Here is a 57,671-nt window from a genome sequence, read left to right as displayed (position 1 = left end):
TTTCTATTGGTTGTCTGTTCTTGCTGCTGGTTGCCTTGACGTTGTTTTTTATTCGTCATCAATCAAAAGTACCTTATTACAGGATGACCCAAGCGCAGTGCGTTACTTTGTTAGATAAAGCAACTAAAGGTGTTTTACCAGAACATGAATGGAATGCTTTCTTGGGCATGAGCGTTCGGGACGATGGTGCCGTAGATGCGTTAAGAGAGCAGTGCTTATTGATTGATGAGTCTGGAGTAAAAGGAATGCACTCTGTTAATGGGCGATCTTGTGTGCTTTTTAATAAAAAGGGTGTATCTCAGCTGGAAAAGTTGCTCGATGAGTGGCAGCATAAATCAAACTATTTAATCTGACCGAATTTGAAGCGGAACAGTAAGGGAATTAAGAATTATGAATGAGTTAGAGTCGTTATTTGAGCAGGGTTCAGAGTTAATGCCTTGGCTGACCGATAGCCTTATTAATTTGGCTGTTGGTCTTGTTATTTTCTTTATTGGTAAGTTCATCGCTTCCAAGATCGCTCATTGGTGTGAGAACAGATTGCTGAAAGCGTCTGTTGATCAGGCTGTGGCAGGTTTTGCTTCCAGTATTTTGTATGCCTTGATGTTTGCTGGCGTAACGCTTATGGCGTTAGGGCAGGTTGGTGTTGAGACGACCTCCTTCATAGCGATTCTTGGTGCTGCAGGTTTGGCTGTTGGCCTTGCATTGCAGGGATCCTTGTCTAACTTTGCGTCAGGTGTGCTGATTATCTTGTTGCGACCATTCCGCTCTGGTGACTTTATTGACGCTGGCGGTCAAATGGGTACGGTAAACCGTATTGAACTGTTTCATACTTATCTAAAAACGCCTGATAATCGTGTCATTATCGTGCCGAACTCTTCAGTAATGAATGGCTCTATCGTGAATTTCTCTCGCGAATCTACTCGTCGTTTAGACCTTGTTATTGGTATTAGTTACGATGCGGATATTCGTTTGGCAAAACAAATCATGGAAGAAATTGTGAATGCTGATGAACGCATTCTAAAAGATCCTAAATGTTTAATTGCCGTTTCTGAATTGGCTGATAGTTCGGTGAATTTCTTCTTGCGCCCTTGGGTGGCGTCGGGTGATTACTGGACTGTACGTGCTGACCTTTTAGAAAAAATTAAATACACCTTTGACGAGCGTGGCGTTGGTATTCCATACCCTCAAATGGATGTTCACGTTCATAAGCAAGAGTCGTAATTTGTAAAAATTATCGTCTGAGTGCTAAATAAGCGTAATGCCGTCAGTAATAGCTGGCGGCATTTTTGTTTTTATTGCTTGGTTTTATTGTTCAAAGAAGGCTGCGGTTCATGAGTCGTTATCGTCCACCATCTCCACCAAAATCTGCATACATAACCCACGAAGGGGCTCAAACCTTGTTGGCTGAGCTTAAATACTTGTGGAAAGAAAAGCGTCCAGCCGTCACGGAAACCGTTCGAGAGGCGGCAGCGCAAGGTGACCGTTCTGAAAATGCGGAATATATCTATGGTAAAAAACAGCTTCGAGAAATAGATCGACGTGTGCGCTATCTCGAAAAACGTTTGGATGTTTGTACTGTGGTAGATCGCCTTCCAGCAGACCAAACACGCGTTTTTTTTGGTGCTTGGGTCACTCTAGAAGATGAAGAAGGCGAGTTGCGCACACATCGAATTGTTGGGCCTGATGAGCTTGATCACAACTCCGCTTATATAAGTGTTGATTCGCCTGTTGCCAAAGCTCTCTTGAAAAAACAAGAAGACGATGATGTGACAATTCGTCTAGCAACAGGAGAGAAAACCTACACGATCGTGAATATCGAGTACCATCCAATTCCATCCTTATAGCTCACAATATCTATATTAGGGTGAGTTAAGAGCAACAGTGAGGGGATAAAATTTGCTGTTGCTCTTTGGTTGCGTTAACGAATCGAAAGCTTATCAATGCAGCTTAGTAAGTGTTGATTAAATGTCTCATTTGTCACTATTCCCTTCTCTGCGTCAAAGTTGTCATAGAAGTTTGGTAGTGAAATGGCACCGATTAGATTCGCTGAAAAATAGGGTGCTGAAGCTTGTGCGGCAGCTAAAACACTTTGTGCGCCGCTTGGGCCTGGCGAGGTCGACAGCATAATAACGGGCTTACTTTGAAAGACTTTCATGTTGATTCGAGATGTCCAATCAAACAGATTTTTATAAGCCGAGGTATAAGAGCCGTTATATTCGGCAAAAGACATGACGATACTATCTGCAGCACCAATGGCATTGTAAAAATCGTGGGCGAGTTTTGGGATGCCGGATTCTTTTTCTCTGTCTTCACTGTAAATTGGCATTTCAAAGTCATTGATATCGATTAGCGAAACATCCGCATTGTTTATTTGCTGTGCAGCGTAAAAAGCTAATTGTTTGTTAATGGAGTTTTTGCTGTTACTTGCACCAAAAGTAAGTACTTTCATTTTAGTTTCCTTTGTTGACGTGAGTAGTTGGAATAGATTGTTTTTTCAAAGTGGCGGCCCCTGCAATGGCTAGAACTAACGTAAAAGCCCCTGCTAATAAGTAAAAATCGCTGAATCCTAATTTGGCGATAAGCGCTGAGGTGGCAAAAGGTGAAACGAATTGCCCAATGAAGATGCTGCTGGTCAGTACACCAGAAGCGAGTCCGCGTTTGTGGCTTGGCACAAGCGCCATGCCTTTTATCATGAAATTTGGCATTACCAATCCCATGCAAGCGCCCATGAGGCCGCAACCGAGAATCACAGAGCTGAACGATGTGGCTTGTGATAGCACGAGCATGGCGATGCTCATGGCAATAAAGCCGATAAGTGCGACGCCATAGCTTTGTATTTTGGCAACCAGCTTGCCAAAGAATACGCTGGTTATCGCGGCGATTAATGTCCCCATTCCGATTGCTAAGCCTGATTTACTTGGATCAGAGATGCCAATATCGGCCATAAAAAATGGAATTTGTGTTGGTAGGATATAAAAGACGATTAAGTGGCAGAAAAGGAGAATAGAGCAGCCAATAAGCGGTAGCTTCCAGTTCGCATTGCCATCGCCCTGCTGGTGATCGCTTGGTTGATTGGTTGGCTTGCTGTCACGAATAGACAGCAATATGAGAGGAAGCAACAGAATAGCAATGGCGTAGATATAAAAAGGCAGTCGAGCACTGATGCCTGCTAAATAGCCCGCCGTGACGATGAAAAGAATGCCGCCAATATTAGAGAAAGTTTGTTGCAGTCCCATAAATTGGCTTCTTTTCTGACCAGAATAATAATCGGTTATTAGCGCTGTTACGGCGGTCATTAGTCCAGCGACACATATGCCCAGAATGGCTCGGCTGATAATAATGCCTTCTAAGTCTTGCAGCTGTGCGCCAGCCGCACCGGCGATGGCAAAGACGGTAGTCGCAATGATTATTTGATTTCGGCGACCGAACTTATCCGCAGTCCAGCCTAAGATCGGTGCAAAAATCACCACAAACAAAGCAGGTATGGGTAATAGCATTTTTACCCAAAAATCGGCTGAGGGTGTTCCTGAGAATTCATTCGCTAAACCAGGTAACGCCGGAGCAATAGTGGCATTGGACATGACGGTCAGTGTGGAGATCAGCAGCAGGCAAACTGCCCTGAGTTCTAATCGGTTATTTTTCATTTAGGTTCTCTTCCTCGTTAGGCTATGTTTCACAGAGCTTGAGTCCGCTTGGATTTGTGCCTATTCTGCTACCTAAACTTAAGTTGAGGTCAAGTATAAAATGCGAAAAATAATAATGCCTGAGTGGATTCCGGTGGGCGTGTTAAGTGAGAGGACGGGCGTGTCTGTGTCGGCGTTGCATTTCTATGAAAGAAAAGGGCTGATTAAAAGCCAAAGAAACGCTTCTAACCACAGACAATACCCAAAGCACGTCATTCGGATTGTGTCACTGATTCAAGTGGCTCAGCGAACAGGGTTTTCTCTGGACGATATTCTATTGGAGCTGGAAGGCTTACCGAATCGTACGCGCGTCACCCTAGAAGATTGGGAGGCGTTGGGTTCCCGATGGCAAAGAGAGTTAGATAAAAAGATCATCCAATTGACGGAGCTGAAAGAAATGATGGCCGATTGTATTGGTTGTGGTTGTCTGTCGCTGGAAAGATGTCGGCTGCTTAATCCTTATGATGAGTTAGGTGAAAAGGGCACTGGACCAAGGCTCATGACGGAATAGACAGAGTTTCTTGGCTTGTTTCAGTGAGCTTGTGTGCAAGTTAGCCTAAGAGGTATTTTGTTTTCAGTTGGTGTCTTTTATAGATACCATGGACTTTAAGTGATGCGAAATTAAAGTCTTAGTTGTATTTAAGGGTTCTATGAAAATTCATTATGGTATGGCGCAATGGCAGCATCCGGCTTGGGTAAATTGGTTATACCCAACGTCTTTGCCGACTGGTGAGCGCTTAGGTCGGTACTCACAGGTGTTTTCTACTGTTGAAGTTGGCAGTACTTTTTATACTAAGGTCGATGATGCTCAGTTGTTGCGTTGGTACGAGTCTGTGGCTGATGGTTTCAAATTCAGTTTCAAAGCGCCTCAAACAGTGACACATCGATTGTTAGAGCGTCCTTGGCATGAAGTGCAGCAAGATTGGTTGGCTTTCATGCTGTCGTTACAGCCGTTACAGAATAAGCTTGGGCCCACTATGTTGCAGTTTCCTGCCGTATGTGACGAACGCGCTTTAGATGTCATTTTAGCTTTGTGTGATATGTGGACTTTGTCGAGCCCTTTATCTGTCGAGGTGCGTAATCTTGCTTATTTCGATAAAAACCAAACAGAACAGCGTTTTTTAGCCGGTTTGTCTGATCGTAATGTGAATCGTGTGATCATGGATTCTCGGCCCGTGTTTTCGACGGATGCCTATTGTGAAAGTTTGATCGATGCACAAAAGAAGAAGCCAAGGGTGCCTTGTCATCCGGTAGTGACTGCTCGTCACCCTGTCGTGCGTTTTATTGGGCATCCTGATTTGCCACGTAATGAATTATGGTTAGATCAGTGGGCTAAAAAATTGTCTCAATGGTTGTCGGCAGGGCTTACCTCGAGTGTGTTTGTTCATTCCTCCGATAATATTGCCGCACCCACCCTGGCGGCGCAATTAGATGAAAAAGTTCGTCTTTTAAATCCGCATTATCAAAGTGCTTTGGCTTTACCGCAAAGTCAGGAGCAGGTTACCCTTTGGTGAGATGATTTTGGATTAAACTAACTAGGTTTAGTGGGAGGGGGTTGTGTATTCGTTAATATTTTATGTACCTGAGTCGCATTTGGAGTCGGTAAAGCAGGCGTTGTTTTCTGCTGGTGCTGGCGCGATGGGGGATTATGACTCCTGTTGTTGGCAGGTAAAAGGGCAAGGGCAGTTCCGTCCCAGAAAAGGGGCGACACCGTTTTTAGGTGAGCTTGATGAGTTGGAGATAGTGGATGAATATCGGGTTGAGATGATTTTGGAGGATGAGCTAAAGGCGGGGGTGCTGTCCGCCTTGTTATTGGCTCACCCCTATGAAGAGGTGGCCTACCACTTTATTCCGGTACAGTATTGAAGTGAATAGTGTCTTCATGGAAACCGTATTGGCCTTTTTTATGATCTGTGATGAAAAGTTCAATGGTTTTTCTGACGCTGCTAAAGGCCAGTTCATCCCAAGGAATTTCATCAAGAGCAAATAAGGCAACTTCTGAGCTTTCTTCCGTAGCGTGGAAGTCATCTCTTTCTAGTTCTGCGATGTAGAAAAGGTGTACTTGATTGATGTGAGGGATGCTGATCATGCTAAATGCTTGCTTGCATATGGCGACAGATCCGCTTTCCTCTAATGTTTCCCTTAATGCGCCTTCGCTGGTTGTTTCTTGGTTTTCCATGAAGCCAGCTGGTAATGTCCAGAAGCCTAGACGTGGCTCTATGTTTCTTCGGCATAATAAGATTTTGCCGTCATAAAGCGGAATGGTACCGGTTATTAGCCTAGGGTTGTCGTAATCGATAAACTCGCAACTTGGGCAAACCGCACGTAGTCGATTGTCTCCAGCAGGGACTGTCATATTAACGGCGTGACCGCATTGCGGGCAGTATCTCATTATGCTTCCTTAACGCTTTAGCTGAAGTTTTGCATATTTAACGACTTTGTCTTCGATTTCTTGGATTTCAATCATGTAGTGACCAACCCATAAACTGATAGGGTGCTCAGGAATGAATTCCAGTGTTTCGATGATAAGACCATTTAATGTTTTTGGTCCGTCTGTCGGTAAATGCCAATCTAGTGTTTTGTTTATTTCTCGAATGTGTGTCGAGCCTTCGATTCTAAAAGAGCCATCATCAAGCGTTTGGATTTCTTCTTCTTCGTCTTGGGTTGGTGGGGTAAATTCACCCACGATTTCTTCAAGTACGTCTTCTAAGGCTGCGATACCCTGAACATCACCATACTCATCCACCACGATGCCCATCTGTTGATGGTCTTTTTGGAAGTTCAGCAATACTGTGTTTAGCGAGGTGCTTTCAGGGATGAAATACGGTTCAACCGTCGCTTTTAAAAGTGCTGCTTTTGATGGTGTTGGGTCACGTAGAAAGATAGCCGCATGACGAGCATGGAGAATACCGATAACCTTATTTATCTCGCCATTATAAACAGGCATACGTGTGTGTCTGCTCTGGCAAATTTGTTCGATAATCTCTTCGATTGAGTCCTCAATATCGATGCCAATCACTTCGTTTCGAGGCACCATAATATCTTCAACAGAAACTCTCTCTAGATCGAGGATGGAGATCAGCATTTCTTGGTGGGCAGCAGGGATTAAGCCACTGGCCTCGTTTACTACGGTTCTTAGTTCTTCAGAATCTAGCGTGTCGTGATTCTTTTGAGACGCATGCACACCGATTAGGCGTAAAAGTCCATTGGACAAGCCGTTAACTAACCAGACAAGTGGGTAAAGTGTTTTTAGTAGAATAGCGAGAACCCAAGATGCTGGAAAAGCGATTTTTTCTGGATGGATCGCAGCCAATGTTTTTGGCGTGACCTCAGCAAAAATGAGTACGACTAAGGTAAGAGCCGCGGTGGCGATAGCGACACCCGCATCTCCCCATAGTCTTACAGCAATAATGGTTGCTATAGCAGACGCAAGAATATTGACAAAGTTGTTTCCAATTAAGATAACGCCGATAAGTCTATCTGGACGTTCTAAAAGAGTGTTTACTTTGATCGCTGATCGGTTCTTGTTCTTCACAAGGTGTTTGAGTCGATATTTGTTTATCGACAACATGCCTGTTTCGGAACTCGAAAAAAAAGCTGAAAGTAAAATAAGACAAAAAAGTATTCCACCAAGAACACCTAAGGGTACTTCGTTCAAAAAGGGATCGCCTCGATTATGTAGATAACTGGATTATTGGTTCTTAAGATCTGACTGTCAAACATACTTTAACATCATGCACTGTTAATATTGTAAAATTTGCAGCGCAATTTTACTGCCAAAGTAGCCTAGCATGAGTAAGAAAAAACCGCTTAGAGTCAATTTGACGGCTAACTGACCGCGCCAACCGGCTATGTATCTGCCAAGCAATAGCCCTGCAAAGACAAACCATGACGCAATTGTGAAAAATGTTTTATGGACTAAATGTTGAGCAAACATATCCTCAATGAAGTAAAAGCCAGTAGCGATTGTGATGGTCAGCAAAATAAATGCAGCCCAAATAAATTCAAACATCAAGCGCTCTAACACCTGCAGTGGCGGTACTCTTAATAGCTGTTTTAGTTTGTGGTGCTTTAGTTGGTATTCTTGCATGGCAAGTAAAATGCCGACACCACAAGCCGTTGCGAATAAGCTGTAAGCGACCGAAGCGATCAAAATGTGGGCGCTAGTGCCCCAAGAGTTACTGTGTAACTGCTTCAACTCCCATGGCTCAATAGCATTCAGGGCAATCATAATGGCGCCAAGAGGGAACGCAGCACCAAGCAGTAGTGACAAATCTTTATTGCGGTTGCTCAGCCATAATAAGCTGTTGCCAATCAAAGCAATGAGCAAGCCAATCGTTAAAAAGTTAAAACCATCTCGATTTAATAGTATTTGCGTAAGTGCGAAGGTATGTGTGACGATCGCAAATGCCCCTACATACTGTGTATAAAGGCTTTTGGGGCGAAAAAAGTACGCTGTGCCGGCAATCAAACAAACGATACAAGCAAGCCAAAGCGATAATTGAGTCATGAAACTAACGGTTCCGCTGGGTAAAGGTATAGGGTGTAAATCATTTATCCGTTATAATAGAGACAATTTCACCTTGGATAAACTGAAACTGTAGGTTTTTTCCATTTAGAGTCAAAATTTGAGGGCAATATGTTCGACAATTTATCGAATCGCTTAACTTCCTCGCTTGATCGTATTCGAGGCCGAGCTAAATTAACAGAAGACAACATACAAGAAGTGTTGCGCGAAGTGCGTATGGCTCTGCTTGAAGCCGATGTTGCCTTGCCTGTTGTTAAAGACTTTATCGCAGCGGTTAAAGAGCGCGCGATAGGAACCGAAGTTTCTAAAAGTTTGAGTCCAGGTCAAGTATTCCTGAAGATCGTTAAGCAGGAACTTGAGAACGTCATGGGGCAGGCCAACGATGGCTTAAACCTTCGTGTTGCTCGCCCTGCGGTTATTTTGTTAGCAGGTTTGCAAGGTGCAGGTAAAACAACATCTGCAGCTAAGCTTGCTAAATACTTGAAAGAGCGTGAGAAAAAATCTGTCTCTGTGGTGAGTGCGGACATTTATCGTCCAGCCGCTATTAAACAGCTTGAGACCCTAGCTGGAGAAGTCGGTGTTGACTTTATTTCCAGTGATTTGTCGCAAAAGCCAATCGATATTGTTAACAATGCTATCGACTATGCCAAGAAAGCACATAAAGATGTCTTGATTGTCGATACCGCAGGCCGTTTGTCTGTCGACGAAGACATGATGGCCGAGATTAAAGCCTTGCATGCGGCGGTTAATCCGATTGAAACCTTGTTTGTTGTTGATGCAATGACAGGTCAAGATGCTGCGAACACAGCTAAAGCATTTGGTGATGTGTTGCCTCTTACAGGTGTGATCCTGACTAAGACTGACGGTGATGCTCGTGGCGGTGCTGCATTATCTGTTCGCCACATTACTGGTAAGCCGATTAAGTTTTTGGGTGTGGGGGAGAAAACCGATGCTCTAGAACCGTTCCACCCAGACCGTTTGGCTTCACGTATCCTTGGTATGGGCGACATGCTTTCCTTAATAGAGGAAGCAGAGCAAAAGATCGATAAAGATAAGGCTGAAAAACTTGCAGGCAAACTGAAGAAAGGCAAGGGCTTTGATTTAGAAGACTTTAAAGAACAGCTTCAGCAGATGAAAAACATGGGCGGAATGACCTCTATGTTGGATAAGCTTCCTGGTATGGGGCAGCTGGGCAATATTCAAGATAAAGTGAACGATAAAATGTTCGTTCAAATGGAAGCATTGATTAATTCCATGACACCTGCTGAGCGCCGTAATCCTGATGTGATTAATGGTTCTCGTAAAAAACGTATTTCAACAGGTGCAGGTTTGCAAATTCAGGATTTGAACCGTTTGCTTAAGCAGCATAAGCAGATGCAGAAAATGATGAAGAAGATGTCCGCTAAAGGTGGTATGCAAAAAATGATGCGCGGCCTTGGTGGAATGATGCCTGGAGGCTTTCCTGGCGGTGGTGGCTTCCCTAAATAAAGGGGCTATCTTCTTGTTTTTATTGGATGGACTAAAAAAACTTCCAATTAAAGTGAAAGGGCGAGTAAATCGCCCTTTCGTTTTTCTAGTTTATCGACTAGAATATGCCGCCTTCTTGTAGTATGAGTCAAAAATTCGACTCGGCAAGAGGTGTTTCGTTAAGCAATAAGGAACCAATCATATGGTAACTATTCGTCTTTCTCGTGGTGGCTCTAAAAAGCGCCCATTCTATCACTTGAACGTGGCTGATAGCCGCAATGCTCGTGATGGTCGTTATATCGAGCGTTTGGGTTTCTTTAACCCTGTTGCTCGTGGTCAAGAAGAACGTCTACGCATCGATCTAGATCGCGTAAACCACTGGGTTAGCCAAGGCGCTCAACTTTCTGACCGTGCTGCGCAGCTTGTAAAAGATGCTAGCAAAAACGCTTAATATTGAGGTAATGCTATGTCTAAACTAAAACAAGCGGCCGCTCCTGAGCAAGCCCTTGTGGTTGGACGCATTACATCAGTATATGGTGTTAAAGGGTGGGTGAAGTTGTATTCGCACACCGAGCCAATGCAAGGAATCTTTGATTACAAACATTGGTGGTTGAAAACTCCTAGTGGGTGGAAAACCGTAGAATTAAGCCAAGGGCGTTTGCAAGGACGTGGTTTGGTGGCGTCGGTTAAAGGCTATAGCGACAGAGATCAAGTAAAAGAAATCTGCGGTATGGACATTTATATTGATGCAGCAGAGCTACCAGAACTGGATGAAGGTGATTATTACTGGAGTCAACTGGAAGGTCTGAGGGTTATTACCAAAGAGGGTGTCCTCTTAGGGAAGGTTTCTCAACTTATGGAAACTGGTGCGAATGATGTAATTGTTGTCCGCGCGTGTGAAGGTAGCTTTGATCGTGAAGAGCGATTGATTCCGTATGCTCCAGGAACCTATGTTTTAAACATCGATTTAGAACAGCAGGAAATGGTTGTTGACTGGGATCCAGAATTTTAAACAGATAAGCTGAGGTCACAACGTGAAGGTTAGCGTTATATCGCTCTTTCCGGAAATGTTTCAGGCCATTACCCAATATGGAGTAACAGGCAGAGCCATTAAGTCTGGGTTGGTTGAGGTGGATTTTATTAATCCCCGTGATTTTACTCATGACAAGCATAAGACTGTAGATGATCGACCTTACGGTGGTGGTCCAGGGATGTTGATGAAAGTTCAACCTCTCAAAGATGCCATTGAAAGTGCCAAGTTATCGGTACCCAATGCAAAAGTTATTTATCTATCCCCTCAAGGGCGTACGCTAACGCAAGAAGGCGTGCAGCAACTTGCTAAACAAGCAGAATTTATTCTGGTAGCAGGTCGCTATGAAGGCGTTGATGAACGTTTGATTCAGTCTGAGATTGATGAAGAATGGTCAATAGGCGACTTTGTCCTAAGTGGTGGCGAGTTACCGGCTATGGTGCTCATGGATGCTGTATTTCGTATGGTTCCAGGAGTATTAGGAAAGCAAGCGTCTGCGGATGAAGATTCATTTTCTGATGGTTTGCTGGATTGTCCGCATTATACTCGCCCAGAAGTGCTAAATGGTGAACCTGTGCCATCAGTGCTGCTTAGTGGCAACCACGAGGAGATTAGACGCTGGCGATTAAAGCAAAAGCTCGCAAGAACTTTTCAACGCCGGCCAGACCTTCTGCAGAACCTTGAGTTGGACAAGGAACAGCAGTTGTTGTTAGAAGAGTTTATTCGCGAAACTGAAGATTCAACCTCGGCAGAGTAGGAATTGCGAGCTTATCAGAAAGAAGAACCTTCGAGCTGATAAGAAACCATATCATTAGGAGTCACATCCATGAGCAATAAAACTAAACTGATTCAGCAGTTAGAAGCTGAACAAATGACAAAAGAAGTCCCAGCCTTCGGTCCTGGTGATACTATTGTTGTTCAGGTTAAAGTTAAAGAAGGTTCACGCGAGCGTCTACAGGCCTATGAAGGTGTTGTAATCTCTAAGCGTAACCGTGGTCTTAACTCAGCATTTACCGTTCGTAAAATCTCTAGCGGTATCGGTGTTGAGCGTGCTTTCCAAACGTACAGCCCTTTGGTTGAAAGCATCGAAGTTAAACGCCGCGGTGACGTGCGTCAAGCTAAGATCTACTACCTACGCGAGCGTTCTGGTAAATCTGCACGTATTAAAGAAAAATTGGCTAAACGTTAATTTTATCTTATTAAAAAAAGGCGACGCGAGTCGCCTTTTTTTATGGAACTAACCCCCTCTCGTATGGCCTAATGGAGACTGTTTTATCATGTCTTTGGGGTTTTTCATGAAGCGTTCTTTTTTGTCTTTCTGTCGTTCTGCTGTCGCAGGCGCATTTCTTTTCTCGTTTTCCGCTACTGTTTTTGCAGATCAAGCTGCTGTTTTATCCGCTATACAAACTGCATTACCTCAATACGAAGTCGAAAGCGTTGACTTACACGATGAAGCCGGCCTGTACGTTGTCGCCCTAAAAAATGGACCAACGCTGCATGTTACTCAAGATGGTAAGTATTTTGTCGCTGGTGATCTTTATCGAGTTGACGGTACAAAACTGGAAAATGAAACAGAAAAAGCAAAACTTGCTAAGATTGAATCATTACCTGAGTCACAAATGATTGTTTTTAAAGCAAAAGATGAGAAAGCGCATATCACAGTCTTTACTGATGTAGATTGTGGTTATTGTCGAATGCTTCATAAAGAAGTTCCCAAACTTAATGAGGCTGGAGTGACGGTTAGATATTTGGCATATCCAAGAGCCGGTATTGGGTCTGAGACTTATACAAAAATGGTTAGTGTCTGGTGTTCAGCAGATCCTAAAGCGTGGTTGGCACAAGCAAAATTAGGTGCAGAGATCCCTGAAAACAAATGTGTTAACCCCGTTGCAGATCAATACAAATTAGGTAATGAGGTGGGTGTTAGAGGCACACCAAGCATTGTGTTGGAAAGTGGTGAGTTCTTGCCAGGCTATCTACCTGCTGCTGAGTTAGTAAAACGCCTTGGGTTATAGTCATATTGCGAAATATTCCACCAAACATGAGCCTTCTTCAGCCTTTTCTACGTTGGGTTTGAATAGCTCTGGCGTTATAATAAGTTAGATTGTCACTTAGTTAAGTGTCTTATAAAAATTAGATTATCTCTGTGGGGTATTGTTTTGAAACCGGTAAAAGTCGGAATTTGTGGGCTGGGGACAGTGGGGTCCGGTAGTTTTAACATTCTTCTTAATAATGCAGAAGAGATTACACGTCGAGTTGGTCGCAGTATTGTTATTGAGCAGGTTGGTGCGCGTCGTGATAACGATGCTTGTGATACCTCTAATATCAATGTTACCCGTGATATTTTTGATGTAGTCAACAATCCAGAGATTGATATTGTTCTTGAGTTAATTGGTGGCACCACGGTTGCCAAAGAGCTTGTTCTTACGGCTATTGAAAATGGTAAGCATGTCGTTACTGCAAACAAAGCTCTGATTGCTGAGCATGGCAACGAAATTTTTGCTAAAGCTCAAGAAAAAGGCGTAATTGTTGCCTTTGAAGCGGCTGTGGCTGGCGGTATACCTATTATTAAGCAAATTCGTGAAGGCTTGTCTGCCAATAAAATTGAATGGTTAGCGGGCATCATTAATGGCACTGGCAACTTTATTTTGACCGAAATGAGCCAGAAAGGTCGCGATTTTGAAGATGTCTTGGCTGAAGCTCAGGCACTAGGCTATGCAGAAGCTGATCCTACTTTTGATATTGAAGGGATTGATGCGGCGCATAAATTAACGATTCTGGCGTCTATCGCGTTTGGTATCCCTTTACAATTTGAAAAAACCTACACAGAAGGGATTAGCCGAATTACTGCTGAAGATGTGGCATTTGCCGATGATCTTGGTTATGCGATCAAGCATTTAGGTATTGCTCGCCGCTCTAAAGCAGGAATTGAGCTGCGTGTTCACCCGACGCTAATTTCTCACAAACAACTGTTGGCCAATGTTAATGGCGTGATGAACGCTATTATGGTGCAAGGCGATGTCGTGGGCCCAACCCTGACATACGGTGCCGGTGCTGGCGCATCGCCAACGGGTTCTTCTGTTATTGCTGACGTGATCGATGTTGCTCGTACTCTAACGGCAGATCCAACGAATCGAGTGCCTCATTTGGCTTTCCAAGCGGACTCTTTGTCGAATGTTCAAGTCTTGCCCGTTGAAGAAATTGAATGTGGCTTTTTCTTGAATATGACCATTAAAGATCGTGCTGGTGTGCTGGCGAATATTACTCAAATCCTATCCGTCAATGACATTAGTATAGAGTCTCTTATTCAGCGTGAGCGTGAAGGCAGTGAGTTAGTGCCTTTGGTGGTGATGACTCATGATGTGAAAGAACGCAATATGAATGCTGCGATTGCGGCAATTGAAGCCTTGCCGGATGTTGCTGGAACAGTACAACGTATCCGTGTTGAAAACTTGGCCTAAGAGAGAATAACTATGAAATACATTTCGACTCGTGGTAAAGCGCCAGCGCTTTCTTTTGGTGATGTGCTATTGGCCGGTTTGGCAAATGATGGTGGTTTGTATGTACCAGAAACCTTGCCTCATTACAGCAAAGAAGAAATCGCTTCGTGGGCGAATTTAAGTTATCAAGAGCTGGCTTTTAAAGTCATGTGGCCTTTTGTGGAAGGCGATATTCCAGCTGACGCATTTAAAACTATGATTAATGATGCTTATGCCAGCTTCAATCATACTTCTATTGCGCCTATGGTACAGGTCGGTAACAACGAATGGATTCTTGAGTTGTTCCGTGGTCCAACCTTGGCATTTAAAGATTTTGCCTTGCAGTTGCTTGGCCGTTTGATGGACTATGTTTTGTCAGAGCGCAAAGAAAAGCTGGTTATCCTCGGTGCGACATCGGGTGACACTGGCTCTGCCGCGATTGAAGGTTGCCGTCATTCTGAACATCTGAATATCTTTATTTTGCACCCATATCAGCGTGTATCTGAAGTACAACGTCGTCAAATGACCACTGTTATTGACGATAATGTATTTAATATTGCTGTGAAAGGTAATTTCGATGACTGCCAGGGCATGGTGAAATCCAGCTTTGCAGATCAGTCTTTCTTGAAGGGCGCTAAGTTAGGTGCAGTGAATTCAATTAACTGGGCTCGTATCATGGCTCAGATCGTTTACTATTTTTCTTCTGCCTTGTCTGTTGGCGCACCACATCGTAAGGTGTCTTTCTCTGTACCAACGGGCAACTTTGGCGATATTTTTGCTGGTTACTTAGCGAAGAAAATGGGTCTGCCGGTCGATCAGTTGGTAGTGGCTACCAACCAAAACGATATTTTGCATCGCGTCATCGCAGAGAATGACATGAGCCGTCAATCTTTGAATGTCACCTTGTCGCCAAGTATGGATATCATGGTTTCCAGTAACTTCGAGCGTTTGTTGTTTGATGCTCATGGTCGTGATGGCGCAGCAATTGATGATTTGATGGCACGTTTTAACAAGGGCGATGTGTCGTTAAATGATCAAGCTTGGTCTTTTGTAAAAGAGAACTTTGATAGCTATAAAGTCGATGACAAGAAAACCTGCGAAGTAATTGCTGATGTGTTTGCTAAAACACAATACCTTCTTGATCCGCATACAGCGATTGGACTTGAAGCGGCTCGTCATTGCTGGAAAGATCAATCTGTTCCAATGATCACTTTGGCAACGGCACATCCAGTGAAATTCCCAGAAGCGGTTGAAAAAGCTGGTTGTGAAACGCCAGTACTGCCCGAGCACATGAAAGATCTTTTCGAGCGTGAAGAGTCTTATACTGTGTTGGACAACAGCTTGAGCGATGTCCAGGCTTTTGTAGCAGATAAAATCTAGCTCAAAGCCATTTAATAAGACTGATAATAACGGCCAATCAACGATTGGCCGTTTCTTTTTCCTCCATACTTTTGTGTCTTTCATATGAACATTATTTTACTCGATCCTAATAACACGCTTGCTGACGGTCTGTACGGGCTGACTCAACGCCAACAAAAGCATATTTCAAAAGTGATTAAGGCTAATCGAGGTGATGTTCTGCGGGTGGGCATGTTAAATGGAAAAATTGGTGAAGGTATTTATGAGCCGCCAAGCGAAGACAGAGCTGGCTATATTCATTCGCTCAATCTGGTTTCATTACCGCCTAAGCCTTTGCCAATGGTGTTGGTAATGGCTTTGCCAAGGCCGAATATGCTTAAGCGCACCTTGCAAAATATAACCGCGATGGGAGTAAAAAATTTATATCTTATTCATTCTGCTAAGGTGGAAAAAAGTTATTGGCAAAGCCCTGTGTTGCAGACGGAATCCATTCAGCAGTGTTTGTTAGAAGGCTTAGAGCAAGCTAAAGACACAGTCATGCCTAATTGGAGTTTGATACCTAGATTTCGTCCTTTTGTTGAGGATCAATTGCCCGCTATTTTAGAGGATAAAGTTGGGCTACTTGCACACCCTTATTTGGCTAAACCTTGTCCAATAAATATTCAGCAGCCTTGCGTTCTTGCTCTTGGTCCAGAAGGAGGATGGAACGAATTTGAGGTGAGTAAGTGGCATGAAGCTGGAATGGAATCGGTGCATCTAGGTGATCGTATATTAAAGGTTGAGACCGTTGTACCTGTTTTATTATCCCGCTTGTATCCGGCCTAATACCTTTGGTGTGGCTTATATTATTAAATGTTGTTATTTGTAACTGGGCGAGATTATTTAAGGAGGCGTTTCTTTCTTTGGTGTAGCATTGTTCTTATTAGCCGTGTGTTATCTTAAAACGCAGGGTTGGAGGGCAAGAATGACTGACTCAAATAAACAAGCCAATAATAAGATAAATAACAAAGAAAAAAGCTCCCTGCTCACTTTTTTATATGTTGGTAGCACGGCCAACGGTTTTTCAGAAGATACTCGACGTGTCTTCATTATCAATCTTTTCGCTTCTGTTGGCGTTCTATTCACATTCCCTTTAGGAATTGTTTCTATATGGCAAGGCAAAACCCTTCTTGGGAGCAGTTTGCTAGCTATCGCTGTTTTATATTCACTAAACCATATCTATTTACGGCATACCCATAATCATAAGTTATCAGGGGATTTTGTCATTTATCCTTTGTATATTTTGATGATCTACCTTGTTTATACAGGCGGTGTAAATGGGACGGGACATGTTTGGGTTTATTGTGTTCCTGCCGTTGCATTGTTTCTACATGGTATGAAAAGAGGGCTAATTGAGTTAGCTTTTTTTACCCTAGCATTAATTTTTGTTATGTATTTTATGGATAGCCGATTTTCAGAGTTTGGCTATCATGAAACGTTAAAATCGAGAATTCTTTTTTCGTTTATCGTAGTCGTTTTTCTATCGGGCATTTATGAATATTCAATGTCGCGCTTTAATCAAGAGTTGAAAGAGACGACGACAAAGCTGAAGTTATACGCCTATACCGATCCATTAACGGGACTGTTTAACAGAAGAGGGATGTTGCAACGCTTAGAGTTAAGTACTGAGAAAAGTATTTATTTGTTATTAGCAGATGTCGACTTCTTTAAACGAATTAATGATGAATATGGTCATGATGTCGGTGATTATGCGTTAACTCAATTAGCGAAAATATTTCAAGAGTCGCTACCGAAGGAAGATGATTTGGTTGCAAGGTGGGGGGGCGAAGAATTTTTGATTGCGGTTTGTGGACAGACTGAATTTGAGGTGTTTGAATTTGCTGAAACCCTGCGACAACGAGTGGCCTCTTATGAATTTTCTCATCTAGATTTGCGTTTTCATATGACTTTAAGCTTTGGGATTGCAGTAATGAATAACACGACTTCATTACGAGAAGCCATAACGTTAGCTGATAATCGCTTGTATCAAGCAAAGCGCTTGGGCAGAAACCAGACTTGTCGAGCCTAGTTTTAACTTTATCCTTACATTAAAAAACCACCCTAGGGTGGTTTTTTAGTATTTCAGGTATGTCTTTATCGATTTAGTGCTGTTTTGGTTTTGAACCAAATACACCGAAATAAGCGATGTATAGGTAACAAAAAATGGGCATGATAAATGAGATCTGCAGTCCAATAGAGTCAGCTATTAAGCCTTGAAGCATAGGGAGGATTGCGCCACCTACAATAGCTAGGCATAACAAACCGGAACCACGGCTTGTCTGCGGTCCAAGATCTTTCAGTGCAAGGCTGAAAATAGTTGGGAACATAATAGAGTTGAATAGGCCAACTAATAAGATGGACCACATAGCCACATGGCCATCGTTTAAAATGGCGCTGGTGATTAATGCTATGACCGCAAGCGCATTGATCGTTAATAGCGTTCCAGCTGATATGCGCTGCATTAAAGCTGCACCAATAAAGCGTCCTACCATTGCACCACCCCAGTAATAGGCAACGTAATGAGCGGCTTCTCCTTCAGCAAGGCCGGCAATGTTTTCTAGCCCAAAAAAGTTAACTAATAAACTGCCAATAGCCACTTCAGCGCCAACGTACATAAAGATGGCCACAGTACCTAGCACAAGATGACGATGCTTAAGAATGCTTTCGCTTGGCGTATCTGTCTCTGTGCTTTCTATGCTAGAGGGCGTTGGAAGGCTAATTCGAGTAAAAATAGCGGCTAGAGCAATCAGTAATATAGCCAAACCAATATAAGGAACAATAACGCTTTCAGCTTCTTGCGCTTTGGTCGCATATTGGCCTGCAACAGTGAACAACAGAACGCCACCAACAAGAGGGGCCACTGTTGTTCCCAAAGCGTTAAATGCTTGAGATAGAGTTAAACGGCTGGATGCTGTCTCAGTTGGACCCATAACGGTGACAAGTGGATTTGCTGCAACCTGTAGAATCGTGATGCCGGAAGCAAGGACAAACAGAGCGCTAAGAAATACGCTGTACTGCTGTGCTTTAGCTGCGGCAACAAATAGCAGGCAACCTGCTGCAGCAATCATGAGGCCAATACCAATGCCGCGTTGAAACCCTACCTTTTTTACCAAGTTACCCGCAGGAACAGAGACAATAAAATAAGCGCCAAAGAAACACATCTGAATCATCATTGCTTGTGTGTAATTAAGGTCGAACACACCTTTTAAATGCGGGATTAAAATGTCATTTAGGGAGGTGATAAAACCCCACATGAAGAACAATGAAGTAAGAGCTATCAAGGCAAAACGCTGATTTGATTGTGGCTTGTTTGCCACAGAGGTTCGATTATTCATATTTTTTCCGATGAGTTAAAACGAGAGTTGCTCAGTTTTTATCTTTAGGATATCTATCCAAATCAAAAAAGTGCGGCATCATACCATCGAAAATTTTTTTGTGGGGATGAAGTGAGGCTAAGTGAATAATTGTTCTATAAAGTTCCTTTATTGGCCTTCTATTGTAAGAAAGTCTCGCCTATTTACTGCAAATGTAACAAAGTATAACGCTATGATGTGTTTGATTTCTATACACTTTTAGACAGCTTTTAGCTAGGTGATGCAATAGCCTATTCGTGGGTGGTGATAAGAGGGGGCTATAAGTTAGTGGTATGCGCTGTTCTTTATCGTGTTGCTATTGTTGGTTGACCGACATAATGCGCTCCCCAGTCTTTGGGTTATCAATACTGGGGAGCGACACTGAAGTTATTGGTCGTTCATATTATCTATCGTGGGACGGACAAGACTCCTTCTTTCAGTTGACCAGCTGTTGTCAGTCACTTTAAAGCGGTTGATCTGTACCATAATACCTTCGGATAATTGAATGACATTTTTCCCAACGAGCGTTGAGTATTCTGTCTGCTTATTAATTTCAACAAAACTGGCTTTCATTTCATCATAATGAGAGTTGACCTCCAAAAAGTTGTTTTGTTGACTGGTGATGGCTGTCGCAATTTGTTCGACTTTGTCTGAAATAGTTTCCATAGCCATTTTAACTTGAGACAAGGATTGTGTCGCATCCTGCACGCTTTCCAGCGAGTGATCTGCGTTGGATTTGCTGTTCTCCATGCGTTTCACAACTTCTTGTGTGCCTGTTTGAATCGCTCCCACCATGCTTGCGACTTCATCGGTAGATTGGCGAGTTTTAGAGGCTAAGGAGCGAACTTCGTCAGCGACAACAGCAAATCCTCGACCTGCTTCACCAGCGCGTGCAGCTTCTATTGCTGCATTTAGCGCTAATAAGTTAGTTTGCTCAGCAATGCTGTTAATAACATCAATGATACCTGCTATCCGGTCTGTATCGCCTTTTAGTTTAGAAAGTGCATCAACGGCTTGTGTTATATCACCTGAAAGCTCTGTCATGCTGCCAGCGACTTTATTAACAACTTTGGTGCTCGAAAGAACGGTCGTGTTGCCTTGTAAAGACGCCTGATTGATCGCTTCAAGCTCTAGCTCTACCTTTTGTGTGGACTCATTGGTTTCCTGTAGGCAATCGTTTACTTTCTCGGCCTGATGTCTCTGCTGGGTGGCTGCTGATGAAAGTCGGCCGTTCACTTCAGCCATGTCTTCCGAAATAGGTTTTAGGCGTGTGACAGAAGATAAAACGGCTGAAAATGTTTTATCTATATGGCTGATAAATAAGTTAATGCCTTTAGCCAGTTCTGCCAGTTCATCATTGCTTTTGGCTGGTAATCTTTGTGTTAAGTCGCCTTCGCCTTCAGCAATGTCATGCATCAATTTGACCATGTTGTTGATAGGGCGAACAATCACTTTAGAAAGTAGTAGACCTAGAATGCCACCCACAATTAACGCAATAACAGAGACAATTGTAAGCGTTGTATAAACTGTTTTTTTAAGGTCTTCTATGGGGCTGAAGGCTTCGGATTGACTCTGTTCACTTACAATTGCCCAGTTCATGCCTTGGATTTTTAGTGGTTTAAAGGCGCTTAAAGAGGGTTCATTAAAGTAGTTCGTGTCAATAATTAAGCCTTCTTTTCCTGAGATTGCTTCATTAACGGCAGTGTCATTTATTTCTAACAGTCCAATGGTTGTATCGCGGCTCGTGATCTTATTGATTGTGTCATTGGATAGGTTTATTGCTTTTGCCTTTTCTATAAATCCTGCTTTGTTCTCTAACAGTAAGCGGTCGTTGCTGCGCATTAGCTTATTGGAGCCAACCAAATAGGTCTGTCCTGTACTTCCGAGTCCATTTTGTTGCCATTTTTGACTGTATGTCATCACAGCATCAATACGATCAATCGGCATTTGGAAAATTAATACGGCAATGATTTTTCCATCACTAAATATAGGTGACGATATAAAAGAGGCTTGTGCATTATAGGAAGGGGCGTAAGGTGCAAAATCTGTCAAATACGTTGCTTTCTTATTGCCATCTACGGCTTTGTTGAAAGCCTCAGCTAAACCTGAGTTTTTGTAAGGGCCAGTGGTTAAAGAAGTGCCAAAGTCCAATTCTTTAAAGACGCTGTAGATAACATGAGCTGTCTTGGCGTCAGCGATGAAAATGTCATAAAACCCAAACTGTTGTTGAAATTGGTGAAGCATTGGGTGAAATTCTTGGTGTATTTGATCATATGTGGTGCCATCACCTGCAGCATCCAAGCTATCTTTTTTACCCAGAGGCGCAGGGTTCTTTGCAATGTAGGTGGATTGAATGGCTTTTGCTGTTGGGCTTAATGCTGCCAATATTGAAGAAGGATTACTGGATTTCCCTAAGTTTAAGTTTTGATAGTTTTTATCGAACTCATTTTGGTAATAGTCTGCTAATTTTTTATTGGTTTCAGGGGCTGTATCGGTTGGGTAGTCATTAAAGGCATTAGAAAAAGACTTGGCAGCAGCAACGATACTGTTATTTTGGGAGAGACTGATTATTTGTTTATTTATAAACGAAAAATAGGTTTCTATCGATTGTGCAGTTAAATCTCGAGAGGTAATTAGCTGTTTTTGAGTACTTTCTTGAAGGGCTTTTGTTCCCTCATTTAGGGCGCTTTGGCTTACAATTAATCCAACTATCACTGTTGGTACTACAGCAAGTAAGGTTCCCATCATAATTAAGCGGGTTTTTATTGATAAAGCCATCTTTCATCCTAAAAGTTGTTAGTTGATACAAAGTCTATAATTATTTATAGGCTGACATTTATGGTTAAGCAAACGGATTTAGGCGTCTATGTGCATTAAATTATTGTTCTGTAAAATTGAATAGCTTGTTTGTGTTACTCTTCTTTATTTTTTTGTAACCAGTTTAGTTATTGAGTATTCATAGATATGCGAATAGAGCGTCGATCCATTCCAGCTATTACCGAAGACTTACCAGCAGAAATGCCTTCGAGTTTGCGTCGTATTTTTATGGCGCGAGGGGTGAGTTCTGGTCTAGAGCTTGATTACCGCCTACCCAATTTATTAAGACCTGATTCTTTATTTGATCTAACGACGGCGGCTAAGATTTTGGCGGATGCCATTGTGGCTGGGCAAAAGATTCTAATCGTTGGGGATTTTGATGCCGATGGTGCGACCAGTACGAGTCTTGGTATCTTGGCATTAGAAGCGATGGGTGCGATTGCGCCTGAGTATTTGGTGCCAAATCGCTTTGAGTTTGGTTATGGCCTGACGCCTGAAATTGTTGAGGTGGCAAAGCAAAGTTCCCCCAATGTTTTGGTGACGGTCGATAACGGTATTGCCAGTATTGATGGTGTTCAAGCAGCCAAAGCGTATGGTATGAAAGTCGTGGTGACAGACCACCATTTGCCCGGCGATACACTTCCTAATGCCGATGCTATTGTGAACCCAAACCATCCAAACTGTGGTTTTCCAAGCAAAAACTTAGCTGGCGTTGGGGTGATTTTCTACGTGATGTCGGCATTAAGAGCGGAGTTGAATCGTCGTAACTGGTTTGCTGATCAGCATATTCCAGAGCCGAAAATGGCAGACTATTTAGATTTGGTTGCGCTTGGTACGGTAGCCGATGTGGTGCCTTTGGATGCGAACAATCGCATTCTTGTTCAGCAAGGTATTAAGCGTATTCAAGCTGGTTTGGCGCGCCCTGGGATCCTTGTTTTATTAGAAGTAGGGCGCAGGGATTATACTCAGTTAAAGGCTTCTGACTTGGGGTTTGTCGTTGGGCCAAGGTTGAATGCTGCTGGACGGCTTGATGACATGTCGGTTGGTATTGAATGTTTGCTGGCGACTCATTCGCATCAAGCACGTCAGTATGCCCAGCAATTAGACCAGTTTAATCGCGAGCGCAAAGCCATCGAGTCTGATATGAAAGAGCAGGCAGAATTGGTGCTTGAATCTTTGTTGGACGAAGAGCAAGAGATGCCCAATGGTATGTGTTTTTATGATGCGGATTGGCACCAAGGTGTGATTGGTATCTTGGCTTCGCGTATGAAAGACAAGTGTCATCGTCCGGTTATTGCTTTTGCCCGAGTAGGCGAAGATGAGTTAAAAGGCTCTGCTCGTTCTATTCCCGGTGTACACATTCGTGATGCTCTGGATTTGTTGGCCAAACGCTATCCGCAGTTACTTAGTAAGTTTGGTGGTCATGCTATGGCCGCTGGCATGTCGATTAAAGAGTCTCATTATGAGGCTTTTCAGCTGGCATTCGATACGATTATTACGGAATGGGTAACGCCAGAGCAATTGGAGGCAACCTTGTTGACTGATGGTGCCTTATCTGCAGAAGATTTTAGTTTGAGTTTCGCAGAGCTGGTTCGTTTATCTGGTCCATGGGGGCAGATGTTTCCGGAGCCTTGTTTTGATGGTGTTTTCGATATTTTGCAGCAGCGTATTGTGGGGGAAAAACACTTGAAATTAATGGTGCGAGAACCGAGCAGTGGACTATTGTTGGATGCGATTAGTTTCTTTGTCGATTTAAGTCAATGGCCGAATGAACAAGCCACACAAGCCCGATTAGTTTATAAATTGGATGTTAATGAATTTCGTGGTCAGCGTAACCTGCAGCTGCTGGTGGATTATTTAGAGCCAGCATAGTGGCAAACAAATAGTAAAAAATAGAAGATTCGCTTTTTTGCCGAACAAATTGGTTTTGGCACTGCGTATCAAGGCAAAAGTTGAGGTATAATGCCGCTCCCTCATACATCACTCTAATTTTACTGGAGCTCATTCATGACTGCACTGGTTCTTGACGGCAAACTTTGCGCCAAAGAAACTGAAAATCGCCTACAAGCTCAAGTTTCTGAGCTTAAAGAGCGTACCGGCTGCACCCCAATTTTAGCAACAATCTTAGTGGGTGCTGACCCAGCATCAGCCACTTATGTAAAAATGAAAGGCAATGCTTGTCGTCGCGTCGGCATGGATTCTATGGCAATTGAACTGCCTGAAACGACTACAACAGAGCAGCTTTTAGAAAAAATTAATGAGCTAAATAGCAACCCAGATGTGCATGGTATATTGCTACAACATCCAGTTCCTGCACAAATTGATGAGCGTCTGTGTTTCGACGCGATTGCTGCCCATAAAGATGTGGATGGCGTGACTTGCCTTGGTTTTGGTCGTATGGCCATGAAAGAGCCCGCTTACGGCGCTGCGACCCCAGCGGGAATTATGCGCTTACTTGCAGAATACGATATTAATTTGGAAGGTAAGCACGTTGTTGTGGTAGGTCGTAGTCCAATTCTTGGAAAACCAATGGCGATGATGATGTTGAACGCCAATGCTACGGTAACAATGTGTCACTCTCGCACTCAGAATTTATCTGAATTTGTGAAGCAGGCCGATGTGGTTGTTGGTGCTGTGGGTAAACCAGAGTTGATTAAAGCCGAGTGGATTAAAGACGGTGCTGTCGTGGTTGATGCTGGTTATCACCCAGGTGGTATTGGTGATATCGAACTGGGTCCATTGAAAGATCGCGTTGCGGCCTATACGCCAGTTCCGGGTGGTGTTGGTCCAATGACCATCAATACTTTGATTCTGCAAACACTAGAATCTGGCCTGAAACAACTAGGCTAAGCAGGCTTGAAAGGTCTGAATAATAGCCCCATATTGTTGAGATAAGATCACAACATGGGACAGAAAGCCGCGCCATTAGGTGCGGCTTCTTTTTTATAAACTGAACAGTAAAAGGTTGGCATGATATGTCCACAGAAATGTTAAAAGACGCATTGGACTTCGATTTGATCGCCGATGTTTTTGTTACTGAATCTATTACTGCGTCACCCTCCGAGTTGCATGGTCAGCTTTGCGGTTATTTGGCTTCTGGCGTGACGTTGCCATTGGAAGATTGGCTTAAGATGGTGGTAGAGTTTTGTGACATTGAAGGCTGGAAAGAAGAGGCAAGTCGAGCTGTTATTGTTGAACTTTATACGGCTACGCTGACTTTGTTCCAAAACGGCGAGTTTGCACTTGTGCCAAGCATTTCAGATGAAGATGCGGAATTATGTGAACGAGGCGTTACCTTATCTCAATGGGCGCACGGATTTTTAGCGGGTTACGGATTATCTGGTCAAAAAAATGAACTGTCTGATGAAACCAAACAAATCCTACGTGACTTTGCCAATATCTCTGGTATGCAAGCGGAAATGCGTGCATTAGAAGACAACAATGACAATGAAGCGGATTTAACAGAATTAGTGGAATATGTCAGATTATCAGCGATGATGATGTACACAGAGCATCATGATATCAACCCAGATGTTGATCATACTAAACAGAGTTCTTTGCATTAAGGGTGTCGCGCTACAATGCGTCTACGCCCTATGTTATCGACAGTATTTAATGGAATGCCAATTATTAAGTGAGACCTTCTATGAAAATTGATACTCAAACTTATCAAGCACGCCGCGAACGCTTGATGCAATCTTTACCTGAAAACAGTGTGGTGGTTGTTCGAACGGGTGAACAGGCGACACGTAATAATGATTGTGAGTATGAGTTTCGCCCTCATAGTAGTTTTTTCTACTTAACAGGATTTCCTGAGCCAAGTGCCTACGCTATTATTCATGGTGATGGTGAGATGACGTTAGTCACTTTGCCAAAAGACCCTGAGCGCGAGCAATGGGATGGCTTTCGCTTTGGCAGTGAAGGCGCAATAGCGAACTTTGGTGCGAATGAAGCCGCCCCATTAGAGGAATTAGACGCTGTTGCTTTTTCTGCTCTGGACGGCGCCGAGCATGTTGTGTATCTGTTTAATGATGATGTTTTGCGCGAGAAAATTGCGGGTTGGCGTGATGCGATTGCTGCACGAGTTAGGATAGGTGCGATGGCTCCAACCAGTTTTATCGATCTCGCGCCCCAAGTTGCTGAAATGCGTTTACGTAAGGACGCAGAAGAGATTGCCATCATGGAAGCCGCCGCACAAATTAGCGTCGAAGCTCATAAGCAGGCTATGCGTGCTGTTCGTCCTGGGATGAATGAATACCAGTTAGAAGCCGAATTGAATTATGTGTTTATGAAATCCGGTGCACGCCAGCCTGCGTATAACAACATTGTGGCGTCAGGCAGCAATGCTTGTGTTTTGCACTACATTAAAAATGATGAAGAGATTCAAGCGGGCGACCTGATTTTAATTGATGCGGGGGCCGAATTGGGTTGTTATGCGGCGGACATTACTCGTACTTTTCCTGCAACAGGTAAATTTAGTGAGCCACAAGCCGCTTTATACCAAGTTGTATTAGACGCTTACCATGCAGGTATGAAAGAGCTTAATGTGGGGACGCCTTATGAAGCTTGCCATAATGCAGCGGTGCGGACACTCACTCAAGGTTTAGTGGCTCATGGTTTGTTAACGGGCGATGTGGATTTCCTGATCGAGAGCAAAGCATACAGAGACTTTTATATGCACAATACTGGGCATTGGCTAGGTCTGGATGTGCATGACTGTGGTGCTTACAAAATCGCCGGTGAATCTCGCTTATTGGAAGAAGGCATGGTGCTCACTATTGAGCCTGGCCTTTATGTTTCAGCCGATAATGAATCCGTAGATGCAAAATGGCGAGGCATAGGTATTCGTATTGAAGACGATGTGCTTATTCGTGCCGATGGCCCTTATGTTTTAACTCATGGCTTACCCAAAGAAATCGCTGACATTGAAGCTTTCATGGCTGAAAGTCGATAATCAGTATAATGACCAGACGGAGTAATAAAGATGGCTAAATCGTATGATTTGATAATAGTGGGTGCCGGCATGGTAGGTACTTTGTCTGCGATATTATTAGCCAAATCCTCTTTACGAATTGCGCTTGTTGATAAACATAACGGCGAATATCGTCTGTCGACTCCGCCAGCCTACGATGCTCGAGTGAGTGCTATTTCCAGTCAGTCTAAGGCTTTACTCGAGGCGGCAAACGTCTGGCAGGGCATTGCCCGAGATCGTATCGCCTCTTATGACAATATGGTGGTGTGGGATGGTCTTGGTGAGGGGCATGTAGATTTCAATGCCGGAGAAGCGGTGATGCCTGAGCTTGGGCATCTCGTTGAAAATGCGGTGTTGAACCAGCAGTTAATGGAGCAAGCCCGACACGCAAAGAATATCGATTTGTATTTGGGTGATACGCTAGATTCTCATGAGTTAAGCGAGTCTGGTGTGAGAGTGGAGTTAGCTTCTGGTCATGCGCTTGATGCTCAGGTGATCATTGCCGCGGATGGCGCACTATCTAAGCTGCGTATGGAAAACGCCTTTGACACAATTGAGTGGGATTATGGACACCATGCCATTGTGACCACTATTGAGATTGCTCAGCCCCATGAAAATACCGCATGGCAGAGCTTCGGCGAAGAAGGCATTTTGGCCTTTCTTCCGCTTCCGTCTGTCGAACAAAAACATTTTGTTTCTATCGTTTGGTCTGTGCCGCCACAAGAAGCAGAATCTCTTATGACGCTTGATGAAGAGACTTTTTGTCGTCGTTTGCATTACGCAATGAACAAGCGTTTTGATGTCTTAGGTATTACACAAACTCGCCAGTCTATTCCATTACGGCAGCGCCATGCTAAACAGTACGTGAAAGCAGGCTTAGCCTTAATTGGCGATGCAGCACATACAATTCATCCTTTAGCTGGACAAGGTGCGAACTTGGGCTTTGGTGATGTAAAGGCGCTGGTGGAAGTGTTAGAAAAAGCCCATCGACGTGGCGAGCACCTTGGTGCGAGTAAAGTGTTGCGTCGTTATCAGCGCGCTCGGATGTTGGATAACATTGCAATGGCGGCAGGTATGGAGTCGTTTAAACGGTTGTTTTCTACCCAGCAGCCATTCATCGTTCAGCTAAGAAATATAGGCATGAAGCGCTTTAACCAGAATGCGTCATTGAAAATGAAGTTGGTTGCTAAGGCCGCAGGATTGTCTTAGTTCTACTAAGGAATTTGCCAATGTTTGTTTCCTATGGCGAAGGTTTTTGGCTTACTTGCAAAACGCTACTTATCTCTGGTTGCAAAAAGTCGCCGCTGTTTTATTCTGCTTAAACAGATAGATAACCAACCCTTGTAAGGTGAAATGGTATGCAGGTAAAAGATCTTCTAAGGCAAACCGATAAACTTCCCAATGTTCCTGATGTCGTTCGGGAGCTCATTTTGTTACTGAATGATCCAGATGTGAATTATTCTGAATTAACAGAAAAAGTCTCCCATGATCAGACTATTTCATTGAAAGTGCTGCGTCTGGTTAACTCGGCTTATTTTGGATTATCGAGAAAAATCTCGTCAATCGATGAAGCGACGGTCTTGCTGGGGACCGAAAAATTGAAAACCTTAGTGATCGCTTCTGGTTTTGCAGGCTCTGTTGCGAAAGTAGAAGGTCTAAAACTTCCAGAGTTTTGGGCGGACTCTTTTCGAGTCGCTGAGTTGGCGCAATGGTTGGCAAAACGTACGCCGCTTGTTCAAGCCGATGAGGCCTTTACTGTTGGTATTGTTCACAATATAGGTCGTTTATTATTACACCTTACAGAACCGGCTATCGCTCAAGAAATTCAAATATTAGTGGCTAACCGAAAAGCGGGCCGAGTAAAAGCTGAGCAAGACTTACTGGGTTTTACGTCTCAGGACGCTGGAAAAGCGTTAATGGACTTATGGAAGTTTCCTCCGAGCTTAGGTCTGGCTGTGCAGTTGCACAAACGCCCGTTTGCAAATGAAGACCCTAATCCTTTGGCATGTGTGTTAAATCTAGCTTGTTATTTGAACGCTTGTATCCGCACTGAGCGAGATTACGATTTGGTGCGTGAAGGCTTTCCTATGGCAGTAGCGAAAGCGGCAGGTTTAACGGAAGGTATCGTGTATGAATTAGAAGATGCCTTGATGATTGGCGATGGGTTAAATCAACTTATTTAATATTCCTTTTATCACCTATTTATTCTATTGATGCTTGCGTTTGTTTAAAGCGATCAGGCAAATGATAATCGCTAGTGTTTAGCGTTCTGTTATGCTAATTTCTTGTCACATTTTATGTGATGCCTTTACGGGATTTTGAAATTTTTTGCTTTCCTATCCGGTAAGTGGCTGAGAATAATTAGAAGGAGAGTGGTCGTATGAGGTTATCTAACGTGCTTGATAAAAAAGGCCGAAAATCTATATTAAGTTCTGTTGGCTTTGTCACATTAGTTACGTCACTTTTTCTCCCTCTTGTGGCCCAAGCAAAGGGTGAGATTAATATTTATTCTGCTCGAAAAGAATCGCTCATCAAGCCAGTATTAGATACTTTTTCGGAAGAAAACGATGTTGTTGTGAATCTTATAACGGGTTCTGCGGATGCCTTGTTAAGTCGTTTAAAAGCAGAAGGCGATGCCAGTCCTGCGGACATGTTTATTACTGTTGATGCTGGGCGTCTACACAGAGCGAAAGCTGCTGGAGTGTTGCAGCCTATTCAAAACGACGTATTAAGTACCAATATACCAAGCCACTTACGAGATAGTGATGGCTATTGGTTTGGTTTATCACAGCGTGCACGTGTTATTTTTTATAATCCTAAAACCGTTGCCCCAAGCGAATTGTCTACTTACGAAGACCTTGCAAACTCTAAGTGGAAAGGGCGTATTTGCGTGCGTTCGTCGGCCAATATTTATAACCAATCTTTGGTGGCGTCGATGCTTGAAGCTGAAGGTCACGAGAAGACACAAGCTTGGATTAAGGGGTTGATCGCTAATTTGGCTCGCCCTCCTTTTGGTGGCGATGTCGATTTATTAAAAGCCGTTTCTGCGGGTGTATGTGATCTAACGTTAGCAAATACTTACTATTATGGTCGTCTTGGTCAGAGTGATCGCCCTGAGGATAGACGAGTTTATGACAGTGTTAAATTATTTTGGCCGAATCAAGCGGAAGGTGAGCGTGGTGCTCATGTAAACGTTAGTGGCGCAGGCATCACGGCAGCGGCAACCAATATTGAGAATGCAATACTGTTGCTGGAGTTCCTAACAAATCGTGCTTCGCAAGAATGGTATGCTCATGTAAACAATGAATACCCCGTAGTAAAAGGCGTTGGTGCCCCTGAAATGTTGGCACCGTTTGGCACCTTCCGTGCAGACACGATTTCGTTAAGCCAATTAGGTGAGAATAACCGTGAAGCTGTTGAAGTTATGGATACAGCTGGTTGGAAGTGATTTTTCTGGCGTAGGCTCTAAGTAAAGAGCGTCTTATTAAGGTTTTTTGACATTTAATGGCTGATTTAGCTCCCCTGAGTGTAGTAAGTAAATCCAAGTGGAATTGGTTGAAAATAGCGGCAATGATGATTGCCGCTATTTTGGCTTTGCCCATTTTAGTTGTTTTAGTGAATGTCGTAATCGGTGATGGCGAAGTTTGGCTGCACCTTTATCAGACAGTATTAGCTGAATACATTTCAAATTCATTATTGTTAATGCTGGGGGTTGGAGTAGGCGTGCTGTTGATCGGTGTGCCCTGTGCTTGGCTAACAAGCATGTGTCATTTCCCTGGTCGCAATTTTTTCTCTTGGGCATTGCTGTTGCCCATGGCAATGCCTGCTTATATTATCGCCTACACCTATACTGGCGTGTTGGACTTTGCAGGACCTGTGCAAACCTTTATTCGTGAGCTTACGGGCTGGCGCTACGGTGAATATTGGTTCTTTGAAATACGCTCTTTAGGTGGCGCCATGGTGATGTTGACCTTGGTTCTATATCCCTATGTTTATTTAATGAGCCGAGCGGCTTTTTTAGAACAGTCTGAGAACACCCTAGAGGTCAGTCGAACGCTTGGTTATTCCGGTCGCGCTGTATTCTTTAAACTGGCTCTCCCTCTAGCTCGCCCAGCAATTGTGACGGGTCTGACCCTTGCGTTAATGGAAACCTTGGCGGATTACGGCACAGTACAATATTTCAGTGTGAATACCTTTACAACGGGGATTTTACGGACTTTTTATGGTTTTGGAGATATTGCGGCCGCTTCTCAGCTAGCTGGAGTATTATTGCTGTTCGTTGCTATGTTGATCTTGCTTGAGCGACATTCGCGACGCCGTATACGTTACCATGCTTCGGGTTTAAAAAAGGCCAGTAATCGTCGGATGGTGTTAAAGGGCAGTCGAGGCTTATTTGCGACTCTTTTTTGTTCATTGCCTATTCTGGTTGGCTTTTTAATCCCTGTCTTGGTGTTGGCATATTGGGCTATGTTTAAAGCCGAAATGCCGGGCACAAATTTCATTCAGCTGGCATGGAACTCCTTTTACTTGGCTGCCATGGCTTCTCTTATTGTTGTGAGTTTGGCCTTAGTCTTGAGTTATGCGATTCGTCTTAATAACGGTAAAGCGGTTAAGGCGTCGGTGGGCGTTGCTGGCATGGGTTATGCGCTACCCGGAACGATTATCGCGATTGGTACTATTGTGCCTTTAGCATGGCTGGATCATCGAATTATTGACCTAGTAAAGCATTACAGTGGGGAAAGCGTCGGTCTGCTTTTTTCTGGCACCTTGGTGGCGTTATTGTTTGCTTACTCTGTTCGCTTTATGGCGGTTTCTTTGGGGGCTGTGCAGAATGGCCTTGGTAAGATTAAGCCCAGTATGGACATGGCTGGACGCTCCTTGGGGATGTCTCCCTTTAAAGTGCTAGTGCGGGTTCATGTGCCTTTATTAAAAGGTTCTGTGCTGACAGCCATGCTCATTGTTTTTGTGGATGTGTTAAAGGAATTACCAGCTACCTTGGTGCTTCGACCATTTAATTTTAATACGTTGGCAGTTAGAGCGTTTGAGCTGGCTTCTGATGAACGGCTTGTTGACGCTGCGCCTGCTTCGTTGATGATTGTGTTGGTGGGATTAGTCCCTGTTATTTTACTTAGTCGTTCTATTTCGTCACGCTCAGGGCATTAAAAATAAGGTTTTATATGACTTCATCACCGCTTTATACCTCGTTGAAAGAATTAACACTCAGTGGTGTTTCTGTCGGATATGACAAGGAAGTGGTCGTCAAAGACGTATCGTTTCAGCTATTGGAAGGTCAAATCGGCTGCTTGCTGGGCCCGAGTGGTTGCGGCAAGTCAACCTTGTTACGAGCGATCGCAGGTTTTGAGCCTTTGATGGCTGGGGAAATACGCATTGATGGTGAGGTGATTTCAAATTCATCTTACAGTGTGAATCCTGAGCACCGTTATATTGGTATGGTTTTCCAAGATATTGCGTTGTTTCCCCATCTTACTATTGCCCAGAATATTGCTTTTGGTTTGTCTGCTTGGCAGAAAAACTTAATAGAAGAACGGGTTGCCTACTTATTGGATTTGGTGGGGCTGTCTGGTTTCCAATCGCGATATCCGCATTCTTTGTCTGGTGGTCAGCAGCAGCGTGTCGCTTTGGCGCGAGCGATTGCGCCAAAGCCTAAGCTCTTGCTTATGGATGAACCCTTCTCTGGGCTAGATGCCAAATTGAGGGAAGAGTTGGTGCCAGATATTCGCCGTATTCTCCAGCATGAAAAAATGAGTGCTTTATTGGTGACACACGATCAGATGGAAGCCTTTGCAATGGCGGACCAAGTGTCTGTTATGGACGCAGGGAAAGTACATCAAACAGGTTCACCGTATCAAATATATCACCGTCCTGAAACTCGCTTTGTGGCCAGCTTTATAGGACACGGTGACTTTTTGACGGCGACCGTATGTGGCTCAAATTGTGTTCATTCTGATTTAGGAAATATACGTGGTGAGCTGGATCATGGCTTTGCTGATAATGAACAAGTGGATTTATTAGTTCGTCCCGATGATATTTTGCACGATGATGACAGTGAATTTGTTGGTGTGATTGTGAGTAAGTGGTTTCGTGGCTCGCATTTTTTATACCGAGTGAAATTATCTTCCGGTAAGGTTGTGTATTGCTTCGCTTCTTCTCATCACAATCACTCAGTTGGCCAGGAAATAGGCTTGAGTGTGCACCTAGATCATCTTGTTATGTTTTCGCGCTAGGTGAACAGACCTTAATTTAATCCCAGCCCTTGTTCGTGGCAGGTTTCCATTAGTCCTTCAAAGTCGTATTCGGTCAAATCCAAATGATCGAGTACGTAATGACCCACTTTCTCCCATTCATAATCCTTGTCTACATTGCCTATGTGTTTGTAAGCAGAGGCAATGTGTTCGGCCATTTTTAAAATAGAAGCAAAGGTTAGGTTGATCGAATCTCCAGCCACGCGATGGGTAAATAAAAAATCAATACGATGATGTTTGGCGATAACAGCGCAGCAGCTTTTCGGTAAGCCCCAAGATTTTGCAAGGTAATAGCCAACAACAGAGTGATTGGTTTTAAAGGCTAGGTTTTCAAAGTCCGTTAATCGGAAGTTAGGATCCTGGTAGCCTTTTATTAGTACCTCTTTGTAACCTTTGAAACGCTTTAGCATTAATGGAATGCCGGCGTTATGGAAAAGGCCAAGTGCGTAACATTCATCTTGGTACTTGAAGTTTAGTTGGCTGGCTAGGCTGGAGCTGATTGCAGCAACGTCCGTTGCGGTATCCCAAAAACTGTGTAGAGATTGAATGGTGTCATCAGAGAGTTCGCTTTTTACCGCCAAGCTGTTGACGATATTGGTGACACTGCTTGTGCCTAGAAGAGTCACTGCTTGTTGGACGGATGCAATTTTTCTGGGTAGGTTAAATGCGGCAGAGTTGACCAGTTTTAATACCGCTGCTGAAAGGCTGACATCTTGTGAAATAATATCGGATATACGCGCCATGTCTGGGTCAGGCATGGCTTGCTCCATATGTAAATCCACCATGATTTGTGGCTGTGGTGGTATGCTGATGCCTTGCAATATACGTTTTAGCTGACTTTCATTTAATGTATGTGACATGAAATTTATGCACTTTTTGTAACAAGTATAAGGGGACAATTACGTAATTCATGGCAATTGAAACTAGAGTAACTATAATAACGTTTTTTTAAATATACTGGGTGAAAATTTTGAGTGTTATTCGACTAAAAGGTCAAGCTGATCGCCGTTTACGAGCTGGGCATCAATGGATTTACAGCAATGAAGTAAACACTTCAGAGACGCCATTAAAGCAATTTACTCCTGGTGATCAGGTTGTTGTCGAAACCGCACAAGGTAAACCTCTTGGTATTGCAACGATTAATCCAAATACATTAATTTGTGGGCGTTTAATCAGTCGTAGTACGGATACTTTCCTGAATAAGTCGACACTATCCCACCGCCTTAAGATAGCATTATCTTTGCGAGAAATGACCTATGCAGCGCCGTATTATCGTCTGGTATTCGGTGATTCTGATGGTTTATCTGGTCTAGTGGTTGACCGTTTTGCTGATATCTTAGTGGTGCAAATTTCCACGGCGGGCATGGAGCGAGTAAAAAACGAAATCATCGAAGCTTTACAAGATGTGGTAAAGCCATCGGCTATTTTGATGAAAAACGATGGCAAGATGCGTCAAATCGAGGGTTTAGAAACTTATGTTGAAGAAGCGTTCGGCACGGTGCCAGAATTGGTTTTTCTTCAAGAAAATGATGTGTTGTTTCAAGCGCCTGTGTGGGATGGACAGAAAACGGGTTGGTTCTATGACCACCGCGAAAACCGTAAAACCATGCAGGGATTTTGTGATGGCAAACGTGTTCTAGACGTTTTTTCTTATATTGGTGGTTGGGGCGTTCAGGCGGCCTCTGCAGGTGCAACAGATGTGACCTTTATTGATGCGTCTGAAAGTGCATTAAGTCATGTCGATGAAAACCTAAAATTGAATCAATATGAAGGTGGCTCTACCTTGATGCATGGCGATGCTTTTGAAGCTATGCAATCGTTAATTGAAGACAAAGAGCGTTTCGATGTCGTGGTTATGGACCCGCCAGCGTTTATTGCTCGTCGTAAAGACATCAAAGCAGGCGAGGGAGCCTATCATCGCGCCAATCAACTGGCTATGCGTTTGGTTGCAAAGGGCGGTGTCTTGGTGTCTGGTTCTTGTTCAATGCACCTAGAGACTGCTCGATTACACGATATTATCCGCAGTAATAGTCGTCAATTAGAGCGTTTCTCGCAATTGATTTATCGTGGCACGCAAGCCCCGGATCATCCTGTGCATCCGGCGATTGAAGAGACGGAATACCTTAAAGCGATGTTTTACCGCATTCACAATAATATGGGCTTGTAAGCTTTTTACTGTGATGCGTTGCTAACAAAAAAAGCGCTGTCAGATTGGATCTGACAGCGCTTTTTTTTGATGCTCTGTAAGCTTCTTTTAGTCTCTTAATGAAATGTGTTGCCAGTTGCGCTCCTGGGCAATCTTGGTCAGTGTCTCATCTGCATCAACGGCAATGGGATGAGAGACTAGCTCTAATAGCGGTAAGTCATTACGGGAATCGCTATAAAAATAACTGCCTTCCATGGAGTGTCCCGTTTCAGCAAGCCAATCATTTAAACGTGTGACTTTGCCCTCTTGGAAGCTGGGAACGCCAACAACTTTTCCTGTGTAGTGACCGTCAATCACTTCGGGAACTGGGGCAATAATGTGATCCATTCCCAAAGCATCTCCAATAGGACCCGTAACGAACTGGTTGGTCGCCGTGATCATTAATAAGAAATGACCTTGGTCTTTATGATGTTTTAGCAAAGCGTTGGCTTTTCTCTGCATCATTGGCTGAATTTTTTCTTGCATGAAGGTGTTGTGTAGTTCAGCTAGCTCTTCTTTAGAAAATTTCGTTAGGGGAGCTAAACTAAACGCAAGGTATTCATGAATGTCTAGGGTGCCAGATTGATACTGAATAAAGAACTTGTCGTTAGCTTCTTTGTAGACCTGTGTGTCGACTAAGCCTTTCTCAACGAGAAACTGTCCCCAAGTGTAATCACTGTCACCATTTAATAATGTGCCATCTAAGTCAAATATTGCGAGTGTCACAAGCTGCCCTTAATTCTTCAAAAGTGCCTGAATTATAGCCTCGCAGACAATAAATAACAGTAGTCTTAATTGTGCAGATGGGGGAATTATGGAACAATGAATCTAATTTATTCTTATATTAGAAGGTGATGGCTCGTGATTGATGCAGACGGATACAGACCGAATGTGGGCATCATATTGATGAACGAGCGTGGCCAGCTTCTTTGGGCGAGACGAGTTGGGCAAAATGCTTGGCAGTTTCCTCAAGGAGGTATCAAATCCAACGAGACACCTGAAGAGGCTTTATTTCGAGAGCTTAAAGAAGAAGTAGGGCTAGATCCCCATCAGGTGGAGATAATAGGCAAGACTCGAGGATGGTTACGTTATCGTCTTCCTAAGCGCATGCTAAGACACAATAGTAAACCTTTATGTATCGGGCAAAAACAGAAATGGTTTTTACTTTCTATTCGTTGCGCCGATGCATCTGTGTGCGTGGATGGAACAGAAACACCAGAATTCGATGGCTGGCGCTGGGTAAGCTATTGGTACCCGCTGGGTCAGGTGGTGGCATTCAAAAAAGATGTGTATCGCCGAGCGCTGAAGGAGCTGATTCCAAGTGCGCTTCGCAGCTTAGAAAAAAATAAGTCTATGTCTTAATGATGGAGATTATATAGATTGATGGGAGAGCTATGTTAAGTTTATTAAGGCGAATTACCCAAGAGGTGACTGCTGCACAGTCTTTGTCTGCCGCACTCGACATTATCGTTCGACGTGTTCGTAGAGCGATGCGTGCAGAAGTGTGTTCGATATATTTAGTCGACACCAACACCCAAGAATATGTCTTAATGGCAACGCGTGGTTTGAATGCCGATATGGCCGGCAATATAAGCTTGAAAGCGGATGAGGGCTTGGTCAGTTTGGTTGGTCGAAGAGCAGAGCCTGTTAACCTTGAAGATGCGCATATTCACCCTTCATTCCATTATTTAAAAGGCACAGGTGAAGAACGTTATCGCTCTTTTCTAGGTGTTCCTATTATACATCACCGTCAAGTATTAGGCGTGCTGGTGGTACAGCATGAAGATAAGCGGCGTTTTGACGAAGGTGAAGAAGCCTTTCTGATTACGTTGTCCGCTCAACTTGCGGGTGTTATCGCTCACGCAGAAGCGACAGGCGCGATTACTAATCTTAGTCCCAACGCTATTCCGAGTGGTTCCGACTTCCGTTATAAAGGCATTCCAGGGAGTTCTGGGGTGGCTATTGGCCGCGGTGTGGTGGTTTTCCCGCCTGCGGATTTAGACGTTATCCCTGATCGTATTTCTACTGATCCTGAAGAGGATATTCAGGACTTCTATCAAGCGCTTGATGCGGTTCGACAGGATATTCGCCGTGCCAGTAATCGAATTAGTCAGCATCTTTCCGCTGATGAAAAAGCACTTTTCGATGTGTATTTGAAGATTCTGGACGATAACTCCATTGCCGGTGAAGTGGTTCGTAAAATCCAAGAAGGCAACTGGGCTCAAGGTGCGTTAAGACAAGTTATTCAGGCGCATATCCAGCAGTTTAACCGCATGGATGACCCTTATTTACGCGAGCGAGCATCAGACCTTCGAGATCTTGGGCGTCGCATATTATCGCATCTACAAGAGAAAGCGCCGAATTTATCAGAGCGCTTTAGTGAACCTTCTATCATTATTGGCGAAGAGCTGACTGCGTCCATGTTGGGTGAAATCCCCATTGATAAGATCAAAGGGTTAGTCTCTGTGATGGGGTCTGGTAACTCGCATGTTGCTATTTTAGCTCGTGCGATGGGCATTCCAACGGTTATGGGCGCATTAGATTTGCCTTATGCCCAGTTAGATAAAGTCGATCTGATTGTCGATGGGTATTTGGGCAAAGTTTACACCTATCCATCGGAAGCGCTTATTGAAAACTATCAACAAATTGTTGATGAAGAGCGCCAGCTCGAAGAAGAATATGAAACGTTAAAAGATTTACCTTGTGAAACCTTAGATGGCCGACGTCTATCTTTGTATGTAAATACCGGCTTGTCCGCAGATATTGCTCGCTCCTTGGATCGTGGCGCGGAAGGCATTGGGCTATATCGTACAGAAGTGCCTTTCATGGTACGTGATCGTTTCCCAACAGAAGCAGAGCAGGTGGTTATTTATCGCCAGCAATTAGAAGGTTTTGCTCCAGCGCCTGTCACGGTTCGTACTTTAGATATTGGTGGTGATAAAGCGTTACCTTATTTTCCTATTAATGAAGCCAACCCTTTCTTGGGTTGGCGTGGCATCCGAGTCACCTTGGATCATTTGGAAATTTTTATGGCGCAAATTCGTGCCATGATAAAAGCCAGCGCGGGTCTACATAACCTGAAGATCATGTTGCCAATGATTTCGAATGTGGCTGAGGTTGAAGAGGCGCTTGCGCTTATTCGCCGTGCTTATGCCGAAGTAAAAGAAGAAGGTTACGACGTTAAAATGCCTCAGGTAGGCGTGATGATTGAGATTCCCGCTGCCGTTTATCAGGTTAATGAATTGGCTGAACTGGTCGACTTTTTGTCAGTGGGAAGCAATGATTTAACCCAGTATTTGCTGGCCGTAGATCGTAACAATCCTCGTGTAGCGGATCTATATAACTCATTTCACCCGTCTGTTTTGCGTGCTTTATATAGCATTGTTGATCAAGTGCGAGACGAGGGCGTGGGGCTGAGTGTGTGTGGTGAAATGGCGGGTGATCCTATGGGAGCCATTTTATTAATGGCCATGGGATACGATGTATTGTCCATGAGCTCGACCAGCCTTCCAAAAGTGAAAGCGGTGATTCGCAATATTTCTATGGGGCAGGCTCAAGCAATGCTTGATGAGGTGATGAAACTATCTCATGCTGAGGCAGTCACACAAACCATGACTCGACTTATGCGCGAAGCCAATATTGAGCGTTTGATTCGACCTTCCAAAACTAACAATGTAGATTAATTCCTACCAGAGGTTCGCTTCACTATTATGATTTCATACCCAGATATTGATCCTATCGCTGTATCCATAGGGCCAATTTCCGTACATTGGTACGGCATAATGTATCTAGTCGGTTTTGCCGGAGCCTACTTATGCGGCATGTATCGTGCTAAACGTTCTAATGGACTTTGGACGCCAGAAATGGTCAGCGACGCTATTTTTTATGGCGCGCTTGGTGTTATTTTAGGTGGCCGAGTTGGTTATATTCTGTTTTACCAATTCCCCGCGTTTGTTGATAACCCGCTGATTTTAATTCGTATTTGGGAAGGCGGTATGTCTTTCCATGGCGGATTATTAGGGGTTATCGCCGCTATGTACCTTTTCGCGCGCCGTTACAATAAACACCTTGTTGATGTGACGGATTTTCTTGCCCCCTTCGTTCCTATAGGCTTAGGTGCTGGACGATTAGGTAACTTTATTGGCGGCGAGCTATGGGGCAAACCAACAGATGTTTCCTGGGCGATGATTTTCCCAAATGACCCGTTGCAGCTTGCTCGCCATCCTTCGCAGCTCTATCAATTTGCGTTAGAAGGTGTCGTGTTGTTTTGTATATTGTGGTTCTTCTCTCAAAGGCCAAAACCACGTTACTGTGTCTCCGGTATGTTCTTGCTCTGCTATGGCATTTTTCGAATTCTTGTCGAATTTGTCCGTGAGCCAGACATCCAAATTGGTTACCTAGCTTTTGGTTGGCTGACACAAGGGCAGCTCCTGTCTTTACCTATGGTGATTATCGGTGCTGGTTTAATTATTGCTGGCTTTAAACTGAAAATCTTCCCGCAAGCCAGTGCTGCAAAGTAGCTAAAAAGGTTTAGCGTCAGATTAAAACCAGCCATAGGGCTGGTTTTTTTGTACCGGTAATTTTAACCTTGTCAGTAGATATCATGCACAGGGATAACTTATGAATCGTACCGGAATGCTTACTTTTTTCTGTGGAAAAATGGGAGCAGGTAAATCGACCAAATCCAAAGTTTTATCTGTTGAAAAAAACGCAGTACTGGTGTCGGAGGATGATTGGCTTGCCGCACATTATCCCAATCAAATTCACTCTTTCGAAGATTACTTAACTTTCTCTGGGTTGATAAAACCGTTTGTGAAAGCGCATGTGCAGAATATTTTGCAGACGGGAACCAATGTGGTGATGGATTTCCCCGCAAATACTGTTAACCAGCGGGCATGGTTTAAACAATTGTGTTCTGAAATTCAAAGCCAGCATGAGCTTATTTTTCTCGATTTAAGTGACGAGCAATGCCTTATTCAAATTGCGAAGCGTCGCGCTGAGCAGCCTGAACGAGCTCAGTTTGATAACGAAACAGTCTTTTATCATGTAACTCAATATTTTCAGGCTCCATCCGAAGATGAAGGCCTCAACGTCATCAGCAATTAGCTAGTATAAGGACTCATAGAGAATGGAACTGCGTCTATTATCTCGGTCTGACTTTAGACCTTTACTGCTGTTTGAAACAGAAAACAGAGCGTGGTTTGAATCGCATATTAATCCGCGGGACGTTAGTTTTTACACTGACGATGGCGTAAAAAAGCATATTGAAGAGTTTCTTTCGCAACATCAAAGAAAAACCATGCTGCCGATGCTTATTATTGACGACAGTGGAGAGATTGCTGGACGTATCAATTTAACGGATATTAATTTGGTGTTGAGCGAGGCTTATTTAGGCTATCGATTGGGCGAGAAATTTACAGGGCGTGGCATCGCCAAGGGTGCCGTTAAAGAAATAATTCAACTCGCTTACGAGCTTAATCTACACACCTTAATCGCCCTTGTCTCTGTGAACAACATTGCCTCGCAGAAAGTACTGGCACACAGCGGATTTGTTGAAACCAAGATCCATGAAAACTTCGCGGAAGTGAAGGGTAAAAACATTGATTGTATTGAATACCATAAAAGTACTTTAGAAAAAAATGAGCAGTAGATTAGTGTGAAGAGATATCCACAAAGGTGACTTCAATAAAAACGGCGAACCAATATTGGTTCGCCGTTTTGCTTTTAGGTCTCTTGAATCGAGAGTCGCTTACACAGAGAAAGGGTAGGCGATAGGCTCGTGGAATTGATAACCTTCGACTTCGAAGTCGTCCATGGTCACCCAAGTTTCTATATCTTTTAGAGACTTAATTTCTGGGTTGATTTTTAATGTTGGCAGAGGATAAGGCTCACGTTTTAGTTGTACGTCACGCATTAGTTCGAGCTGATCTTCATAGATGTGAGCGTTTACTATCTTGTGAAAGGCTTTGCCCGGTTTTTTGCCTGTAATTTGCGCAACGATGGCAAGCAATACGTACACCTGAACCATGTTGAAGTTAAGTCCAAGTGGCACATCACAGCTGCGTTGGGTGCTGTTCAAGTAAAGTGTATCGCCAAGCAGTGAAAAATGATGGCTGTACATGCAAGGGCGAAGGCACGCCATGTGAAACGCACCAGGGTGATAAAATGTGAGGATTTCCCCACGGTTATCCACACCACGGCTTAGGTCATCAATAATTTGTTTCAATAAGTCGATATGACCGCCGTCTGGCTTAGGGAAGTTACGGCCAATGGCACCGTAACAAAGTCCCATATCGTCTTCGCCTTTACGGTAAGGGTTGTTTAACCACACTGCGTTTTCGTTGGCGTTGGCATCCCATGTTTTTGTTCCCAATGCTCGAAAATCGGCGGCGCTATCGTAACCTCTTAAATAACCGATAATTTCCGCAATGGCCGATTTCCAGTAGCTTTTGCGGGTGGTGACGAGAGGGAATTCACCTTTGCTTACATCATAAGTAAGGTCGGCATTAATAACGGTCAGGCAGCGTTTGCCTGTTCGCTCGTTACTAACCCATTCACCTTCATTGATAATGCGATGGCAGAGGTCTAGATATTGTTTCATATAAATGCCTTGTCTGTTTTGCCTGATGACCTTCCCTTAAGAAATGCAATCTGGTTCGTCATGGGTATAATAAATGCTATTGATTATATCAGAAGCCTTTGCTCTTGGATTGCCGGAGTAAAGAAGAGCTAAGATTTTTACGCAGGTTGTTTTATGTTGTCACTTATTGTTGCTATGTCTACGAACCGCACCATCGGTATTAATAACTCGCTGCCTTGGCATTTGCCGAACGACCTGAAATATTTCAAGCAGGCTACCATGGGCAAACCTATTGTTATGGGTCGTAAAACCTTTGAATCAATTGGTAAGCCATTGCCTGGCCGTCGTAATATTGTGATCAGCCGAGATCCTGCTTATCAAGCAGAAGGCATTGATGTGGTGACGACATTGGAAGATGCCATTTCACTTGGCGAAGATATTTGCTTGGTGAATGGACAAGAAGAAGTCATGGTGATTGGCGGTGCACAAATTTATCAACTGGCGCTTGAACGCGCGGACCGTTTGTACATTACTCATGTTGATGCCGAAGTAAAAGGCGATGCTTTTTTCCCAGAAGTTGATTGGCCATCTTTTACTCTAATAGGAGAAGAAGCGTTCGCAGCGGAAGGGCCGAACCCTTATGACTATCGTTTTTCTGTATATCAAAGAACCAGCGCAGAGTAATTCGTTATGTGGCAGCAAGTTGAAATTCAATTGTCAGTGATGCGTCGAGGCTTTCATTTGATTACCGATCAGGTAGAAGCGGCTTTGTCTAAACTCTCACCAGTGTCGGTTGGTTTGTTGCATGTTCAGTTGCTGCACACTTCAGCGTCTTTGACGATCAATGAAAACGCCGACCCTTCGGTGCGCCGTGATATGGAGAAACACTTTTCTTATATGGTGCCAGAAGATCAGCCTTATTATGAGCATATCTATGAGGGAAGCGACGACATGCCTGCGCATATAAAAGCCAGTATGTTGGGGTCATCCTTAACGATTCCTATTAAAGATAAAAGGCTATATTTGGGGATTTGGCAGGGGATTTACTTAGGCGAGCATCGAGATCATGGTGGTTCAAGAAAACTTGTTTTAACCTTGCAAGGTGAGCCTTGTTAAAGAAGCTGAAAATGAAAACGCCGTATTTCCAATACGGCGTTTTTTTTATGCTTCTAACTTTAGTTGACCACTATCTGTTTGCTGGTCGCTTGGCCGTTCTCGACAGCTTGGTTTGCGCTAAGGGCCAGCTCTTCAATGGTTTCGCCATCCTCTGGGAAAGCGGCAATACCAACACAGAAGTCCATTGGATCTGAATTGCCTTCGAATAAAGCGGATTTTTCTTCTTCAGTTGGGTCAATCATGTTGTTAAGCAGACGTTTTGCATCACGAACACTGGTATTGGGCAATAATAGTAGCAATTTGTCGGGCTCTACTCTTGCCAACACATCGGCTTCGCGGATCTTTTTGTAGATATAGCGGGCCGAAGTTTGGATGGCAATATTACGTGCTTCCATCGGCAATTTGCTGAGGCGCTCGTTAGCATCAAGGTTGATTTTCGCCATGGTTAATGGCGTATATTGACGTTTTGCTAAGCCTAGCTGTTTTTTGAAATGCGTCAGTGCGGCGCCACGTGTTAATAACCCTGTTAATTCGTCAAAGGTTGCTTGATTACGTAGATGTTCTTCTAGCGCTTTCTGGTGGCTAATGTCGACCATAAAACCAATGATCTTTTTGATACTACCATCTGGGCCTTTGGTATAGCTTCTGCCGCGTTCTTTTACCCAAAGGTAACGCTGATCACTCGTCAGAATACGATATTCTACCTCGTAATAATCTTGGTTTAGTGCCACATGCTCATTGACGACGGTCGCTAATCGTTTTACATCATCAGGGTGAACAAGGGCGTGCCATTCTGTTGTTGAGCGTGGTGTTTGCTCTAGAGGGTAGCCTAACAAGGTGGCAATGGATTTAGAGCAAGATACGAGATCCGATTCTGTTTCCCAGATCCACAACCCAGCTGAAGACTCCGTCAACGCGTATTTTAGTAAGGTATTTTCTGCAGCAGAAAGGTCCATATGATCGGTATTGTAGATACAGACTAAGACTGATTCTCCAAGGTGCTGCATTTCAAGCTGCATATTGATGAGCTTATCACCAACGCGAATTAGGCTTTCACAGCGCTCGATGCTTCCACTTTTAATTTTGTTATTCAGGTTTTCCCAGTCTTCAGAAGACGCGGCATCTTCACACAGCTCCTGCCAATTACCGGCTGGTGTCGTGTTAAAATTTTCAAACAAAATTTCAAAATTGCGATTGTAAGACAGTAATTTGCCTGTGCTGCTTTCTATTATAAAAGCAGGCGTTGGCATGTATTTAAACGCGAGTTCGAAGGGGGTGTTCATGACGCGCTCCTATAAAATTGGGTTATTCTGGGGTGATCCAAGTAACTTGGAAGTCAGCCTCATTATCTTCTGCAAGCAGCTTACTCAAAATGGGTAAAAATTCCTTGGCCTCTTTTTCTAAAGTCCAAGGTGGATTGACAATGATCATGCCGCTGCCGGCCATGCCTCGTTCTTGTTCTGTGTTGCGAATACACAGTTCAAGTAAAAGCACATTGCGGATATGAGTGGCTTTGACTGATTTTAGTAATTCGTTCGCCTGTTGGCGGTTTAGCACCGGGTACCAGATTGCATAAGTACCTTGAGGAAAGCGTTTGTATCCTTCTTCTAATGCTTGAACCACATATTGATAGTCTTTTTTTACTTCATAAGGTGGATCCATTAAAACGAAGCCACGTTTTTGTGGTGGCGGCAGCATCGCTTTTACTGCGGCAAATCCGTTGTCTTTCACTACATTGGCTTTACGTTTATTTGGAAAAAGCGCCGCTAAAAGTGGGTAATCGTTTGGGTGTAGCTCACATAAGTGTAGTTTGTCTTTTTGGCGAACGTAATAATCGACAATTTTGGGGCTGCCAGGGTAGTACTCCAGCGTGTCCGTTGGGTTCATGTCTCGGACGATATCCAACAGGCCTTCTAGAGGTTCGGGAAGATTCTCTTCTTTTAATAGTCGTGCAATACCTGAATGAAATTCTTTGTTTTTTTGTGCCTGTTCAGAGTTTAGCGAATATTGACCAATGCCAGCATGCGTATCTAAATAGAAAAAGGGCGCCTCTTTTTTTATAAGATGGCGACATATTTGACTAACCGTCAAATGTTTTAAAATATCAGCGTGGTTGCCTGCATGATAAATATGGCGATAGCTGAGCATGGTCTTTCCTGTAGTGAATTATTAAATAGAGACTCTTGCCTAGTCTTGGCTTCGTGCAAAGGTCTCAAGTTGTTTATAAAAAAGGCCGCAGCACCTATGTTAGGCAGAGCGGCCTTTTGCGTATTACTCTTTAGATATTAGTCGATTTGACTAATATCACGTACTGCCCCTTTGTCTGCACTGGTTGCAAAGTGAGCGTACACTTTTAGCGCTGGAGAAACTTTACGTGGACGTTCTTCAACAGGCTTCCAAGCGTTTGCGCCTTTTGCTTCCATGGCGGCACGACGGTGAGCTAACTCTTCGTCAGACAGTAAGACGTTGATGGAACGGTTTGGAATGTCGATCAAAATACGGTCGCCATTTTCAACCAAGCCGATTGCACCGCCGGCAGCCGCTTCTGGAGAAACGTGGCCGATAGACAAACCGGATGTACCACCAGAGAAACGTCCGTCCGTTAATAGTGCACAGGCTTTACCTAACCCTTTAGACTTAATATAAGATGTTGGGTAAAGCATTTCCTGCATACCTGGGCCGCCTTTAGGGCCCTCGTAGCGAACAATGACAATATCACCCGCTTCTACTTTATCCTCAAGAATGTTTTTCACAGCTTCGTCTTGCGACTCAGTTACGTGAGCACGACCTTCAAACACAAGAATTGATTCGTCTACACCGGCACTTTTTACAACACAACCATCAAGAGCGATGTTGCCATAAAGAACCGCTAAGCCACCTTCGAGGGAAAAAGCGTTTTCGATTGAACGAATACAGCCTTCTGCACGATCACCATCTAGAGAAGGCCAGCGAGTAGATTGGCTAAATGCGGTTTGCGTTGGAATACCTGCAGGGCCTGCTTTGAAGAATTCGATAACCTCAGGAGTTGGTGAACGCATGATGTCCCAAGTATCTAGCGCTTCAAGCATAGTTTTGGAATGCACGGTATGACATTGATTATGTAAAATACCAGCGCGATCTAGTTCACCTAGCAAAGCAAAGATGCCACCGGCACGGTGTACATCTTCTACGTGGTATTTAGGTGAGTTTGGTGCAACTTTACAAAGTTGAGGTACTCTACGAGACAAGCGATCGATGTCTTCCATCGTAAATTCCACACCAGCTTCACGGGCAATCGCCAATAAATGCAGGATAGTGTTGGTTGATCCGCCCATTGCGATGTCTAGTGTCATAGCATTTTCAAACGCTTCGAAGCTTGCAATAGAGCGTGGTGCCCAGTTTGCTTCATCGTTTTCGTAGAAACGTTTAGTGATGTCTACAATACGACGACCGGCATCTAGAAATAAGCGGCGACGGTCAGAGTGAGTGGCTAATGTTGTGCCATTGCCTGGCAAGCTTAAACCAAGCGCTTCGGTTAGACAGTTCATTGAGTTTGCAGTGAACATGCCAGAGCAAGAGCCACATGTAGGGCAAGCGGAGCGTTCGTATTCCGCTACTTTTTCATCGGTTGCCGTTGGGTCTGCAGCGATAACCATGGCATCCACTAAATCCAGTTTGTTTTCGGACAGCTTAGTTTTGCCCGCTTCCATTGGACCACCAGACACAAAAATCACTGGAATGTTGATGCGCATAGCCGCCATTAGCATTCCAGGTGTGATTTTGTCACAGTTTGAAATACAGACCATAGCGTCGGCACAATGGGCATTTACCATGTATTCAACAGAGTCTGCGATTAGGTCGCGAGATGGAAGACTGTAAAGCATGCCATCATGGCCCATGGCGATACCGTCGTCGACAGCGATGGTGTTGAATTCCTTCGCTACACCGCCAGCGGCTTCAATTTCACGAGCAACCAGTTGCCCCATGTCTTTAAGGTGGACATGCCCTGGTACAAATTGAGTGAAAGAGTTAACCACCGCAATGATTGGCTTTTGAAAATCATCGTCTGTCATTCCGGTTGCACGCCATAGCGCACGAGCTCCGGCCATATTACGGCCCGATGTAGTTGTTTTGGAGCGATATACTGGCATTGTTTTCCCCACAGGTTTTTTGCTTTATTTTGTTTTATATAGTTGTCTACATTTAATGGCTCCATGTTATCAAGAATATTGTCTATGCCCAATGGCAATTTTTAGGCAATATTGAGACACTGTACAAATCGTTCTGATACTTTTATTGAAATGGAAACAATATGGTTGAAAATTCACTATCAGCTTATTCAAATATCGCACTGGCAAGACAGCCAATTGTAGATAGCCGTCTTGCAGTAATGGGCTACGAGCTTTTTTATCGTAAGAATATGATGGCAGTGCAAGCTGATATTATGGATGAGGTTGGTGCGACTGCGCAGGTGATTTCAGCCGGCTTATTTGAGTTTGGTATGGAAAATTTGGTTGGCTCAAGTAAGGCTTTTATTAATTTTTCAAGAGCGTATCTACTAAGCCCTAGCGGCATGCCAATCGACAAAGAAAATATTGTTATTGAAGTATCGGAAGACTCTGGTTTTGATGCGATATTGCTCGCCTCTTTACGCCGCTGGACGAATTCTGGCTGTATCATTGCGCTGGATGATTTTGTTTTTGATAGTAAATTAACGCCTTTTGTCGAATTGGCGGACTATATCAAGCTAGATATTTTAGCGCTTGGCCATGATGGCTTTCATCAACAGGTTGAATTGTTGAAAGGGTTCAAAGCTCAAATTATTGCTGAAAAAGTCGAAACTTGGGAAGACTACCAGTTTTGTCGTTTGCTGGGAGTGGAGTTCTTCCAAGGTTATTTTTTTGAAAAGCCTGAATTGGTATCGAGCAAAGCATCAAAAGTAAACAGTATGACGTTACTTCAATTAATGTCTTCGCTGTTGAACCCATCAACGCTTAGCATTGATGACCTAGACAGAATTGTTAGCCAAGATGCTGGCTTGGTTCATAAATTATTACGTTATCTAAATTCCCCTTCTACGGGTCTTATTGCTTCAGTTGACTCTGTGCGATTGGCCATCATGTTGATTGGCGCTGAAAAACTGAAATCATTGACAAACCTGTTGTTGATGTCAGAAATGGTTGGTGAACGTCATGTGTTGTTAGAGCAAATCATGATTCGAGCGAAACATGCGGAGCTATTTGCTCAAAGCCGTGGCTACAACAATCAGGACAAGTATTTTCTTGCTGGAATGTTGTCGATGATCGATGTTTGTACTGGTATGAAGCTGGATGAAGTGCTTGGTGAACTGCCTTTACCTAGTGAGTTTATTAACGCTATTGTTCATCGCTCTGGAAGAGTAGGAAATGCGTTGGATCTTGTAGAAAGCTACAGTAATGGGCATACCATCAAGGATGTTCAGGATTTTGAGGATCTAAAAACCACCTACTTGGAAGCCGTAAAATGGGCTGATGAGTTTCTTGTTGCTATCTGACCTTGCTGTATTTTGTGTCAGAAAAAGGTTGGCTTGTAGTCTTTTTCTGACATGTCTGTAAGCCTTTCCCGTTTGTTGTGTGGCTAAAGGCGAAATTTCTTTGTAGTTTTTTGTTATCTACTTGATTTAAAAAAGAAAAATTCCATTTTTGCTTATCGTGCCGAAATTTGATTAATGCTCAAAAGCTGGTAAATTGTTCATTAACCAAACGGAGTTCATGGATGAGAAGCGCTGTAAGCGTTTAATCGGTCACCAAAGATGGTGTGAGGATTGAACTAGGATGTTCAGAACGATGGATTGTTCATATGGATGTTATGGTTTGATGGATTACACCATGCAATAAGGACAGTTTGGACGCTTCAGGATGGAGCAAACAGTGATGTTTTACTCAATGGAAGAGTCGCTTAACGGATGTAAGCAGAAAGTAGGGGTGCCTTTGGTGCCCTTTTTTTTGGCTTAAAATATGTCACGATTTCATTGTTGATAACGTTGAGCATAAAAAAAGCGACTATCGAGTCGCTTTTTTTATTTTGAGCTTTTAAGCAGTGCTAAATTAGCGTTCTAGATGCTCTAATTTATCTTCAACGCCGTCCCATTGTGCCGCGTCAGGAAGCGCGTCTTTTTTCTCTGCAATGTTTGGCCAGATCAAAGACAGGTCACGGTTTAATTCAACGAATACTTCTTGGTCTTCAGGCAATTCGTCTTCAGAGAAGATGGCATTGGCTGGACATTCAGGCTCACACAATGCGCAGTCGATACACTCGTCAGGATTGATTGCTAAAAAGTTAGGGCCTTCGTAGAAGCAGTCCACAGGACAAACTTCAACACAGTCAGTGTATTTGCAGCGAATGCAGTTATCGGTAACGATGAAAGCCATTCGACTTCTCCTTACAAGCTATAAAAATGATTGCGCACTATTTTAGAGGTATAGGCTATTTCGCGGCAAGCGACAATCGTAAATAGTCTACATTTATCTGCTATTAGCTTATATCGACAGTCGCTTATTACGACAACTGAGATTTCAGCTTATACAGGGCATTGATAGCCTCTAACGGCGTCATATTGTCTAAATCTAGTTCTTCAAGCGTATTTTTCAAGACATTCTGCTCGGCCTGGGCAAACATATCGACTTGCAGAGGTTGGTAGTCTTTGTTGTTTTCCTCAATAGTGCGTTGTTTGGTTTTCGCTTTCGTTGAGGGTGCGCTTGCTGGCGTTTCTATAGAATGACTATCAAGGTCTATGCCCGTTACGACTTCAAGCTCTTTTAACTTTTGTTTGGCATGTCCAATAACCCCACGAGGAACGCCTGCCAATTGCGCAACTTGTAAACCGTATGATTGGCTTGCTGGGCCTTCATGAACTTTATGCAAAAAGACGATCTCGTCTTCGTATTCTGTTGCAGTCAAATGAACGTTGGCGGCGTTGTCTAATTGATCGGCTAGTGTTGTAAGTTCAAAGTAATGGGTAGCGAACAGGACATAACATTTTAGCTCTTTGGCTAAGTAGTCGACAGCCGCCCAAGCGAGTGATAAGCCATCGAAAGTACTGGTGCCGCGCCCAACTTCATCCATTAGTACCAAGCTGTTTTTGCTGGCATTATTTAATATATTTGCTGTTTCTGTCATTTCTACCATGAAGGTTGATCGACCGCCTGCAAGGTCATCTGATGAACCCATGCGCGTAAATATTCGATCAACAATTGAGATAGACGCCGATTCAGCAGGCACAAAACAACCTGTGTGTGCTAGCAAAGTGATTAGAGCGATTTGACGCATATAGGTGGATTTACCACCCATGTTCGGACCGGTAATCATCAGTAATGAACGCTTGTCATTCAAATCAAGATCGTTTGGCACGAAGGGTTCTGAAATCACTGATTCCACAACAGGGTGACGACCTCCGATAATCTGAATGCCGCCGCGATTGTGTAATTCCGGGCAGTTAAAATTAAGTGTGTTCGCGCGTTCGGCGAAGTTGTTTAATACATCTAACTGCGCCAGAGCTTGGCTGGTGGTTTGCAATTCGCCTAGTACTTCATTTAGCTGATCGAGCAGCGCTTCATAAAGTTCTTTTTCACGAGCAAGAGATTTGGATTTCGCACTGAGTGCTTTATCTTCGAAGGCTTTTAGTTCTGGGGTAATAAAGCGTTCGGCATTTTTCAGTGTTTGGCGACGAATGTATTCTACTGGTGCTTGATCGGAATGCAGACGACTAATCTCGATGTAATAGCCGTGAACGCGGTTAAAACCAACTTTTAGTGAAGTGATCCCTGTGCGAGCCTTTTCTGTACGTTCCATTTCTGCAAGAAAGTCTGTGGCATTGGTTGATAAGGCTAACAGCTCATCTAATTCTTCATCGTAGCCTTGGGCAAAGACACCGCCATCACGAACCACAGAAGGTGGGTTTTCAACCAGAGCTTTTGCCAATGTTTCTGTAATGGCTGGCTGGGCGATAATGCGTTGGCTCAGTTCCGTAAGGCGTTGTGATTGGACGCTTGCGAGTAGTTGAGTAATTTCTGGCGCAGCTTCAAGAGCAAACCTTAGGCGTAATAAGTCTCTAGGACGTGCAGAGCGTAAAGCAACACGGGATAAGATACGCTCTAAATCACCCACTTTTTTTAGTGGCGCTTCAAAAGTGTCGTAAGTCAGGTTGTTTTTTAATTCGGAGACAACTTGCTGGCGAGCCTGAATTTCATTCAAATCACGAATTGGCGTGTGTAACCAGCGTTTTAATAAACGACTGCCCATTGGTGTTGAGCATTTGTCTAATACTTCCACAACTGTATTGCTTGTGCCGCCAGTTAGATTTATATCAATTTCTAAGTTGCGTCGTGTTGCTCCATCAATTAAAACGGAATCGTCTTTGTGTTCAACCATGATGGATTGAATGTGCGGTAAAGCGGAGCGTTGTGTGTCTTTGGCGTATTGAAGTAGAGCGCCAGCAGAAGAAATGGCTGCGGTGAGTGCCTCACAGCCAAACCCCGATAAATCTTTGGTGTTGAATTGCTGGATTAGCTGGCGATAGCTTGACTCATAATCGAAATGCCAAGGGCCAAGTTCTGCAATGCCTTTTTCTAGTTTGAGCGTGTCGCGCGCTGGGAAATCTTCGGAGATCAAAATCTCTCTTGGAGATAGGCGTTGTAATTCGCTAGAAAGCGCTTCATGGCCATCCACTTCAAATAGACAAAAACGGCCACTGGCCATGTCTAAATAAGAAAACCCAAAAACATCGAGACCTTTTCGAGATTGATGGGCGAGTGACAGCAAAAGGTTCTCGCGCTTTTCTTCTAAGAAGGCTTCATCACTAATTGTGCCTGGCGTGACAATACGAGCAATTTGTCTTTCAACAGGACCTTTGCTGGTGGCAGGGTCGCCTGTTTGTTCGGCAACCACAACGGATTCACCCATACGCACCAAGCGTGCAATGTAGTTTTCAGCGGCGTGGAATGGGATGCCTGCCATTGGAATCGGCATGCCGCCGGAGTGACCACGAGCGGTAAGTGTAATATCCAGTAGCTGGGAAGCGCGCTTGGCGTCGTCGTAAAAGAGCTCGTAGAAATCTCCCATGCGATAAAATAGCAGTTGGTTTGGGTGCTGTGATTTTAGGCCGAAGTACTGGCGCATCATAGGCGTGTGATTGTCTGCTGTTGTTTTACTCATTCGGGAAGCTCGATTGTGATCCAAAAAATAGAGGGGTATTCTACGGGATATTTTCCTAGGATTTAAGGGATTAAGGTAATGAATCAAATGCAAGAAATGACACGGGCAGCAGAAGAGGCTGGCCATGTATTGTTAGAGAAAGGTTGCATGCTTGTTACCGCTGAATCTTGTACTGGTGGATTGATTGGTGCGGTGTGTACGCAAGTACCTGGTAGTTCGTCATGGTTTTTTGGTGGTGTGATCAGTTACGCCAATGAAGCGAAAATGCAAGGCTTGTCTGTAGCAGAAGAAACCTTATTAACCTTTGGCGCTGTATCGGAGCAAACCGTAAGAGAGATGTGTGCTGGTGCTTTGCAACTTGGCGGAAATATTTCTGTTGCTGTTAGTGGTGTGGCAGGCCCTGGAGGCGGCTCGGAAGAAAAGCCTGTTGGCTGTGTTTATATCGGCTGGCAATTGCTCGGACAGGAAGCCAAAGTCGAGCGCTTTCAGTTTTCTGGGGATCGTCAGGCGGTAAGAGAAGCAACGGTTTTTGCAGCGCTTCGTGGTGTAAAAGCGCTGCTTAATGACGCACTTAAATAATACTGTTTTTATATACAGTATTTCTTGAGATTCCCTAAAAAAAGCGATAGAGTTACCCTCAACGACAATTAATCACAACGAACAGTAGTTACAAGGAATTCATTATGTCATCTATTGCAGACAACAAGAAAAAAGCGCTGGACGCGGCGCTGTCTCAAATTGAGCGTCAATTTGGTAAAGGTGCCATCATGAAGATGGGTGAAGGTGCCAAGCTTGATATTGATACTGTTTCTACTGGGTCGTTAGGCTTAGATATTGCGTTAGGTGCTGGTGGACTTCCTTATGGCCGTATTTGCGAAATTTACGGGCCTGAGTCTTCAGGTAAAACAACCTTAACGCTAAGTGTGATTGCTGAAGCGCAAAAACAAGGTAAAACGTGTGCCTTTATTGATGCCGAGCATGCGCTTGATCCTTCTTATGCTGAAAAGCTGGGCGTTAATATTGAAGATCTTTTAATCTCTCAACCAGATACTGGTGAGCAGGCGCTTGAAATTGTCGATATGTTGGTGCGCTCTAACAGTGTAGATGTGGTAATTGTCGACTCGGTAGCGGCTTTGGTTCCTAAGTCTGAAATTGAAGGCGAAATGGGGAGCTCTTCTGTTGGTGTTCAAGCGCGCTTGCTTTCTCAAGCAATGCGTAAATTGACAGGCTCTATTAAGAACGCTAACTGTTTGGTTGTATTTATTAACCAGATTCGTATGAAAATTGGTGTGATGTTTGGTTCACCAGAAACGACAACCGGTGGTAATGCGCTTAAGTTCTACTCTTCTGTTCGTTTGGATATCCGTCGAATCGGCTCTGTGAAGCAAGGCGATGAAGTAATCGGTAACGAAACTCGCGTTAAAGTAGTGAAAAACAAAATTGCGCCGCCATTCAAACAAACTGAATTCCAAATCATGTACGGTGCTGGTATCTACCGCATGGGCGAAGTGATTGATTTGGGTGTTAAGCAAGGCTTTGTTGATAAAGCTGGTGCTTGGTACGCTTATAACGGTAACAAGATTGGTCAAGGTAAGGCTAATGCCGCGCAATACTTGGCGGATAACCCTGAAATTGCACAAGAAATTGAAGCGAAAATTCGTGAAGATTTATTGCCTAAAAAAGCAGATGCAAAGGCAAATGTTGCTGCAAAAGAGGCAGAGGAAGAAGTTGAACAATTAGACTTTTAATTGTTTTTCGGTTGCTATATTGAGAAAGCAGGCTTCGGCCTGCTTTTTTTGTTTTTGTGGGAAGTGCTTTAAAAAAGATAGGTCTTATGGTTTCTTTGAGTCTAACCTTTGAAGATATTTCTCTTAATGATTAAAGAGGCTGTTGTTATGCAAATCTGGCATTGGGCATTAGTCGCATCAAGCGTGGTGCTATTGATCGTCTTGTTATTTGTTGCCCACCGTTATTTTGCTTTGAAGAAAGTATTGGCAGGCTCTGATGAGGCGTTGAGTGGTGCCGCTCATCCCTTAGGTGAGGACTTTGTTTCCGCGGATAAAAAAGCGCAATGGTTAGCACTTTTGAAACAGCAGCGGAATATTTGTAAGGACTTGCTAGAAAAGTCGCCAAAAGTGGACTCGCAAGGACGATCAGCGTTGTCTTGCTGGGCGATTTTTTTAGATGTTGAGATGCACGTTATTGAGCGTTCTGTACCTAATGAAAAAATAGTTATGTTATTGGGGGTGTTTAAAGGTCTGTTAGATCGAGTAGATCAGGCTCAAGAAATCGATGCTCTCCTTAAGTCCCTTAAAGTAAATCAATCTTTGTTGTATGAACTAAATAAAGTCATTCAAAAGGCGGGAGACAAGGTTTTTGCTCAGGATAATATAACAGCCGATTTGAATAATCAGCTTACTAAATTACAAGCAGAGTTGTCGGTTGAATCCGACCTAGACGATGCGCTCGCTGCTTTGCGAGCAGAAATGGCCAGTATGCATGAGTTTTCTGAAAGATTGGCTGTTCATATGGAAGAACTGAAAGATATTGAAGAGCATGAAGCCTATGTTGCTGCGTTGGAAGGTTTTATCAATGATGTTAGTGAGGCTGTTTTTTTAGATCCAATGAAAACTGAGCTAGATGATAAGGTTGCGGATCTTAAGGCATTAGCGGCTTATCAGAAGAATATAATTGAAGAGTTAAAAGAAGGCGTTCATAAGGTTAAAACGGATAACGAGGGGGAAGGGAAGTATTTAAGTGCGTATGACGTATCTATTGTAAGGCTAGAAAAGTCACTGCTTGAAAGTGGCCGAGTTGTTAAGAGTTTAGAGGCTAAGTTATTGAGTTTACAGACAATCCAATACAACTTAAACATAGATGCGGCTAAGCGTGATGAGGCCTTGAAGAAGGCAACTGCCTTGCTGAGCCAGAAAAAGCAGTCGAGTTCTGGGGCAATGGATATATATGGCGTTATGGAGGAAGAACGTAGCACTATGAAAAATATAGAGGATTTGCTTTATCAGGGCTCGTTTACAGAGCAGTCCGATGCCTATGTCAGTGAGCAGTCCATGAAATTGAATTCGCTACGCCAGATGGTCGATGAATCTGAATTGTATGTAGAAATGCTTGAGCGAGATTTAGAAGACGCAAGGGTGTTGCATGAAACGCTCATGAATAGAAAACTTTACCCAGAGGATTATATAGATTCAGCGCATGGTGACGAGGATTTGCTGAATAACCAAGATTTAGAAGAGATCGAGAACCTTCAAGAGATTAACAACGAACTGGAAGAAGAGAAAAGGCGTCTGGAGGCTGAAATATACGATGGTCAGGAGTTGTCTGATGAGGCCGTGAAATTACAGAAAAAAATTACGGAGTTAGATGCAAAGATTGAAGCCATTCAAGAAAAATATGTTGAAATGGAGGAGCGCTATTTGGCGGCCTTGATGGCAAAAGAACATAAACTGTAAGTGAGCTTAGGTTCATATATCGAGGTTTGATTTTCTTGCATTAGTCGTCTTCGTTTGACGATGTTGCGTATTTTATTTGCTCGAAGTCAAACCCTCGGTATTGCAAGTAGCGAGATTGTTTGGCCCTTTCTTTATAATCTGTGCAAAACTCTTTTCCAAATCGTCTTTCTTTTAATTGTCTTGCTAACTCAAACCAATCGGCATTTGCGTTTGAAATGGCTTCTTTTGCCAATTCACTACGGATGCCTTTTTGTATCAACTCTTGTTGTATTCGGCTTGCGCCAAGAGGTTTGCTTAGTCGGCTTCTAACAAAAATCTCTGCAAAACGCTCGTCATTAAGATAGTTCATTTCTTCAAGACGCTCGATGGTAGCAGTAATTTCCTCTTCCTCATGTCCTCTGGTTTTTAATTTTGTTGCAAGCTCTTTTGTGCTGTGTTCTCTGTGGCTTAGCAGTGACAAGGCTTGGTCAAATATAGATGTTTGCTGTTCTTTCATGTCTGTGTCCCTGCTTGCTTTGATTGAACGGCTATTTTATCAGTTGAATAAAGGTTTTACATTTCGTTTCTAATATACTTTAAAATGGATATTTTAAAGTTTATTATTCTTTTAAATATCATAAAATAAGATGATAAAACTGGATTTGTTGTGTGATTATAGGTGATATGACTTTATTTGTTTTTTGAGGTTTTCTATGCGTGTTTGCGTGCTGGGTGCGGGTGTTGTTGGTTTAACGTCAGCGTATTATTTGGCGAAAAAAGGGTATGAAGTGACAGTGATTGACCGTCAAGAGGGGGTTGCACTTGAAACAAGCTTCGCTAATGCTGGTCAAATTTCTCCTGGTTATTCAGCACCTTGGGCGGCGCCGGGGATTCCTCTTAAGGCGATTAAGTGGCTGATGCAAAAGCATGCGCCTTTAAAGGTTAGTGCTGATCCAGAGTTCAAAAAAATAGCTTGGATGGGCAAGATGTTGGCTAATTGCACAGAAAAGGCTTATGACGTTAATAAGTCTCGTATGGTGGCGTTAGCCGAATACAGTCGTGATCAATTTATCGCTATGCGTAAAGAGATCGGCATTAAGTATGATGATGGTCAAGGCGGACTGACGCAGCTATTCCGTAAAGACGAGCAGGTTGAGGCATCCGAAAAAGACATCAAGGTATTAAAGGCCCTAAATGTTCCCCATCAAGTTTTAACACCGGCACAAATTTTAGACGTTGAGCCAGGACTGGCGCCTGTAATTGATAAGTTTAAGGGTGGGCTTCGTTTAGTCGGAGACGAAACGGGAGATTGTTTTGTTTTTTGTCAGGAGCTTAAAAAACACTGTGATGAATTAGGTGTTACGTTTAAATTTGGTGTGTCGATTGAGCGCTTGGTCGTAGAAAGTGGTAAAATTCGCGCCGTAAAAACCGATCAGGGTGATTTTGAGTTTAATCATGTTTTGGTTTCCATGGGAAGCTACTCAAAAGAATTGCTTTCAGATATTGATATTTCTATTCCGGTTTATCCAGTGAAAGGCTATTCCTTAACTGTGCCGATCACAGACTCAAAGTTCGCCCCTGTTTCAACTGTAATGGATGAAACCTATAAAGTCGCAGTGACTCGATTAGGTAGTCGTATTCGTGCAGCAGGAACAGCGGAATTAAACGGATATAATCTTGATTTACCAAAAGTTCGCACTGAGACCATTACTCATGTTGTGCACGATTTGTTTGATCAGGGCTGTGACCTATCGGAAGCAGATTATTGGACAGGGCTTCGTCCAATGACACCTGATGGCACGCCAGTTGTTGGTCGCACACACATTGATGGTTTGTATTTGAATACAGGGCACGGAACATTGGGTTGGACTATGTGTTGTGGCTCTGCCGCTGTCATTGCGGATATTATGTCAGGCGATAAAACTGAGATCGATTCTCAAGATCTTTCTGTACAACGTTATAAGTAAGAAAACGCTTTAAAAATTTAAGGGGCGAAAATGGCACGGCCACTCACGGCAACGGTAGATTTGGAGGCAATCTTACAAAACTACCGCTATGCAAAAAAATTACAGCCAACTTGTAAGGCGTTCGCTGTTGTTAAAAGCAATGCGTACGGGCATGGTGCGGTCGAAGTATCGCGTTACTTGGATAAAGAGGTGGATGCTTTTGCTGTGGCGGCT

General features: G+C 43.6%; 55 protein-coding genes (2 of these 55 cut by a window edge). 39 read left to right on the top strand and 16 right to left on the bottom strand.

What is annotated here, in order from left to right; genetic code table 11:
- The 3 genes from C1X04_RS15235 to greB form a co-directional block, all read left to right on the top strand.
- Positions 1-353, top strand: the 3' portion of a protein-coding gene (locus tag C1X04_RS15235; RefSeq protein ID WP_137170383.1) for a hypothetical protein. The gene continues 19 nt to the left of window position 1, outside the view; 353 of the gene's 372 nt are visible here — the last part of the coding sequence; the start codon falls outside the window, past its left edge; the stop codon is at positions 351-353.
- A gap of 37 nt (positions 354-390) precedes the next feature.
- The gene (locus C1X04_RS15230; protein ID WP_137170382.1) at positions 391-1,221 is read left to right on the top strand and encodes a mechanosensitive ion channel family protein; all 831 of its coding nucleotides are present in this window, start codon (positions 391-393) and stop codon (positions 1,219-1,221) included.
- A gap of 110 nt (positions 1,222-1,331) precedes the next feature.
- Positions 1,332-1,844: a transcription elongation factor GreB gene (gene greB / locus C1X04_RS15225; RefSeq protein WP_137170381.1), complete on the top strand. Its 513-nt coding sequence runs from the start codon at positions 1,332-1,334 to the stop codon at positions 1,842-1,844.
- 74 nt (positions 1,845-1,918) lie between these two features.
- On the opposite strand, the gene C1X04_RS15220 is transcribed toward greB, so the two are convergent.
- Together C1X04_RS15220 and C1X04_RS15215 are read right to left on the bottom strand one after the other, a co-directional pair.
- Positions 1,919-2,449 (bottom strand): NADPH-dependent FMN reductase, encoded by a 531-nt coding sequence (locus tag C1X04_RS15220; protein WP_137170380.1) that lies wholly within the window; start codon positions 2,447-2,449, stop codon positions 1,919-1,921.
- Between the two features lies 1 nt (position 2,450).
- Positions 2,451-3,644: an MFS transporter gene (locus C1X04_RS15215; protein ID WP_137170379.1), complete on the bottom strand. Its 1,194-nt coding sequence runs from the start codon at positions 3,642-3,644 to the stop codon at positions 2,451-2,453.
- A 100-nt stretch (positions 3,645-3,744) separates the two neighbouring features.
- On the opposite strand from C1X04_RS15215, the gene soxR reads away from it, so the two are divergent.
- The 3 genes from soxR (at position 3,745) to C1X04_RS15200 (ending at position 5,549) form a co-directional block, all read left to right on the top strand.
- Positions 3,745-4,194, top strand: a complete 450-nt coding sequence (soxR, locus tag C1X04_RS15210; RefSeq protein WP_137170378.1) for a redox-sensitive transcriptional activator SoxR — start codon at positions 3,745-3,747, stop codon at positions 4,192-4,194.
- A gap of 139 nt (positions 4,195-4,333) precedes the next feature.
- A complete protein-coding gene (locus C1X04_RS15205) occupies positions 4,334-5,197 on the top strand; it encodes a DUF72 domain-containing protein (RefSeq protein WP_110576961.1) in 864 nt (287 codons plus the stop codon).
- 43 nt (positions 5,198-5,240) lie between these two features.
- Complete coding sequence (locus C1X04_RS15200; RefSeq protein WP_110576962.1) at positions 5,241-5,549, top strand: NGG1p interacting factor NIF3; 309 nt, start codon at positions 5,241-5,243, stop codon at positions 5,547-5,549.
- Here C1X04_RS15200 and C1X04_RS15195 read toward each other — a convergent pair.
- The 3 genes from C1X04_RS15195 to ccsA all read right to left on the bottom strand — a co-directional run bounded on the left by C1X04_RS15195 (position 5,530) and on the right by ccsA (position 8,193).
- A complete protein-coding gene (locus C1X04_RS15195; protein ID WP_137170377.1) occupies positions 5,530-6,075 on the bottom strand; it encodes an NUDIX hydrolase in 546 nt (181 codons plus the stop codon). The genes C1X04_RS15200 and C1X04_RS15195 overlap by 20 nt on opposite strands.
- Positions 6,076-6,084: 9 nt before the next feature.
- Positions 6,085-7,341, bottom strand: a complete 1,257-nt coding sequence (locus C1X04_RS15190; RefSeq protein ID WP_110576964.1) for an HlyC/CorC family transporter — start codon at positions 7,339-7,341, stop codon at positions 6,085-6,087.
- Positions 7,342-7,425: 84 nt separating this feature from the next.
- The gene (gene ccsA / locus C1X04_RS15185; protein WP_137170376.1) at positions 7,426-8,193 is read right to left on the bottom strand and encodes an inner membrane protein YpjD; all 768 of its coding nucleotides are present in this window, start codon (positions 8,191-8,193) and stop codon (positions 7,426-7,428) included.
- Between the two features lie 129 nt (positions 8,194-8,322).
- Between ccsA and ffh the strand changes: the two genes are divergently transcribed.
- From ffh to C1X04_RS15135, 10 genes are all read left to right on the top strand, one after another.
- Positions 8,323-9,699 (top strand): signal recognition particle protein, encoded by a 1,377-nt coding sequence (gene ffh / locus C1X04_RS15180; RefSeq protein ID WP_110576966.1) that lies wholly within the window; start codon positions 8,323-8,325, stop codon positions 9,697-9,699.
- A gap of 181 nt (positions 9,700-9,880) precedes the next feature.
- The gene (gene rpsP / locus C1X04_RS15175; RefSeq protein WP_110576967.1) at positions 9,881-10,129 is read left to right on the top strand and encodes a 30S ribosomal protein S16; all 249 of its coding nucleotides are present in this window, start codon (positions 9,881-9,883) and stop codon (positions 10,127-10,129) included.
- A 15-nt stretch (positions 10,130-10,144) separates the two neighbouring features.
- A complete protein-coding gene (rimM, locus tag C1X04_RS15170) occupies positions 10,145-10,690 on the top strand; it encodes a ribosome maturation factor RimM (RefSeq protein WP_110576968.1) in 546 nt (181 codons plus the stop codon).
- Positions 10,691-10,712: 22 nt separating this feature from the next.
- Positions 10,713-11,465, top strand: coding sequence for a tRNA (guanosine(37)-N1)-methyltransferase TrmD (gene trmD / locus C1X04_RS15165; protein WP_110576969.1), 753 nt, complete (start codon positions 10,713-10,715; stop codon positions 11,463-11,465).
- Positions 11,466-11,534: 69 nt separating this feature from the next.
- Positions 11,535-11,897, top strand: coding sequence for a 50S ribosomal protein L19 (rplS, locus tag C1X04_RS15160; protein ID WP_110576970.1), 363 nt, complete (start codon positions 11,535-11,537; stop codon positions 11,895-11,897).
- A 106-nt stretch (positions 11,898-12,003) separates the two neighbouring features.
- Positions 12,004-12,723 carry a thioredoxin fold domain-containing protein gene (locus C1X04_RS15155; RefSeq protein WP_137170375.1) on the top strand — a complete coding sequence of 240 codons (720 nt, stop codon included), beginning with the start codon at positions 12,004-12,006 and terminating at the stop codon, positions 12,721-12,723.
- Between the two features lie 144 nt (positions 12,724-12,867).
- Complete coding sequence (locus tag C1X04_RS15150; RefSeq protein WP_110576971.1) at positions 12,868-14,169, top strand: homoserine dehydrogenase; 1,302 nt, start codon at positions 12,868-12,870, stop codon at positions 14,167-14,169.
- 12 nt (positions 14,170-14,181) lie between these two features.
- Positions 14,182-15,567, top strand: coding sequence for a threonine synthase (gene thrC, locus C1X04_RS15145; protein WP_137170374.1), 1,386 nt, complete (start codon positions 14,182-14,184; stop codon positions 15,565-15,567).
- An 84-nt stretch (positions 15,568-15,651) separates the two neighbouring features.
- A complete protein-coding gene (locus C1X04_RS15140; RefSeq protein ID WP_137170373.1) occupies positions 15,652-16,371 on the top strand; it encodes a 16S rRNA (uracil(1498)-N(3))-methyltransferase in 720 nt (239 codons plus the stop codon).
- A 139-nt stretch (positions 16,372-16,510) separates the two neighbouring features.
- Positions 16,511-17,614 (top strand): GGDEF domain-containing protein, encoded by a 1,104-nt coding sequence (locus C1X04_RS15135; RefSeq protein ID WP_137170372.1) that lies wholly within the window; start codon positions 16,511-16,513, stop codon positions 17,612-17,614.
- Between the two features lie 73 nt (positions 17,615-17,687).
- On the opposite strand, the gene C1X04_RS15130 is transcribed toward C1X04_RS15135, so the two are convergent.
- Together C1X04_RS15130 and C1X04_RS15125 are read right to left on the bottom strand one after the other, a co-directional pair.
- Positions 17,688-18,920, bottom strand: coding sequence for a sugar MFS transporter (locus tag C1X04_RS15130; RefSeq protein WP_137170371.1), 1,233 nt, complete (start codon positions 18,918-18,920; stop codon positions 17,688-17,690).
- A gap of 405 nt (positions 18,921-19,325) precedes the next feature.
- Entirely contained in the window at positions 19,326-21,716 is a 2,391-nt protein-coding gene (locus C1X04_RS15125; RefSeq protein ID WP_137170370.1) for a methyl-accepting chemotaxis protein, read from the bottom strand.
- 186 nt (positions 21,717-21,902) lie between these two features.
- Between C1X04_RS15125 and recJ the strand changes: the two genes are divergently transcribed.
- The 9 genes from recJ to C1X04_RS15080 all read left to right on the top strand — a co-directional run bounded on the left by recJ (position 21,903) and on the right by C1X04_RS15080 (position 32,972).
- Positions 21,903-23,627, top strand: a complete 1,725-nt coding sequence (recJ, locus tag C1X04_RS15120) for a single-stranded-DNA-specific exonuclease RecJ (RefSeq protein WP_137170369.1) — start codon at positions 21,903-21,905, stop codon at positions 23,625-23,627.
- Positions 23,628-23,762: 135 nt separating this feature from the next.
- Positions 23,763-24,605, top strand: coding sequence for a bifunctional methylenetetrahydrofolate dehydrogenase/methenyltetrahydrofolate cyclohydrolase FolD (gene folD, locus C1X04_RS15115; RefSeq protein WP_110576977.1), 843 nt, complete (start codon positions 23,763-23,765; stop codon positions 24,603-24,605).
- A gap of 125 nt (positions 24,606-24,730) precedes the next feature.
- Positions 24,731-25,321 (top strand): UPF0149 family protein, encoded by a 591-nt coding sequence (locus C1X04_RS15110; RefSeq protein ID WP_110576978.1) that lies wholly within the window; start codon positions 24,731-24,733, stop codon positions 25,319-25,321.
- 80 nt (positions 25,322-25,401) lie between these two features.
- Positions 25,402-26,709 (top strand): aminopeptidase P N-terminal domain-containing protein, encoded by a 1,308-nt coding sequence (locus C1X04_RS15105; RefSeq protein ID WP_137170368.1) that lies wholly within the window; start codon positions 25,402-25,404, stop codon positions 26,707-26,709.
- A 30-nt stretch (positions 26,710-26,739) separates the two neighbouring features.
- Positions 26,740-27,936 (top strand): UbiH/UbiF/VisC/COQ6 family ubiquinone biosynthesis hydroxylase, encoded by a 1,197-nt coding sequence (locus C1X04_RS15100; RefSeq protein ID WP_137170367.1) that lies wholly within the window; start codon positions 26,740-26,742, stop codon positions 27,934-27,936.
- A gap of 149 nt (positions 27,937-28,085) precedes the next feature.
- A complete protein-coding gene (locus C1X04_RS15095; protein ID WP_137170366.1) occupies positions 28,086-28,910 on the top strand; it encodes an HDOD domain-containing protein in 825 nt (274 codons plus the stop codon).
- A gap of 197 nt (positions 28,911-29,107) precedes the next feature.
- On the top strand, positions 29,108-30,175 hold the full coding sequence (locus C1X04_RS15090; RefSeq protein WP_137170365.1) for a Fe(3+) ABC transporter substrate-binding protein: 1,068 nt from the start codon (positions 29,108-29,110) through the stop codon (positions 30,173-30,175).
- A gap of 56 nt (positions 30,176-30,231) precedes the next feature.
- Complete coding sequence (locus C1X04_RS15085) at positions 30,232-31,890, top strand: iron ABC transporter permease (protein WP_137170364.1); 1,659 nt, start codon at positions 30,232-30,234, stop codon at positions 31,888-31,890.
- Between the two features lie 14 nt (positions 31,891-31,904).
- Complete coding sequence (locus tag C1X04_RS15080) at positions 31,905-32,972, top strand: ABC transporter ATP-binding protein (RefSeq protein WP_110576984.1); 1,068 nt, start codon at positions 31,905-31,907, stop codon at positions 32,970-32,972.
- Between the two features lie 11 nt (positions 32,973-32,983).
- Here C1X04_RS15080 and C1X04_RS15075 read toward each other — a convergent pair whose 3' ends face one another.
- The gene (locus C1X04_RS15075; protein WP_110576985.1) at positions 32,984-33,850 is read right to left on the bottom strand and encodes an HDOD domain-containing protein; all 867 of its coding nucleotides are present in this window, start codon (positions 33,848-33,850) and stop codon (positions 32,984-32,986) included.
- A 110-nt stretch (positions 33,851-33,960) separates the two neighbouring features.
- Between C1X04_RS15075 and C1X04_RS15070 the strand changes: the two genes are divergently transcribed.
- Positions 33,961-35,157, top strand: a complete 1,197-nt coding sequence (locus C1X04_RS15070) for a class I SAM-dependent rRNA methyltransferase (RefSeq protein ID WP_110576986.1) — start codon at positions 33,961-33,963, stop codon at positions 35,155-35,157.
- Between the two features lie 87 nt (positions 35,158-35,244).
- Here C1X04_RS15070 and C1X04_RS15065 read toward each other — a convergent pair whose 3' ends face one another.
- Positions 35,245-35,901, bottom strand: coding sequence for an HAD family phosphatase (locus tag C1X04_RS15065; RefSeq protein WP_110576987.1), 657 nt, complete (start codon positions 35,899-35,901; stop codon positions 35,245-35,247).
- Positions 35,902-36,036: 135 nt separating this feature from the next.
- Here C1X04_RS15065 and C1X04_RS15060 point away from each other — a divergent pair, with 135 nt between their 5' ends.
- The 5 genes from C1X04_RS15060 to C1X04_RS15040 all read left to right on the top strand — a co-directional run bounded on the left by C1X04_RS15060 (position 36,037) and on the right by C1X04_RS15040 (position 40,825).
- On the top strand, positions 36,037-36,537 hold the full coding sequence (locus C1X04_RS15060) for an RNA pyrophosphohydrolase (RefSeq protein ID WP_110576988.1): 501 nt from the start codon (positions 36,037-36,039) through the stop codon (positions 36,535-36,537).
- A gap of 32 nt (positions 36,538-36,569) precedes the next feature.
- Positions 36,570-38,858, top strand: a complete 2,289-nt coding sequence (ptsP, locus tag C1X04_RS15055; RefSeq protein ID WP_110576989.1) for a phosphoenolpyruvate--protein phosphotransferase — start codon at positions 36,570-36,572, stop codon at positions 38,856-38,858.
- A 27-nt stretch (positions 38,859-38,885) separates the two neighbouring features.
- Positions 38,886-39,695, top strand: a complete 810-nt coding sequence (lgt, locus tag C1X04_RS15050; protein WP_137170363.1) for a prolipoprotein diacylglyceryl transferase — start codon at positions 38,886-38,888, stop codon at positions 39,693-39,695.
- 100 nt (positions 39,696-39,795) lie between these two features.
- Positions 39,796-40,281, top strand: a complete 486-nt coding sequence (locus tag C1X04_RS15045; protein ID WP_137170362.1) for an ATP-binding protein — start codon at positions 39,796-39,798, stop codon at positions 40,279-40,281.
- Between the two features lie 22 nt (positions 40,282-40,303).
- Entirely contained in the window at positions 40,304-40,825 is a 522-nt protein-coding gene (locus C1X04_RS15040) for a GNAT family N-acetyltransferase (RefSeq protein ID WP_137170361.1), read from the top strand.
- A gap of 99 nt (positions 40,826-40,924) precedes the next feature.
- Here the strand turns inward: C1X04_RS15040 and C1X04_RS15035 are convergent, their stop codons facing one another.
- Positions 40,925-41,776 carry a thymidylate synthase gene (locus C1X04_RS15035; RefSeq protein ID WP_110576992.1) on the bottom strand — a complete coding sequence of 284 codons (852 nt, stop codon included), beginning with the start codon at positions 41,774-41,776 and terminating at the stop codon, positions 40,925-40,927.
- Between the two features lie 153 nt (positions 41,777-41,929).
- Here C1X04_RS15035 and folA point away from each other — a divergent pair, with 153 nt between their 5' ends.
- The gene (folA, locus tag C1X04_RS15030) at positions 41,930-42,439 is read left to right on the top strand and encodes a type 3 dihydrofolate reductase (protein WP_100187632.1); all 510 of its coding nucleotides are present in this window, start codon (positions 41,930-41,932) and stop codon (positions 42,437-42,439) included.
- 6 nt (positions 42,440-42,445) lie between these two features.
- Positions 42,446-42,871, top strand: coding sequence for a secondary thiamine-phosphate synthase enzyme YjbQ (locus C1X04_RS15025; RefSeq protein WP_137170360.1), 426 nt, complete (start codon positions 42,446-42,448; stop codon positions 42,869-42,871).
- A 59-nt stretch (positions 42,872-42,930) separates the two neighbouring features.
- Here the strand turns inward: C1X04_RS15025 and C1X04_RS15020 are convergent, their stop codons facing one another.
- The 3 genes from C1X04_RS15020 to ilvD all read right to left on the bottom strand — a co-directional run bounded on the left by C1X04_RS15020 (position 42,931) and on the right by ilvD (position 47,001).
- On the bottom strand, positions 42,931-44,154 hold the full coding sequence (locus tag C1X04_RS15020) for a PAS domain-containing protein (RefSeq protein ID WP_137170359.1): 1,224 nt from the start codon (positions 44,152-44,154) through the stop codon (positions 42,931-42,933).
- Between the two features lie 22 nt (positions 44,155-44,176).
- The gene (locus C1X04_RS15015) at positions 44,177-45,019 is read right to left on the bottom strand and encodes a 23S rRNA (adenine(2030)-N(6))-methyltransferase RlmJ (protein ID WP_137170358.1); all 843 of its coding nucleotides are present in this window, start codon (positions 45,017-45,019) and stop codon (positions 44,177-44,179) included.
- Between the two features lie 137 nt (positions 45,020-45,156).
- A complete protein-coding gene (ilvD, locus tag C1X04_RS15010) occupies positions 45,157-47,001 on the bottom strand; it encodes a dihydroxy-acid dehydratase (RefSeq protein ID WP_137170357.1) in 1,845 nt (614 codons plus the stop codon).
- Between the two features lie 161 nt (positions 47,002-47,162).
- On the opposite strand from ilvD, the gene C1X04_RS15005 reads away from it, so the two are divergent.
- Positions 47,163-48,383, top strand: coding sequence for an EAL and HDOD domain-containing protein (locus C1X04_RS15005; protein WP_137170356.1), 1,221 nt, complete (start codon positions 47,163-47,165; stop codon positions 48,381-48,383).
- Between the two features lie 553 nt (positions 48,384-48,936).
- On the opposite strand, the gene fdxA is transcribed toward C1X04_RS15005, so the two are convergent.
- Positions 48,937-49,260 (bottom strand): ferredoxin FdxA, encoded by a 324-nt coding sequence (fdxA, locus tag C1X04_RS15000; RefSeq protein WP_012071401.1) that lies wholly within the window; start codon positions 49,258-49,260, stop codon positions 48,937-48,939.
- A gap of 127 nt (positions 49,261-49,387) precedes the next feature.
- A complete protein-coding gene (gene mutS, locus C1X04_RS14995) occupies positions 49,388-52,042 on the bottom strand; it encodes a DNA mismatch repair protein MutS (RefSeq protein ID WP_137170355.1) in 2,655 nt (884 codons plus the stop codon).
- Between the two features lie 78 nt (positions 52,043-52,120).
- On the opposite strand from mutS, the gene C1X04_RS14990 reads away from it, so the two are divergent.
- From C1X04_RS14990 to C1X04_RS14980, 3 genes are all read left to right on the top strand, one after another.
- On the top strand, positions 52,121-52,621 hold the full coding sequence (locus tag C1X04_RS14990; RefSeq protein WP_137170354.1) for a CinA family protein: 501 nt from the start codon (positions 52,121-52,123) through the stop codon (positions 52,619-52,621).
- Between the two features lie 104 nt (positions 52,622-52,725).
- On the top strand, positions 52,726-53,790 hold the full coding sequence (gene recA, locus C1X04_RS14985) for a recombinase RecA (protein ID WP_217494973.1): 1,065 nt from the start codon (positions 52,726-52,728) through the stop codon (positions 53,788-53,790).
- A gap of 147 nt (positions 53,791-53,937) precedes the next feature.
- Positions 53,938-55,512: a hypothetical protein gene (locus C1X04_RS14980; RefSeq protein ID WP_137170353.1), complete on the top strand. Its 1,575-nt coding sequence runs from the start codon at positions 53,938-53,940 to the stop codon at positions 55,510-55,512.
- A 40-nt stretch (positions 55,513-55,552) separates the two neighbouring features.
- On the opposite strand, the gene C1X04_RS14975 is transcribed toward C1X04_RS14980, so the two are convergent.
- The gene (locus C1X04_RS14975; RefSeq protein ID WP_110577000.1) at positions 55,553-56,008 is read right to left on the bottom strand and encodes a regulatory protein RecX; all 456 of its coding nucleotides are present in this window, start codon (positions 56,006-56,008) and stop codon (positions 55,553-55,555) included.
- A gap of 196 nt (positions 56,009-56,204) precedes the next feature.
- Between C1X04_RS14975 and C1X04_RS14970 the strand changes: the two genes are divergently transcribed.
- Both C1X04_RS14970 and alr read left to right on the top strand, forming a co-directional pair.
- Positions 56,205-57,458, top strand: a complete 1,254-nt coding sequence (locus tag C1X04_RS14970; protein WP_110577001.1) for a D-amino acid dehydrogenase — start codon at positions 56,205-56,207, stop codon at positions 57,456-57,458.
- Between the two features lie 30 nt (positions 57,459-57,488).
- Positions 57,489-57,671, top strand: the 5' portion of a protein-coding gene (gene alr, locus C1X04_RS14965) for an alanine racemase (protein WP_137170352.1). 915 nt of this gene lie beyond the right edge of the window; only the first 183 of its 1,098 coding nucleotides appear in the window; its start codon is at positions 57,489-57,491; its stop codon lies beyond the right edge, outside the window.

Origin of the sequence: Marinomonas sp. FW-1 (genome assembly GCF_005222245.1) — a bacterium.
Lineage (GTDB): Bacteria > Pseudomonadota > Gammaproteobacteria > Pseudomonadales > Marinomonadaceae > Marinomonas > Marinomonas alcarazii.
This window is presented reverse-complemented; position numbering and strand designations above follow the sequence as displayed.

Excerpts from the sequence above, each read along its gene's own strand:
- C1X04_RS15230 (WP_137170382.1), top strand. The coding sequence starts at position 391 with ATGAATGAGTTAGAGTCGTTATTTGAGCAGGGTTCAGAGTTAATGCCT.
- greB (WP_137170381.1), top strand. The coding sequence starts at position 1,332 with ATGAGTCGTTATCGTCCACCATCTCCACCAAAATCTGCATACATAACC.
- C1X04_RS15220 (WP_137170380.1), bottom strand. The coding sequence starts at position 2,449 with ATGAAAGTACTTACTTTTGGTGCAAGTAACAGCAAAAACTCCATTAAC.
- C1X04_RS15215 (WP_137170379.1), bottom strand. The coding sequence starts at position 3,644 with ATGAAAAATAACCGATTAGAACTCAGGGCAGTTTGCCTGCTGCTGATC.
- soxR (WP_137170378.1), top strand. The coding sequence starts at position 3,745 with ATGCGAAAAATAATAATGCCTGAGTGGATTCCGGTGGGCGTGTTAAGT.
- C1X04_RS15205 (WP_110576961.1), top strand. The coding sequence starts at position 4,334 with ATGAAAATTCATTATGGTATGGCGCAATGGCAGCATCCGGCTTGGGTA.
- C1X04_RS15195 (WP_137170377.1), bottom strand. The coding sequence starts at position 6,075 with ATGAGATACTGCCCGCAATGCGGTCACGCCGTTAATATGACAGTCCCT.
- ccsA (WP_137170376.1), bottom strand. The coding sequence starts at position 8,193 with ATGACTCAATTATCGCTTTGGCTTGCTTGTATCGTTTGTTTGATTGCC.
- ffh (WP_110576966.1), top strand. The coding sequence starts at position 8,323 with ATGTTCGACAATTTATCGAATCGCTTAACTTCCTCGCTTGATCGTATT.
- rpsP (WP_110576967.1), top strand. The coding sequence starts at position 9,881 with ATGGTAACTATTCGTCTTTCTCGTGGTGGCTCTAAAAAGCGCCCATTC.
- rimM (WP_110576968.1), top strand. The coding sequence starts at position 10,145 with ATGTCTAAACTAAAACAAGCGGCCGCTCCTGAGCAAGCCCTTGTGGTT.
- rplS (WP_110576970.1), top strand. The coding sequence starts at position 11,535 with ATGAGCAATAAAACTAAACTGATTCAGCAGTTAGAAGCTGAACAAATG.
- C1X04_RS15155 (WP_137170375.1), top strand. The coding sequence starts at position 12,004 with ATGAAGCGTTCTTTTTTGTCTTTCTGTCGTTCTGCTGTCGCAGGCGCA.
- thrC (WP_137170374.1), top strand. The coding sequence starts at position 14,182 with ATGAAATACATTTCGACTCGTGGTAAAGCGCCAGCGCTTTCTTTTGGT.
- C1X04_RS15140 (WP_137170373.1), top strand. The coding sequence starts at position 15,652 with ATGAACATTATTTTACTCGATCCTAATAACACGCTTGCTGACGGTCTG.
- C1X04_RS15135 (WP_137170372.1), top strand. The coding sequence starts at position 16,511 with ATGACTGACTCAAATAAACAAGCCAATAATAAGATAAATAACAAAGAA.
- C1X04_RS15130 (WP_137170371.1), bottom strand. The coding sequence starts at position 18,920 with ATGAATAATCGAACCTCTGTGGCAAACAAGCCACAATCAAATCAGCGT.
- C1X04_RS15125 (WP_137170370.1), bottom strand. The coding sequence starts at position 21,716 with ATGGCTTTATCAATAAAAACCCGCTTAATTATGATGGGAACCTTACTT.
- recJ (WP_137170369.1), top strand. The coding sequence starts at position 21,903 with ATGCGAATAGAGCGTCGATCCATTCCAGCTATTACCGAAGACTTACCA.
- folD (WP_110576977.1), top strand. The coding sequence starts at position 23,763 with ATGACTGCACTGGTTCTTGACGGCAAACTTTGCGCCAAAGAAACTGAA.
- C1X04_RS15110 (WP_110576978.1), top strand. The coding sequence starts at position 24,731 with ATGTCCACAGAAATGTTAAAAGACGCATTGGACTTCGATTTGATCGCC.
- C1X04_RS15105 (WP_137170368.1), top strand. The coding sequence starts at position 25,402 with ATGAAAATTGATACTCAAACTTATCAAGCACGCCGCGAACGCTTGATG.
- C1X04_RS15100 (WP_137170367.1), top strand. The coding sequence starts at position 26,740 with ATGGCTAAATCGTATGATTTGATAATAGTGGGTGCCGGCATGGTAGGT.
- C1X04_RS15095 (WP_137170366.1), top strand. The coding sequence starts at position 28,086 with ATGCAGGTAAAAGATCTTCTAAGGCAAACCGATAAACTTCCCAATGTT.
- C1X04_RS15090 (WP_137170365.1), top strand. The coding sequence starts at position 29,108 with ATGAGGTTATCTAACGTGCTTGATAAAAAAGGCCGAAAATCTATATTA.
- C1X04_RS15085 (WP_137170364.1), top strand. The coding sequence starts at position 30,232 with ATGGCTGATTTAGCTCCCCTGAGTGTAGTAAGTAAATCCAAGTGGAAT.
- C1X04_RS15080 (WP_110576984.1), top strand. The coding sequence starts at position 31,905 with ATGACTTCATCACCGCTTTATACCTCGTTGAAAGAATTAACACTCAGT.
- C1X04_RS15075 (WP_110576985.1), bottom strand. The coding sequence starts at position 33,850 with ATGTCACATACATTAAATGAAAGTCAGCTAAAACGTATATTGCAAGGC.
- ptsP (WP_110576989.1), top strand. The coding sequence starts at position 36,570 with ATGTTAAGTTTATTAAGGCGAATTACCCAAGAGGTGACTGCTGCACAG.
- lgt (WP_137170363.1), top strand. The coding sequence starts at position 38,886 with ATGATTTCATACCCAGATATTGATCCTATCGCTGTATCCATAGGGCCA.
- C1X04_RS15045 (WP_137170362.1), top strand. The coding sequence starts at position 39,796 with ATGAATCGTACCGGAATGCTTACTTTTTTCTGTGGAAAAATGGGAGCA.
- C1X04_RS15040 (WP_137170361.1), top strand. The coding sequence starts at position 40,304 with ATGGAACTGCGTCTATTATCTCGGTCTGACTTTAGACCTTTACTGCTG.
- C1X04_RS15035 (WP_110576992.1), bottom strand. The coding sequence starts at position 41,776 with ATGAAACAATATCTAGACCTCTGCCATCGCATTATCAATGAAGGTGAA.
- folA (WP_100187632.1), top strand. The coding sequence starts at position 41,930 with ATGTTGTCACTTATTGTTGCTATGTCTACGAACCGCACCATCGGTATT.
- C1X04_RS15025 (WP_137170360.1), top strand. The coding sequence starts at position 42,446 with ATGTGGCAGCAAGTTGAAATTCAATTGTCAGTGATGCGTCGAGGCTTT.
- C1X04_RS15020 (WP_137170359.1), bottom strand. The coding sequence starts at position 44,154 with ATGAACACCCCCTTCGAACTCGCGTTTAAATACATGCCAACGCCTGCT.
- C1X04_RS15015 (WP_137170358.1), bottom strand. The coding sequence starts at position 45,019 with ATGCTCAGCTATCGCCATATTTATCATGCAGGCAACCACGCTGATATT.
- ilvD (WP_137170357.1), bottom strand. The coding sequence starts at position 47,001 with ATGCCAGTATATCGCTCCAAAACAACTACATCGGGCCGTAATATGGCC.
- C1X04_RS15005 (WP_137170356.1), top strand. The coding sequence starts at position 47,163 with ATGGTTGAAAATTCACTATCAGCTTATTCAAATATCGCACTGGCAAGA.
- fdxA (WP_012071401.1), bottom strand. The coding sequence starts at position 49,260 with ATGGCTTTCATCGTTACCGATAACTGCATTCGCTGCAAATACACTGAC.
- mutS (WP_137170355.1), bottom strand. The coding sequence starts at position 52,042 with ATGAGTAAAACAACAGCAGACAATCACACGCCTATGATGCGCCAGTAC.
- C1X04_RS14990 (WP_137170354.1), top strand. The coding sequence starts at position 52,121 with ATGAATCAAATGCAAGAAATGACACGGGCAGCAGAAGAGGCTGGCCAT.
- recA (WP_217494973.1), top strand. The coding sequence starts at position 52,726 with ATGTCATCTATTGCAGACAACAAGAAAAAAGCGCTGGACGCGGCGCTG.
- C1X04_RS14980 (WP_137170353.1), top strand. The coding sequence starts at position 53,938 with ATGCAAATCTGGCATTGGGCATTAGTCGCATCAAGCGTGGTGCTATTG.
- C1X04_RS14975 (WP_110577000.1), bottom strand. The coding sequence starts at position 56,008 with ATGAAAGAACAGCAAACATCTATATTTGACCAAGCCTTGTCACTGCTA.
- C1X04_RS14970 (WP_110577001.1), top strand. The coding sequence starts at position 56,205 with ATGCGTGTTTGCGTGCTGGGTGCGGGTGTTGTTGGTTTAACGTCAGCG.